The sequence below is a fragment of the Arthrobacter flavus genome (genome assembly GCF_039526005.1).
GTDB lineage: Bacteria > Actinomycetota > Actinomycetes > Actinomycetales > Micrococcaceae > Arthrobacter_D > Arthrobacter_D flavus.
In genome coordinates, this window is record NZ_BAAAIJ010000047.1 from 160,626 (window position 1) to 216,132 (window position 55,507).

The window sequence follows — 55,507 nt, forward strand, 5'->3', positions numbered from 1 at the left end:
GACGACGGTCACGTCCACCCCGGCACGGGCCAGGTAGTAGGCAGCTGTCGATCCGGCCGGGCCAGCCCCGACTATCAGTACCGACACTTAGTTGGCTGGCCCTGCGCTGCGGCGGCCGGGACGCGCCTTGACCGATGCTGTGGCAGTGTCCGCGGGCTTGGTCGCTCGATGGACGGCGACGATTCCGCCGTTCAGATTGCGGTAGGCCACGTTCTCCCAACCAGCGTCGGAGAGCCATCCGGCCAGCGCGTCCTGATCGGGCCAGGCCCTGATGGACTCGGCGAGGTATACGTAGGCGGTGGGGTTCGAACTGACCTTCGTGGCGATGGCGGGGAGGGCGCGCATCAGGTATTCGGTGTACATGGTGCGCCACAGCGGGACAGTCGGCTGGGAGAACTCGGCGATGACCAGCTTGCCGCCGGGCTTCGTGACGCGCAGCATCTCCGCGAGCGCCAGCTGCGGACGGTGCACGTTGCGCAGGCCGAAGGAGATCGTCGTCGCGTCAAAGGAGTCATCGGCAAACGGCAGATCGGTGGCATCGCCGGCAATAAAATCGATGTCAGGGCGACGGCGTTTACCGACGCGCAGCATGCCGAGGGAGAAATCGCAGGCGACGACGTACACCCCGTTGTCCGCATAGGGCTCGCTGGAAGTGCCGGTTCCGGCGGCCAGGTCGAGCACCTTCTGGCCCTTCGCGGCTCCTACCGCCTCCACCACAATGCGGCGCCAGCGGTGGGTCTGTCCGAGGGACAGGACGTCGTTGACCACGTCGTATTTGGGAGCCACGTCGTCAAACATGGCTGCTACTTCTTCGGGACGCTTTTCCAGTGATGCACGGTTCACCCTTACATTGTCTCAAACAATTGACGGGTCCCTAATCGGGCCCCCGGGCAACCGGGTTTCCGGGCACCGGGTCCGGCAGGGACAGAGCCCGCCCGTCCCTGCCGGCTGCCGCTGCCGCTGCCGCTGCCACTGCCGCTGCCACTGCCGGGCAAGAGTAGGCTTGGAAATCATGAGCACTCCGTCCTCCATCGCGGTCGCGCCGCCGCTGACACCAGTGCGCGGTCTGCGCAGCATCACCATCCCCCGGGGACAGCTCGACGACAGTACCGGCCTGCTCGACTATGTTGCCCGCAACGACGTGCACACGTGGGTGCGACGCGGCGATGGCCTGGTTGCCTTCGGCGAAAGCGCCCGGTTCTCGACGGCGGGCCCGGACCGCTTCATTGCGGCGCAGCAGTGGTGGCGCACTCAACTCGACGCCGCCGACGTCGACAATCCGCTTGCCGTTCCCGGTTCCGGGCTGGTGGCCTTCGGTTCATTTGCGTTCTCCAAGACCTCCCAGCACCAGTCCCGGCTTATTGTGCCGCGCATTGTGGTCGGCTGCCGTGATGGTCACAGCTGGCTGACCTACATCACCGCGGACGAGGGTGCGGACGTGACCGCCGACGCCGCCGAGGCAGCACTGGCCGAGTACCTCGATGAGACGGCCATCGAACGTGTTCCAGACACCTCCGACCGGCTCACACCGGGGATTCTCTCCGAAGAGCAGTGGATGACCGCTGTAGAACAGGGGATCGAGCACATTCGCAGCGGCGAGCTGAGTAAGTTGGTGCTCGCACGTGACGTCGTCGCCGAGCTCGGTTCACCGGTGGCGACCGCCCAGGTGCTGCGCGAATTGGCGGTCAGGTACTCCGACTGCTGGACCTACTCGGTGGACGGGCTGATCGGTTCGACACCTGAAATGCTGATCAAGGTCGAGAACTCGACAGCCCAGGCGAGGGTCCTCGCGGGCACCCTGGACCGCAACAATGCGCCGGCCGATGACCCCGACTACGCGCAACGGGTGCTCGCTGGGTCCGAGAAACAACTGCATGAGCACCAGATCGCCATCGACTCGCTGACCGGTCAGCTGGAGCCGTTTACCAGCACCATGACTTCACACAGCGAGCCGTTCGTCCTCGAACTACCCAACGTCTGGCATCTCGCTTCCGATGTCACCGCGCAGCTGGAGCCCGGCGCCGATGGCAGCGTGCCGACGTCGTTGGCCCTGGTCGGCGCGTTACACCCGACCGCGGCGGTCTGTGGGACACCAACGACCGTAGCGGGAGCCCTGATCCGGGAACTGGAGCATATGGAGCGCGGACCTTACGCCGGCCCGGTGGGCTGGATGGACGCCCGCGGCAATGGTGAGTGGGGAATCGCGTTACGTGGCGCGGTCATCGAGAGTCCCACCCGGGTGCGCATGTACGCAGGGTGTGGCATCGTCGCGGCCTCGAATGCCGCCGCCGAGCTGGCGGAATCCTGGAGCAAGTTCCGGCCCATGATCGAGGCTCTGGGCATTCGCCGCTGACGAGAATTTCCTCCTACTCACCCTCCGCGCGGGCGCGAACACTGACAGTTACCTATACGCAATAGCTGTAGCCTGTGATGCACATCTCGATACGACTACACTGTGAAACGAAGTTTTCCCCGTCCACAAAAGAGGTAGCTGTATGTTTGCCAAGCGCTCAACCGTTCCCAAGACCCTCGCCATCGCTGCCATCGGGGCGCTCGCGCTCAGTGCCTGCGGTGGCTCCGACGAGCCAGCCGCCGACGAGTCGGGTCTCGGCCTGGTCGCCGAAGGCTCCCTCACCGTGTGCTCGGACATCCCGTACGCACCCTTCGAATACGAGGAAGACGGCGAGTACGTCGGCTTCGACATGGACCTGATGCGAGCTATCGCCACCGGCATGGACCTGGAGCTTGAGGTAGTCGATGTTGGCTTCGACGGCCTGGCCAGTGGTGCTGTGCTGTCCGCCGGGCAGTGCGACATCGGCGCCAGCGCCATCACCATCACCGAGGAACGCGCGGAGAACCTTGCGTTCACCGAGCCCTACTACGATTCGCTGCAGTCGCTCCTGGTACCCGTCGATTCCGACGTAGCCTCGATCGACGATCTGGCTGGCAAGTCCGTCGGTGTTCAGGCTGGGACCACCGGTGAGACCTACACGCGCGAGAACGTCCCCGCGGACACCGAGGTGGTGGCTTTCCCGAGCGATGCTGAGCTGTACTCGGCACTCCAGGCTGGAAATGTTGCAGCGATCCTCCAGGATCTCCCGGTCAACCTCGCCCACACCGAGGACGGCACCTACACCATCGCCGATGAGTTCGAGACCGACGAGCAGTATGGTTTCGCGGCGACCAAGGACGGCAGCGAAGAGCTGCTGGCCGCCGTCAACGAGCAGCTCGCCGAACTGCGGGACAACGGCGAGTACGACGAAATCTACAACACCTACTTCTCCGAGTAGGAATTCTGGCCCGGAACCTTCGCGGAATCTCGTGATTCCACGAGGGTTTCGGGCCGTCGCGTCCTTGAGAAAAGATTGGCTTCCCACGTGAAACGCTCAACCCGCAGACGCCTGACCCGCGGCGCCCTGTACGCAGTCTTCATCCTCGCCGTCGCGGTCGTTGTCGCGCTCGCTGATTGGGGGGCCATCCGAAGCAACTTCTTCGACGTGGACGTCGCCATTCAGGCGTTCCCCGAGATCCTCACGATCGCTGCGAAGAACACCGTCCTCTATACGGCCATCGCTTTCGTCGGTGGACTCCTTCTCGGTCTGATCCTTGCACTGATGAAGCTTTCCCCCGTGTTGCCCTACCGCTGGGCTGCGACCGCCTACATTGAGTTGTTTCGCGGCCTACCGGCGCTGCTGGTGATCTTCGGGTTTGCCTTCGCCGTACCCATCGCGTTCGGATGGCGACCGCCTGGGGGCAGCGCCGGGGCTGGCCTGATCGCCCTAATCATTGTCTCCTCGGCCTATATTGCCGAGACCATCCGCGCCGGAATCGAGGCCGTCCCACCGGGCCAGGTGGAGGCCGCACGGTCCCTCGGAATGCGCCCGTCCTGGACCATGATCTCGGTGGTTCTCCCGCAGGCGTTCAGGATCATCACCCCGCCGCTGACCAATGAACTGGTGATCCTCATCAAGGACACCTCCTTGCTGTTCATCGCTGGCATGGCCCTGGGCGACCGCGAACTGACCACCTTCGCCCGGGACATGGTTTCCTCTTCCGCCAACGCGACCCCGCTGGTGCTTGCCGCCCTGCTCTACCTGATCATCACCCTGCCACTGACCCAGCTGGTGGCCAAGCTCGAACGACACAACAAGAGAGGGCGGTGAACGAAGTGACTGAACCAGCGCTCCGCAAAGACGTGCCAGCCATTGAGGTCCGCAACCTGTACAAGAGTTTCGGTGACAATGAGGTCCTGAAGGGCATCGACTTCCATGTGGATCATGGAGAAGTGGTCTGCGTCATCGGGCCTTCTGGCTCTGGCAAATCCACCCTCCTGCGCTGCGTGAACCGGCTGGAGGAACCCACCAGCGGCACCATCATGGTGGAGGGCGTCGACATCACAGATGACGAGACGGACCTGGATAAGGTACGCACCCGTATCGGCATGGTGTTCCAGCAGTTCAACCTCTTCCCGCACCTGAACGTCACCCGCAACCTCACCCTGGCACAGATCAGGGCGAAGAAGCGCAGCAAGTCCGAGGCAGGCGAGGTCGCTGCCCGCAACCTGGCCAAGGTGGGGCTGAAGGACAAGGCGACGGCGTTCCCGGCCCAGCTCTCCGGCGGCCAGCAGCAGCGGGTGGCCATTGCCCGCGCGCTGTCGATGGATCCGGACATGATGCTGTTCGATGAGCCCACCAGCGCACTGGACCCCGAACTGGTCGGTGACGTGCTCGATGTGATGAAACAGCTGGCGAAGGACGGCATGACCATGATGGTGGTCACCCACGAAATGGGGTTTGCCCGGGAGGTTGGAGACCGGGTGGTGTTCATGGACGGCGGCGTAGTTGTGGAACAGGGCAAGCCGGACGACGTCCTCGGTAACCCCCAGCACGAACGCACCAAGGAGTTCCTCTCAAAGGTCCTCTAGCCGCAGTCCAGGCCCCATGGGACGATAGGTCCATCAGACCCACCTAGCAGCGGGAATCCTCATGCCAACCCACCTCCGGCCCGCACGGCTTCGCGCGCGGCTGCTCAGCGCCGTCGTCCTGTGCTGTGCGCTGCTGGGCGGGATGCTCGCAGCCCAGCCCGCAACGGCAGCCGTCCCCGTGGGAGACCCGAACAGCTATCACGTGCTGGTCACGAAATCCCGGCCGCTGAACCCCCTGAACTACATCGCGCCTGATCTGGTCTATTTCCCTGGCACCAACTACGTGCTCCGTCGTGCGGTCTCAGCGAATCTGGAAAGCCTCTTTGCCGGCGCCCGCAACGCTGGGGCTCCGCTGAGCGTGGTGAGCGCCTACCGTTCCTACAACGAACAAGCGTCCCTCTACAACAGCTATGTGGCGCGCTACGGGCAAGCAGTAGCCGACACCATTTCGGCTCGTCCCGGGCACAGCGAGCATCAGACCGGGCTCGCCGTCGACGTCGGCAACGCCAACGGGTCTTGCGGGCTGGGTGCCTGTTTCGGGAACACCGCCGGCGGCAAGTGGGTCGCCGCCAACGCCTGGCGGTACGGGTTCATCATTCGCTACCCGGCCGGGTACCAGTCAACCACCGGCTACACCTACGAACCGTGGCATCTGCGCTACGTGGGCCGCCCTCTCGCCACGGAGATGAAGACCCGTGGCATCCCCACGCTGGAGCACTACTTCAACGGGACCAACCCCACCATCGCCAGCCCCACTGACCTGACGGCGGTCGATTCCGCCGGGGTGTTGTGGAACTACCCACCGACCTGGTCCGGCGGATTCGCGCAGCGCGCCCGTGTGGGCAGCGGCTGGGGCAGTCTGAAAGCCGGGTTCACCACTGATTGGAATGCCGATGGCGTCCAGGACATTCTCGCCCAATGGCAGGACGGAAAACTCACGCTCTATCGGGGACTCCGGGGCGGCGGTTTCCAGTCACCCGTCCGGATCGGGAGCGGGTGGGCCGACCACGAGATCACCGTGGGCACGTGGTGGCGCGGCAGCCGATACCCATCGGTAGTCACCAAGGACGGTTCCGGCCGGCTGTGGCACTACGCCAACAACTCCGGCGGGGCTTTGTCCTCGCAGGCTCGGGCTCAGATCGGGTCCGGCTGGCAAAACCTGCGGATTACTCTGGCCGACTTTGACCGGGACGGCAACCAGGACATCCTGGGCACCCGCGCAGGAGGTCAGCTGGTGCTCTACCGCTCAGATGGCAAGGCGCGCTTCGTTTCCGAAAGTCGGAGGACCATCGGATCCGGCTGGCAGTTCATCAACAGTACCGGCGCGGTATCCGGATTCCAGGGCCCCGGATCCTACGGGCTGATGGCGCGAACCGACTCGGGTGCGCTCAAGCACTATCCGATCACCAAGGGAGGCTGGGGCCGTTCCTACACCATCGGCACCGGCTGGCAGAACTACCGGATCATGCACTAACGGTCAGACCACCCGGGCGATGCTGGCCTTGATCGAGGCGTGTAGCGCGCGGAGGCCTGACCGGTCAGCCTGGACCTCGATCACCGAGCGGCCCCGGATAGGCTTCGCCAGCTCAGCATCCAGGTCCAAGGCCGAGGAGACCAGCGCATGCCCGACGCCGTACCCCCGGGCCAGCAGTCCAAGATCGGCCGTGTGCGGGGTGCCGAACAGCCGCTCCACCGCCGGACGGTGCCGGGCCAGATTCCCGTCCTCTCCGTGTTCCAGGAGACCGAAGATGCCTCCGCCAGCATCGTTGAGTACCACTATCTGGAGGTCGGCCTCCTCCTCGCCTGGCCCCAGCAGCAGCCCACCGGCGTCGTGAAGAAAAGTCAGGTCACCGAGCAGCAGACGGGTCGGGATGCCGGTGGCGAGCGCGATACCGGTTGCCGTGGAGATGGTGCCATCGATGCCGGCGAGGCCGCGGTTGGCGTAGACCTCCAGGGGGTGCCAGCCAGGGGACGCGATGAGATCGGCGTCGCGGATGGGATTGGAGGAGCCGAGCACGAGGTTTCCGTCGGTGCTTTCCCAAACGGCGTCTGCCACGTGGAGCCCGTTCAGGGAGGAGCTTTCAGCGAGGGTTGACCGAAGCGCGGCATCGGCGCGGGCACTGGCTTGTTGCCACCGCCCCAGCCAACCGACCTCGCCCTGACCGGCGAACCGCAGCAACTCATCGAGGGTGGTAATGATCCGCTCCCGGCGTCGGCCTTCTTCGAACCAGGCCACCGGCCCCGGGAGGTAAAGCGCATGCTGCACCTCTGGTCGGGACAGCAGGGCTGCCACTGGGCGTGAGAGGGTGGGCCTCCCGAACACCACCACGCGCTCGACGTCGGGCCCCAGATGTTCCAGCAGCAGCCGGTACTGGGCAACCGCGTTGGGGCCGAACCGGGCGTTGGAGGAGGGCTCGGCGAGCAACGGGAGGCCGAGGTGTTGGGCGAACACCGCCGCCAGTTCCCCGGCGCCGTGGCCTGCAACCACCACGGTTCGTGCGGTCGACGTCGGGATGGCGGCGTGCTGCGCGGCGTCCTGGGTGGCCCGGACCTGGGTGGCGGCGTCGTGCTGGCTGATCAGCGGCGGGATCGTATCGGTGGCAGCGGCTGGCGGGAGCCCTGCAGGGGCGCGGTCGTGGCTCCTAACGTCGGCGGCCACAGCGTCGGGGCCCACAGCGTCGGGGCCCACAGCGTCGGGGAGCACAGTGTCGGGGAGCACAGTGTCGGGGAGCACAGTGTCGGCGGCCACGGCGTCGGGGACCAGCGGGTCCCTGAACGCGAGATTCAGCTGGACCGGACCTCGTGGGCCCGAAGCCCCCAGCGCCTCGGCCAGGGCCCTGGCAACGAACGCCGAGGGATCAGTGCTCGCCGGAACGTCGAGCGCGCACCGTACGTGCGATCCGTAGAGGTTGACCTGGTTGGTGGTCTGGTTGGCGCCGCTCCCCCGAAGCTCATCGGGCCGGTCTGCTGACAGCACAACCACGGGCACGGCCGCGTGGTTCGCTTCCATGACCGCTGGCAGGAGCTCCCCCACTGCGGTGCCCGACGTCGTCAGCACCGCAGCGGGGCGCTGCGATCCCTGTGCCAGGCCCAGCGCGGTGAACCCGGCCACCCGCTCGTCGATCCGGACATGCAACCGCACCGCACCCGCGGCCTCAGCCTCGGCGAGCGCATACGCCAGGGGCGCGCTTCGGGATCCCGGTGCAACGACGACGTGGCGGACACCCGCTGCGGTCAGCGCGGCAACGGCTAGCCGGGCGGCGTCGACGGAGTTCAGCTGCTCATTCACGCTTCAATCCTCACACATCGGGTTCCGCGCTCCTCCCTTCACCCGTTCCGCGCTCCCCCACCCGGGCCGGAGGGGGGGGAGGGTTCTCGGCGGAGTGGGGCTAGCGGTTGCCTGGTGCCTTCGCTTCCCTGCCGCCACGGTCGTCGTCGCTTCGCGGCCTGCCCGCGCCGCGGCCACGGCCGGGACGTTTATCGTTGCCCGGAAGGACCTGTACCACTGAGGGGCGTGGGACCGCTGCGTCGCCGCGGCGCGGTTTGCTGCCAGCAGTGACATAGTCGGGGAACAGCGAGGTTTGGTTCCCCCAGACGCCGTTCTCCCCGGGGTGCTGGACTGCAACGAAAACGTGGCGTTCCTTGTCCCGGATGATCGGCCCACACGTCTCGCTGTCCCGTGGTACGGCGAGGAACTGTTCCACCTTGCCGCGTTCCTCCCCTTCGAGGGTGACCTGAAACAAGCCGTCGCAGTACCCGATGGTGCCCGGTTGCCCGTCGGTGGAGATCCACAGATTGCCGACCGAGTCGAACGCCAGGTTGTCAGGGCATGAAATCGGCGAGACTTTTTGTGCTGGAAATCCGCTGAAGTACACGGTGGGGTCATTGGCCGGATCACCGCAGACCATCAACAGGTTCCAGGTGAACCGGGCAGAGGTCTGGTCTCCGCCGTTCTCGGTGATTTCAACGACATGTCCCGACCGGTTGGCGGTTCGCGGGTTCGACTCGTCAGCGGGCGAGTTGGCTCCGACGCCGCGGTTGGTGTTGTTGGTACACGCCACATACACCTTGCCGGTCAACGGGTTCGGCTCCACGTCTTCGGCCCGGTCCATTTTGGTGGGACCCACCTTGTCGGCGGCCAGCCGGGTATAGACCGCTACCTCAGCCGCGCTCATTCCCGGCACCGCTGACTTGTTGTTGACGATCAGTGGCAACCATTCGCCGACGCCGTCGAACGCCCCGTCGGTGGGCACTGTGCCCGAGCCATCAATTTCGGGGGCCGAGTTGCCTTGGAACCGGGCCACATACAGGGACCCCTCCGAGAGGAGCGTCATGTTCTTCCGCCGTGCTGCGGGAGTGCCGGCAGTGTCCATCCGGTTCCGGGAGACGAACTTGTAGAGGTAATCGAACCGCTCGTCGTCGCCAGAGTACGCGACCACCCTGCCGTCGCCAGCCACGATCACGTTGGCGCCCTCATGCTTGAAGCGGCCCAGCATCGAATGCTTCTTCGGTGTCGAGGTCCGGTCGAAGGGGTCCACCTCGACGATGTAGCCGAAACGGTTCGCTTCGTTCTGGTATCCCTTGTTTCGGGTATCCAGCCGTGGTTGGTCGACCTCCCAGCCGCGGGCCGTCGGAGACGCGGTGAGTCCGTACCTGCGGTCCGAGGCGCTGGTTCCCGGGCTGACGAAGTAGCCGTTGAAGTTTTCCTCCCCGGACAGGATGGTTCCCCAGGGGGTGGTGCCGCCGGCGCAGTTGCCGAGGGTTCCGAGAATGGTTCGGCCCGCGGGATCATCAATGGTTTTGACCAGATCGGATCCGGCGGCGGGCCCCGTCAGCTCGTAGGGGGTGTCGAGCAGGAAGCGACGGTTCAGCGGCGCGCCCTGAACATACTTCCAGGCCTTGGAGGCGTTGTGCCGCTCCAGTTCAACCACTGTCAGGCCGTGCGCTGCGCGGCCGATCCCCCGAACCTCCGCGGCCGGCAGACCAGGTGGGACCATGATGGGTTCGTTGGTGTACTCGTGATTGACAAACATCACGGCCCGTCTGCCCTTGCTTCCCGGCAGATCCAGGATGTCCGTGTAATCGCAGTTGTAGCCAAACTGCAGTTGCTGTGCGGCCTCGGACTGGTTGAACACGTCGAACACCGGCGACTCGCGGAACAGGGGATCGCCCCAGCGGATAATCGGCTGCCAGGTGAAGCCCTTCGGCACCGTGAAGTCATCTACCAGGGCATCCACCGGACGGATCGGAGTGAACTTCAGGTTGCTCCGGGGCCCCCGCTTTTGGAGGGCGACGGCGGGCGCCAGCTGAGGGTCTGTCGGCGCCCGGGTGCCTGTCTGGCCACCAACGATGAGGGCCAGCGCCCCGACAGCACCGACGCCAAGGACGTTCCGGCGGGAGTACTCAGAGGAGACGACATCTCTGAAATAGCTGTTGTCGGACGTGTTGCAGACTGCCGAAGCGCACGCATTGTCACACTTCAACGCGCACGTCACCGCGCTGCGCTTTCCATTCGTGTGGCCAAGCATGGGCAAAAAGCGCTTCTTCGTGTCACTCATGTGGTGCCTTCCTGCAGCGGAGCGGGGTGAGCAGCTTCCACAGTGACAAGGCCGGGCCAACACCGCGGGCAATCCAGGTGACCGTAGGGTGAACTTCCGCCTTCAGCCAGGCCGCAGACTCTGGCCGATCTCGGCTCAGGTCACCCCGGATCGGGTGGAAGGGGTGGGCGATCTAAGCGGAGCCGAGGAGGTCCCGGGTGCGTGCCAGCCGGTCGAGCCACCACTTGGTTCGGTCGGGATCTGCCGCGAAGCGCTCGAGCAGGTCATCGGAGACCTGGACCTTGCCGACCGCCAGCCATCCGCCGTCGGGCACCAGCGACTGCTCGGTGACGTCGCCACGCATCAGGGAGACCGTACCCAGTCCACAGGCGTACGGTAGCTCCGGCAGCGCGGCCGCGAGCGCCACCCCGGCGCTGATTCCCACCGAGGTGTCCAGAGCGGAGCTGACGACGGCGGGAAGCCCCGCCTGCGCGACGATATCCAGGGCCCGCCGGACCCCGCCAAGAGGCGCAGCCTTGATGACCAGTAGGTCAGCAGCGTCCTCGCGTGCCACGCGCAACGGGTCGGACTCTTTCCGGACGGATTCGTCGGCGGCGATGAGGACGGGGATACCCCGACGGCGCAACTCGAGCCGGACAGCGCGCAGCCCGTCAATGGCCATCACAGGTTGCTCCGCGTACTCAAGGCCATGCTCGGCCAGCAACGTCAGGGCGGGAACGGCCTCGGCAACAGCCCAGCCGCCGTTAGCGTCAACGCGCAGCCCTGCAGCCGGCAGCAGCCGCCGTACCTCGGCGACGCGGGCCAGGTCGTCAGCAAGGGTCTGGCCCCGTTCGGCGACCTTCACTTTGACCGCGGTAACCGGACCAAACCGGGCAAGCACCGATTCGACCTCGCTGGCAGGGACAGCCGGGACAGTCGCGTTGACTGGCACCTGCTCACGCACAGCAGCGGGGAAGCCCTCCCAGCCGGCCTCGAGTGCCCCCCGCAACCACGGCGCGGCCTCCGCATCGTCGTACTCGGGGAACGGGCAGAATTCGCCCCAGCCCGCCGGTCCTTGAACCAGCAGCGCCTCACGGTGCTGAACCCCGCGGAAGGTCACCCGCATGGGAATCGAGACCACGCGGGCCGCAGCACGGAGCTCGGTGATTGAGGGAAGTGTACTCACGGGTTCAGGCTACGCGACCGGATTCAGGCTCCGCGACGGTCACTGCCCCCCGGAGGTCGCCGGTCAGGGCACCGGGCGGAGTGCCGACTGGACGATCACCGTATCCGGCCCAAACTCACGGTCATAACGGTTCTGGCGGGTACCGTCGTCATAGTCGACTGCGATCACCAGATAACCGTTCGTGATGGACGAGTAGATCACCGGGTCGCCCGACGCCATGATGTCGAGCTCGATCCCCTCAAGGGTTGCCGCAGCATTGGGCCCGGGATTCGCTGGGTCCAGCCGCGGATCGAAGTCGGCCATCGGGTCGTAAAGCGACAGCGGGATGGGGTCCTGGGTGCGGGTGAAGGCCGTACCGTCCCAGGTTCCCTGGACGGCGTAGGTGCCCCATGTCACCCCGGAGGCAGTTTCGGACTGCTCGACGGCGGTCCAGTCCCAGTTCAGCAGGTCCACCGGGCCACCGCAGTGTGGCGGGTAGGACTCCCCGACCGCGCCCAGGCAAAGCTGCGGAGGATCATCGCCCTGCTGCCAGACGGTGGTCTGGGCCAGTACCTCCCCTGCCGCTGCGATGCCGCTGGCCGGGGATGGATCAGGCGCCATCGGATTGGAAGGGCCAGAACCGGTCGGCGCCGACGCTGGACCCCCGACCGCGCCGCACGCCGATATTGCCACCGCGATCGTGGCGAGCGACACTAACAAGAGCCCAGCATGCCGTCCCATGCTCTCATTGTCCTGAGCCGGACCGGCGTCGCGACCTACCGAAAGATCACGATTGGATTACAGAAGAGCAGCGCCAGTATGGAAGTCTTGCAGGGTGAGCTCACAGACATCCGCGAACCCGACGGGCAGGAAACTCCCCGCCGCCCGGAACCCATCGCTGTTCCTGCTGGGTTCCCTGGTGTGTGCCGTGGCGCTGGGCTGGACCTACTGGGCGTTCGTGCGGACCAGCACCGGCCAGTTCGCGGACGAATCGGCCTGGCGTGAGGCTGGCTTCGCAGCCCCTGACTCCCAACAACCCTTCCTTCAGTTTCTGGACAGCCTGCCGGCGCTGTCGGTATTGATCGCCGCGGCGGTCATCCTGTTCGTGACGCTCCGCAGACAGCGGTGGTCGGCCGCCGTGATCGCCCTGGGAACCATTGCCGGGGCCAATCTCACCACTCAGGTCCTCAAGAATCTGCTGTTCGATCGCCCCGACCGGGGTGTGCCGACACTCGATTTCAACTCGTTGCCATCCGGCCACACCACTCTCGCCGCGTCAGCTGCTGCAGCGATTTTCCTGGTGGTCACTCCGAGGTGGAGACCGTTGGCTGCCGCAGCGGGCGGCACCTATTCGGTGGCGGCCGGCGCCGCCACCTTCCTCAACCTGTGGCATCGTCCCGCTGACGTAATCGCGGCCTTCCTGGTGGTGGGTACGTGGACCCTGCTCGGTGGTCTGCTGATCATGCGGTTCGGCAACTCCTGGAACGTGTGGTCCGGCTACGGAGAGCACTGGGCGGCCTCACGGTTGTGGCTTACCTTCTGCTGGGCTGCAGGGGTTGCGGGCCTCGCACTCGGTGTCATTCTGTACCTGTATGTTCAGCTCATCGGCCCAGCACCCGTCCCCGGAACGGCCCGCATTCCGCTCTTTTTCTGGTCCGGGCTGTCAATGATTGTTGGGGTGGGATTCACCCTCAGCGCCGCTGCCAGCTGCCTGTTCAGCCATCAGGCACGACGCCGCGAGAGCTAGGTCCGGACGATCGACGTCGACCGCTGCGGAGGCACCCAGATCCACAAGACTGCCGCGGCAAGGAGGCCCAGCCCGCCAGTCGCCCAGATGCCTGCGGAGAGGGTCGCGACGGCGGTGACCGCTGCAAGAAGCCCCGGGCCGGTCATGGTCCCCACATCGCTGAGTAACCGCCAGATTCCAAGGAACTGTGGCCGGCCGGGATTCGGCGAGAAGTCAGCCCCCAGGGTCATCACGATGCCCGAGCCGATACCGTTGCCAAATCCGATCAGCAATGCCACCAGTAGCAGCCCCACCGCATCGGCGGTGAAGGGCAGCAGGATCAGCGCGACGCCCATGATCAGCATGCAGGGAACGGCAACCCACCGCCGTCCCTTGACGTCCATCAACTTTCCGGCCGGGTAGAAGATCAGCATGTCGATGGCGCCGGACAAGCCGTAGATCAGGGCAGTGGTGGTGACATCCAGACCGATATCCTGCGCCCAGAGCGGGAGCACCGCCTGTCGGGTGGCCCGGATGGCGGCGATCAGCAGAACCCCACTACCCACCGTCGCAAAAACCCGGCGGTGGGATCGCAGAACGGACCGGACCGTTGGGGCCGACGGCGGCGGGTCCGAGAGCCGCTCGAGTGCAGTGGATCCGTTCATCGCCGCCCGCCCGGGGGCGGCCAGCTCTGGCACCCTGCTGCTCAGGGCGGCAGCAGCGAGAGCTGCCCCGGCTCCTACCCAGTAAGCACCAGCCAATCCTGCAAAGCTCATGGCCAGAGCCGCCGCGAAAGGTCCGAGGAACACCCCGATCCTGGTGACACCGCCGAGCGTAGAGAGCGCCCTCGCCCTGAAGTAGATGGGAACGGCTTCGGTGAGGTAGCTCTGGCGGGCCAGACCGAAAACGGCACCGGCCATTCCGATCATGAAGATGGCGGCGGCGAATACTGCGAGGTTAGGTGCCAGCACAGCCAGCACCATCGCCGTCGAGCACCAGAGCGACGCCCCGACCAGGGCCCACCGCTCACCGAATCGGGTGGTCAGGAGCGTTGCGGGCACGTTGGTGATCAGGGAGCCGATCCCGGTGAGGGTGATGATCAGGGCCGCCGTCGCAATGTCAGCCCCGAGGCTGCGCGCCGAGAGCGCTATTACTGGAAGGATCGCTCCAGTCGCCATCCCGTAGAGCAGCGACGGGCCGTAAGCGCCGACAGCGATCGATTTGAGGTTAAACGATTCGCCCGGCACGCTTCTACTGTAGTCACCGGCGCCGTTCGCCCTGTTATCGATCAGGCCTCGGGGGTACCCCGCCCCACGAGAATCATCCCGACGACGGCGAGAACTCCGGCCGCCCCCTCAGCGACCGCGCTGAGGGCCTTTTCGAAGAACCAGATCGGTTCATACATGGCTGGAATGGGTCCGATGGCGGGCAGCTGGACGTAAGTCGACACCACCACGGCCGCGAATGCTGATAATGCCACCACCGCGGCAACGAGGTAGGACAACCGGCTGCCCCTGAGCAGGACGTAGAAGGCAGCCAGCACCGCAGCCGCCGCCTGCAGCCAGAACAGCGTGCCACCGCCCATCCCCCCTGGATAAGCGATCTGATAGTTGGCGGCGAGTTGCACATGGACGAAGGCATCGATCGCCAGTCCGATGGCGATCACCACGCGGAGACCGACTAAAATGGGGCGGTTGCGTGCGAGTACCCGATTGCTCATTCCTCGACGACCAGTGTGCTGATCATGCCTGGGTGCGGCGTGCAGAAGAAGGAGTACTCCCCCGCTTCCTCGGGTGCCGTGAAGGTGACAGTCTCGTTGGGGCCGAAGACCGAATCGAACAGGCCCTCCTCATCCGAGGTGACCGTGTGGCCGACAGAATCATTGTTAATGACTGTCACTTCGGCGCCCGGTGCCACCGGTCCGGAGACTTCGTACTCAAAGTCTGTGATGGTGATGACCACCTCTTCGGCCGCCTCGGCAGGGGTTTCAGCTGATTCGGTGGTCTCTGCTGGCGCTGCGGCTGGGCTGGAGGCCGCAGGGCTGCTGGTGGTCGCCTGGGGCTCGACGGCCGGGGTGCCAGTGTCGTCTGACGCCCCACACCCGGCGATGCCGACCAGTGCTACGGCCAACAGGATGCCTGCGACGGGATGGTTGATTTTCATGATGTGCCCTCCGGACGATTCCCGGCGCCCCCCGGATGGACCCGGTGGACGGCAGGCGTTGAAATCATAGTGTCATATGGCATTCGTCACAGACTGGCCGGCGGATTGTTCTCCGACCCAGTTGATGGACAGGGGCAAGCCTGGATCAGGAGGTAGCGGTCTTGTGCCACTTCCAGTGCGCTAGGGTGCGCAGCCGGATCAGCAGGGCCCTGGACTGTTCGGGACCGTAGGGCAGGATGGGGATGGCCTTCGTCATGTCCACTGACGCTTCATCCATCGCCACCTTGGTGACCCGCACCGCAGTCCGCATTTTATATAGCTGGGCCGTGACAAATTCGACGCCCACCGGGTTGCCGTGGCCCGGAACGAAAACGTCATAGAGGTCCTCCAGCGCGGCGATCTTACCCAGGGTGCGGATCCAGTCCGCAGGATAGGAGTCCTCAAATCCCGGGTCTGCGCCTTCTTCGACCAGATCACCGGTGAACAGCACGTTGCCTGCGCCGATCAGGAGATCGTTGTCAGTGTGGCCACGCCCCAGGTGGAACAGGGTGACGGAGATGCCGCCCAGGTCCAGGTCCACGGGACCACCGTCCACCACTCTGTTGGCTGGGTGGATGGCCGTGTGGGGACCGGCGTCGTCGGCCATGGCGGGCTCGAGCTCAGCGACGAACTGACGCTGCTGCTCCCCTGTCTGCGCCAGGTCTTCCGCGCAGCGTGCCGTGGCCCAGATGTCCGTCACCCCCTGTGCGGCGAAATAGGCGTTGCCGAACGCATGGTCGAAGTGGGAGTGGGTATTCACCGCGGTGACCGGCAGGTCCGTGAGTTCCCGGACGGCGTCGAGGATGGCGGCTGCCTGCGCGGGGCCGGCCCCGGTGTCGATCACGAGGGCCCGTTCGGTGCCGACGACGAGACCCGGGTTGACCCGGTAGCCGGCGTCGCGCAGTATCCACGTCTGCGGTCCCACTTCCCGCCAACGGGACTCGGTCTCCTTCGACACAGTGTCTACTGCTGGCGTCTCAGACATGGCTTCCTCTCAACAACTGTGGATGTGCTGGCCGTTCTACGCGCTGCTGGCACCCAGCAGCAGGACAGCCTGCACTGGGGCGTGATCGGACGGCCACGCACCACCGTACCGGGTGACGTTGATTCCTGCCCGCAGGACGGTGAAGTCTGGGGTGGAGAGGATCCAGTCGATCCGTTTGGCGCCGCGCCGCGGTTTACGATAATGGGGGAAGGTACCCCACTGTTCGGTGAGCTGACGGTGTGCGGCGGTCCAGGTGTCACGCAGCACTCCCGACCCGGTCAGGATCGTGTAGGGCCCGGACGGCGCATCAATATTGAAGTCCCCCATCACCATGGCCGGGAGTTCAGAGTCCCGCACGAGGTGTCGCAGCGTGTCCGCCGAATAGAGCCGGGAGCGGCGGGACAGATGATCCAGGTGGGTGTTGATCACCACGAAGTCCTTCCCCGTGGCGACATCCCTGAACCTGGCTCGGACGGCGATCCGGGGGATCCGGTTCCCCCACGACATTGAACCCGCGACGGTGGGTTTACTCGAAAGCGCAAACTGCTGCCAGTCGAGGAGCTTCAGCCGGCGACGGTCGTAAAAGAGCGGGCACTGCTCACCGTTGCCGTCGGCGTTACGTCCCCGGCCAATGCCTGAGTAGTCGGGTCCGAGCCCGGCGCGCACCGCGTCCAGCTGGGAGGGGAGTGCTTCCTGGACGCCCAACAGGCTAGGTTGCTCCTCGCGCAGGAGCCGGGTCACCAACGGCGCGCGAACCGCCCAGGAATCACGGTTGCTGGGCATCAAGTGCGGCATTGACCGTCGGATATTGAAGGTCATCACGTGATGCTCAGGGGCTGCTACCGGGCCGATGAGCGGTACGGTCACCGCTGGGCCGCTCGCTTCAAAGGTCTGCAAGCACGGTGCCCGGATTCTCGATTGCGTCCGCTACATACCGCAGGAACCCACCGGCAACTCCGCCATCACACACCCGGTGATCGAAGGTGAGAGTGAGCTCGGTGATTTTCCGGACGGCCAGGGCGCCGCCCACCACCCACGGCCGGTCAATGATTCGGCCGATACCCAGAATCGCAGCCTCAGGGTGATTGATGATGGCTGCGCTACCGTCGACGCCAAACACGCCGTAGTTGTTCAGGGTGAACGTCCCCGAGGTCAGCTCGGCGGGCGTGGCTTTGCCGTCCCGCACGACGGCGGTAAGTCGGCGGATCTCCGCATCCAGCCCGCGGGCGCTCAGCGTGTCTGCGCGTCGGACGCAGGGCACCATCAGACCTCGATCGGTTTGCGCAGCGATCCCCAGGTTCACCCCGTCAAAGCCGAGAATTTCCTGCCGGCCCTCGTCGTCGGTCACGAGTCGGGTGTTTAGTTCCGGATACTTTGCCAGCCCGGCCGTCACGAACCGGGCCACGAAAGCCAGTAACCCGGGGGTATTGTCGGGGCTGGTCGCCTTGAGCAAGGCCCTGAGGTCCATCAGGGCTGTCGCGTCCACATCGACCCAGACTGTTGCCTCGGGGATTTCCCGGCGGCTACGGGCCATCGTGTCCGCCACCGTCTTCCGCACCCCCTTCATGGGAGTTCGGGCGGCAATCTTCAGCCCCGACCTGCGATCGGTGTCCACGCCCGCCTGATCCTGGGCAACACTGTTGCCGCTGTTGTCGGCGGGTGACCCGGTGATCGTCGCGGGGCCGGCCGCACGGCTGATCGCCTGCTGCACATCCTTGCGGAGTACCAATCCGCCGGTGCCCGAACCGGTGAGATCGGCAGGGGAAAGGCCAGCATCACGGGCCAGTTTGCGGACCAGCGGGGAGATGAAGAGCGGTGCAGCACCGGTCGGCGCATCCGACGGGCCAGCAGCCGCCCTAGGCGCGGACACCTGCGCGGCGGTTTCCCCGGGTGCGATGGTCTGGTGCTTTGGCCGCCGCCGGCGGCCGGAGGTGAGCCCCCCGGGTGTGCCATAGCCGATCAGGACGTTCCCCGATCCTTCGTCGGCAGCGGGAGCCGCGACCGGCTCCGAGGATTCGGGTGGGGTGATTCCGGCTCGTTCTTCTTCGCGGTAGGTTTCCTCGGCAACCGTCGGTGGCGCCTCGCCCGCTGGCTCGGCGGCGCTGGGGGCACCTGCAGCCCGGACCGAGATGAGCGGCTTGCCGACGTCGATGGTCTCTCCGGCACGACCGTGAAGTTTCTCGACCACACCCGCAAAGGGCGACGGCACCTCCACCACGGACTTGGCGGTTTCCACCTCGGCGATGGTCTGATCCACCACGACGACGTCACCCTCCGCAACCAGCCAGTTCACCAGCTCCGCTTCAGTGAGTCCCTCCCCCAGATCGGGGAGATTGAAAATCTGGAGGGCAGTTCCCGGCGCGGGTGCACTAGTGGTCATAGCGCTCATGCCTGATCCTCCCACTGCAGCTCGTCAACGGTGTCCAGAATTCGGTCAACACTTGGTAGAAAGAAGTGTTCCAGCTTCGGCGATGGGTACGGGACATCGAAGCCCGTGACACGCCGGACCGGGGCCGCCAGCGAGTGGAAACAGCGTTCCTGGATGCGCGCGACGATCTCTGCAGCGACCGAGGCAAACCCGGGTGCCTCAGCGATCACCACGGCCCGGCCGGTCTTGCGCACACTGGCACACACGGTCTCGTCGTCGAACGGAACGATTGAACGCACGTCAATAACCTCGAGCGAGCGCCCCTCCTCCGCCGCAGCCGCCGCTGCGGCCATAGCGGTGGGCACCGAGGGACCGTAGGCAACCAGGGTGGCGTCGGTGCCTGCGCGCGCGACCACTGCCCGACCGATCGACGGCACTGTGGAGGAGGACTCGAAGTTTTCCCTGAGTTCCTCAAGATCCAGCACTTCCTTGGACCAGTACAGCTTCTTCGGCTCGAGGAAGACCACCGGATCCGGGTAGCGGATGGCTTCACGCAGCATGGTGTAGGCATCCCGGACTGTTGCCGGGGCCAGGACCGTCAAACCTGGGGTGTGGGCATAGTAGGACTCCGACGAGTCGCAGTGGTGTTCAACTCCGCCGATGCCGCCAGCGTAGGGGATGCGGATCACGATCGGTAGCTTGACCTTGCCCTTGGTGCGGTTGGGCATTTTCGCGACGTGACTGACTACCTGCTCGAAGGCAGGGTAGGCGAACGCGTCGAACTGCATTTCGACCACCGGGCGCATCCCGTTCATCGCCATGCCGACGGCCATCCCCATGATTCCCGCCTCGGCCAGGGGGGTGTCAAAGCACCGGTCTGTGCCGAACCGGGCGGTGAGGCCATCGGTGATCCTGAAGACCCCACCCAACGCTCCAACGTCCTCGCCAAACATCAGCACCGATGAGTCGGCCGCCATGGCATCGGCGAGCGCAGCGTTCAGGGCCTTGGCGAACGTGACTGGCTGGGCGGTAGATCGTTCCGCCTGCACAGTGCTGGCGTCGTCCCGCAGGCGTTCAGTGGTGTCGGTCATGGTGTCACTTCCTCGGCGGAATGTTCCCGGCTAAGTTCTCCACGCAACAGTTCGGCCTGTTCGCGTAGCTGGCTCGTTTTCTCCGTGAAGACATAGTTGAACAGGTCTTCGGGGTTGACCACCGGATCGGTGTTCAGTCCGTCTCTGAGGGTGGCCGCCATTACCTCGGCGTCCGCCGCGATACGGGTCTCGCCGTCGTCGTCGAGCAGGTTCAATCCGCGCAGGTAGATGCGCATCCGGCTCAGCGGATCCTTCGGGATCCACTTCTCAACATCGTCCGGGGAACGGTAGCGGGAGGGGTCGTCAGCATTGGTGTGGGCCTGCATCCGGTAGGTGTGCGCTTCGATCAGGGAAGGGCCCCCGCCGTCGCGCGCCCGGTCAACCGCCGCGCCAAGGACCGAGAGCAGGGCGGCCAGGTCGTTGCCATCCACTCGCTCGCCCGGCATCCCGTACCCGATGGCCTTATGCGCCAGCGACGGCGCGACGGTCTGCGACGCAAGGGGCACCGAAATGGCGTACTCATTGTTCTGGATGAGGAAGACCACCGGGACGTGGAAGACCGCCGCGAAGTTCAGGGCCTCGTGGAAGTCACCTTCGCTGGTGGCTCCGTCGCCGCACAGGGCAAGCACCACGGTATCCTCCCCCTTCAACTTGGCCGCATGAGCGACCCCGACCGCGTGGAGTAGCTGCGTCGCCAGGGGGGTGGCCTGCGTGGCGACCTTGTGCTCCAGCGGGTCGTAGCCGGAGTGCCAGTCACCGCGCAGCAGGGTGAGAACTTCGAGCGGGTCCACCCCGCGGGTGATCACCGCAACCGTGTCCCGGTAGGTGGGAAACAGCCAGTCCTGACGATCGATGACGACGGCGGCCGCCACCTGGCAGGCCTCCTGGCCGTGGGATGAAGGATAGACAGCCATCCTGCCCTGCCGCACCAGGGCATTGGCCTGATCGTTGATGCGACGGCCGATGACCAGCTTCTGGTAGGCGCTCAGCAGACGATCGCTGTCCGGAAACGGGTAGGAGTCGTTTGGGACCTTGACACCGTTCGGGTCCACCAATTGGACGGGAACCGCCGAGGGGAGCATGTCAGCGTCCTGTCGGCCCGGGGTGTCTACAGTGCCGTGTGCGAGTGTGTTGCCGCTCGAGATGGTCATCTCCGCCTCCGTCATACCGCCCGCTGGGGCGGCAATTAGCTTGATCCCACGAACCCGGATGGCGCCGAGCACTGGATGCTGTGTCATCCAATTATGGACTTCGGTTCCTATTCGTATCCACCAAACGCTAAACTTGCAGACTGATGCTCGCATTGCGGGATCATTGGTAGACGAATTGTAAATGTGAGCTGCGTTACCTGGAAAGGTGTAGACAAAATGGTGGATCAGCCGTTGGACGAGGTGGACCGGAGAATACTTGCCGAGCTCACCAGGGATGGCCGCCAATCGGTCACCGTAGTGGCAGAGAAGGTGCACATCTCCCGCGCACACGCTTACTCCCGTATTGCCCGGCTCACGGATTCGGGAGTGCTCACCAAGTTCACTGCGCTGATTGACCCGATCAAGGCAGGGCTGCGGTCATCTGCCTACGTGACCCTCAAGGTCCAGCAGCACGCATGGCGGGAATTGCGCGAACAGCTGCGGTTAGTCCCTGAGATTCACCACATCGCCCTGGTGGGCGGGGACTTCGACGTCATCCTGCTGGTTCGGGCTGAAGACAATGTGGGGCTGCGGCGGGTCATTTTCGATCAGTTGCAGTCCATGCCGGGCGTCATGGACACCCAGACGTTCCTGGTGTTCGAGGACATTGACACTCGTTGATCAGAGCTGGCGCAACACACCGATGCGCGACAGGAACACGGGGGTGGTGTGGCCAAGGTGCGGTCTCTGACTGGTGGTGACATCCCGTTCTGAATGTCACCCTCCCCCATGAGACGCTGCGAGACCGCTCCCTGGCCACACCACCAGTAAAAGTCATTGCCTGAGGAAAATACCTAGAAATCCGCCGTTGTGACTAAATGTTTTCGAAAAGTTATAAACTTTTTGCATCCAAACGCACTCCCGGGACTGCACCGTTAACTGTTCGGGCGGTGGTCAGCCTTTAAATACGGGTTTTCGCTTCTCCTGAAAGGCGGTAAACCCTTCCGCGTAGTCGTCGCTGCGGCACAGCTCGCCCTGTGCGACGTTCTCGGCGCTGATTGATTCCCAGAGCCCCAGCCGCCGGTCGCGGATGCCGGCGACTAGTTCCTTCGAGGCGCGGAAAGCCCCCGTTGCGCCGGAGGCCACCCGTTGAGCGGTTTCGCGGGTCCGCGGTAGCAGATCTTCGGCTGGCATCACCCGGCTAAACAGGCCAGAAGCGACGGCGTCAGCCCCAGTCATCAACTCGGCCGTATAAATCAGGTCCAGGGTGCGGTGAGCGCCAAGCCGCTCAGTGAACAGCCAGTGCCCGCCCGAATCGAGGGTTGCTCCAAGCTTGGCAAAGGGGGACCCGAGTTTGGCGTTCTCGGCCACGTAGACCACATCGGTGGCGACCAGCAGCCCCAGCCCGACACCGAGGCAGGCACCATGGGCGGCCGCAAACGTCGGGGTGGGGAAGGCTGCCATCTTTTGGAGCAGAGGCGTCACCAGCCCCTCCAGGTAGGCGACGGCGTCGTCGGTCTCCGGCTTGACCTGGGAAATATCGCGTCCCGCGCAAAAAGCCCGGCCCTCACCACGGAGCACCAGCGCCCGCACCGTTCCGGCGGCGGCGGCAGCGCTCGCTTCGTCGTAGGCCCGGGACAAACCACCGAGTGCTTCTTCATCAAGCGAATTGAGCTTGGCTGGAGCGTTGAGCACAATTTCCGCGACGTTGTTCTCAATGGTCAGATCAATCATGGTCAATGCCTTCCGGTCTGGTGCCTTCAGCCTAGCGGGGACCTCTCCAGGTCCTATCCAGCCTGGGCTGCCTGGGCCGCCAGCGTGCCACGCAGAACGCTCACCCCTGAATGCAGGGGGTCACCGTCGAGGGGCTCATCGGAGACGTCGACGATCGGGAAAGCCGCGAGATCCACGTGGTCGGGGATTACCAGTGAACTGGTGCCGCCCCCGACCACCCCGAGACTATACATTTGCGCCAGGTCCGGTGCGATCAGCCACACTTCCTGGTATCCCTCGGCTTGATCCTCGGTCACGGTGATCTGCAGCGTGCGCACGCCGTCGCCCGTCGTCACCACGCTGGCGCTACCCGCGGCCGTGAAGCCGTCCAGCGGGTCCAGTTGGCTTTGCGCAACCACTGTCGGGGTGACTTCCGCTTGTAGCTGCTGAACCGCCCACAACGCTCCCGCACCGGTCAGGGCTCCGGCGGTGACGGCTGCGATCAGGAATTTCGGGGTGAAGGTCCGCTTTTTCGCCCGCACCTGTGACAGTTCGGAGACCGGGGTGGCGTCCTGAACCGGTGAGGGGTACGTCAGCGGGTCGGTACTGAGCGCAGGCTGCAGGCCCAGTTCCTGATGAATTGCAGCCCACACCTGGGAATCCGGTGACTCCAGCGTCGCCCCGGCGAAATCCCCGCGGGCGGCGAGCACCACACTGTTCAACTCCCGCACCTCACTGGCACACGCGTCGCACCCATCGAGGTGAACCTGCGAGTCTGTATCCAGGGGTTCGTCCAGGGCAGCCATGCTGACGGTTCCCGGGTCAAGGTGTTGCATTCCAGGTCTCCAATCGGCTGCGTAGTTGGGTGAGGCTTCGGCGAATATGGCTCTTGACAGTGCCGAGGGGCAAATCAAGCCGGGACGAAATTTGTTGGTGTGTTAAGTCTTCGTAGAAGGCGAGCCGAAGGATTGATTGCTGTGGTTCGCCTAGTAGTTCCAGTTCTGAATTGAGCACCACCCGGTTGGCTACGCTCTCTATCTCGTCAGCGCCCCTTTCCTGCTCCCGCGGACCGTCGACCGTGTGAACCCGCTGGACCAAGCTGTCAGTTTTTTGCCGGGCAGCCTGGGCATCGGAGACCAGGTTCCGGCTGATGCCCAGCAGCCAGGCGGGGAGGCTCCCCGCACCGGGACTGTACCCCGAACGGAAGCGCCAGGCTCTGACGAACACTTCCTGGGTGACATCGGCGGCTGCCGACCGGTCGCCGAGTGACCGAAGCGCCACGGTAAAGATCAGTGGGGAGAAACTTTTGTAAGCGAGGGCAAGGGCATGCTCATCGCCCGCTGAAAATTCGACGTCGCGCTGTGGAGTCCACTCATGGCCTGGAGGTGTCAAGCTACTCTCCTTACGGCGCGGCCGCGTCTCTTGTGCCCCCCGCTGGGCATCCTCACCGCTGAGTCACTGCTTTCTGACTCGTTCAGAGCGGCGAGGCCGTCAGCACAACATTATCCTCATAATCATCCTTGTCTACTAGCCAGTCTCCTCCGCAGGTGATGATGACCAACTGGTGCTCCCCATCACGCTGGAAAATTTCCGCGGTGTTGAGGGTTGCTTTGGGTTCGTGTCTGACATCGGTCACTTCATATTGCACCGGCTCCGCGTTCTCGCGACCGACGGTGATCAGGGTGCCTACCGGCACGTCCTTCAGCTGGGTAAAGGGCATCACTTCCGTCCCAATGTCGATGTGGGCTGCGAGAACGGCGTTGCCAGCTGTTGCCCCCGGTGCTGGGCCGTAGCGATACCAGCCCGCCTCATAGAAGCTTTCCGGTATTTCCATTTCGTTGTCATCCTCAATCCCGACGTCGATGACGCCGACCTGGATGTCGGTGCCTGCGATATCCAGTGAGACGGGTGACGGCGTCGCCTGCGCCAGAGCGCCGGTGGCGGGTCGGATGGCAACCCCCGAGGTGACAACGTCGCTCGCCGGGAGGTCGGCGTCGTCGAGCGGTGTCTGGGTGGTCACCGGCCCCGGGGTGGTGGCGGGAGCGGTGGCCGAAGCGGTGGCCGGCTGCGGGTCAGGAGTAGGTGACTGAGCAGATGGCGCGGCGCACCCGCCAGCGAACAGACCAAAAGAGGCGGCCAGTAGGACGGCTACGGAACGGGAGGATGTGCGAGGCAACGGCTTGAGCTTTCACTGGGTCCGGCAAACGGGCTGCTTTGAGGGTGGCAAACAGGTGGGCAGGGTAAGGAGCGAGAGGGTACCCCCACCCTGCCCACACTGGCTTACTTACCGACGCGGGCGGTGCGGACCCGTGCGGCCACCGCTGCGCCCGACAGGAGCACCAGGCCGAGGGCCCCTGCTCCGAGGATGGCTACGGTGTTGTCTTGAGCTGGACCGGCCTGGGCACCGGGTACAGCCGCGGGGTCGGAGTGCAGCCCCTCGATGACCTGGGTGGCGAGGGCAAGATTGCCGTCCTCAAGGCTTCCCCAGGCGTAGACGATCGTCGCGGTCCCTTCGCCGAGGGTCAGGTCTGCTGGGCCGATGACCGGATCGGTGGTTCCGGTGGCAGCAACCGAGGCAGAGATCGTTCCGGGATCGGTGGTCAGGGTCGCTTCGTCCGGGTTGCTGAGGTTCTCAACAACTACCGCGTCACCGGCGAGGACGTCAACGGCTGGGGCGGCAGCGGTGTGACGGACGGTCAGCCGTGACTGTCCGGCCTCGACCGCCGAAACATCGTTCGTGTAGAAGTTGGCGGTCGGGGCCCCCTCGGCGTCGAGGTTGGCCGTGGCCGTGTAGTTTCCACCCGCCGCGAGGGTCACCGCAACTGGACCGATCACGGGCTCACTGGCGTCAGCGGCATCGGAGGCCGTCACCGCCAACTCGTAGTCGCCCGCTGGAAGCTCAAGGGGACCAGCCAGCTCGCCGGGGGTGAAATCGTCGAGGGTCAGGTCACCATTGACATAGACGTCGACCGTCAGATCGGGGACAGCGTGCAGAACTGACAATGAGGCCGTATCGGCGGTCTCGGTGGCTACCGCCGGGGCGGCAACCGAGGCGGCGCCGAGTACGGCGACTGCACCTACTGCATAAAGACTCTTGCGCATTTTCTTGCTCCTCACTCGGGCCCGGGTGGGCCACCAGATGCTTACACCCGGTACTACCGTCGGCGGGGGCTCTTTGGATGCAGCAGGAGCAGATTTTCTGGAAAAGATTCAGGCGTCGTAGTCCACCGAGACCGCATCGCTGGTGGGACGGGACTGGCAGGTGAGGACGTAGCCCTTCTCGATTTCGTCCGGCTCCAACGCGTAGTTTTCTTCCATCTCCACGGTGCCGGAGACCAGTTTCGCGCGGCAGGTACCGCAGACCCCGCCGGCGCAGGCGAAGGGCACATCTGGCCGGACCCGCAGCGCTGCATTGAGGATGGACTCCCGGGCATGGGTGGGGCTGGCGACCTGGCCCTGCAAGCCGTCGAGGTTGAACGAGATGGTGTAGTTCTCGCCGCTGTCGTCGGCACGGACGGGGCGGCCTATCTGGCCCTCGGGACGGGTGGGTTCGCCGGTCGAGAAAAGCTCAAACCTGATCTTCTCGGGGGCGACGCCGCGCTCCCCCAGGGTGTCGCGGCACAGCTGGACGAGTTCGAAGGGGCCGCAGAGGAACCACTCGTCGACGTCGTCGGTCCGGATCACGGTGCCCAGCAATTTTTGCAGCTTGTCCGCATCGATCCGTCCGCTTAATAGCGGGGAGATGCGCTGCTCGCGGGACAGCACATGGTGCAGCGCGAACCTCGCCGGGTAGCGGTCCTTCAGGTCGGCGAGCTCCTCCAGGAACATGACGTCCATGGCCGCCTTGTTGGCGTAGATCAGATCGAAGCGCACATTCTCGCTCGCGGCAAGGACCGTTCGGGCGATAGCAATCACGGGGGTGATCCCCGATCCGGCGGCCACCGCAACGAACGTGCTCTCTCCGGCGACATCGAGGTTGTGCTGCAGGTGTTCCGGACGGTTGAGCTCGTTCATCTCATGCTTCGAGATGAACTGGCCCATGGGGCTCATCACGTCGAGCCGGTCACCAGCCTTCAACGATTCGTTGGCCCAGCTGGAAAACACGCCGCCAAGATCCTTCTTGATCGCCACCCGGATCTCGCCGGGCACCGGTTCAGCGCAGATGGAATAGCTACGGCGCACTTCGACGGGTGAGCCGTCGACGTCGAGGGTGGTGCGCAACGCAACGTACTGGCCCGGCAGGTAGTTGTACTTGTCGGTCAGATGGTCGGGAACGGCGAAGGTGACCTCGATGGCGTCGCCGGTGAGCCGTCGGACCTCGGCGACGGTGAGTTCGTTGAAGGCCGTGCGGCGCTGGGTGGACGGGGCGAGCTTGACTGCCATTTAGTGCACCTTGAAGTAGTCGAAAGGTTCCTTGCAGTCCTGGCACACATAGAGCGCCTTGCAGGAAGTGGAACCGAAGCGGGTGAGTTCGCGGGTATTCAGGGAGGAGCACTGGGGGCATTTCACGCTGAGGCCCACCCTGACCGGGCCCGCCGCGGCCGTCCCGGAGGGCGGGGCGATGCCGTACTCGTTCAGTTTGGCTTTGCCGGCGCTGGTCATCCAGTCGGTGGTCCAGGCCGGCGCGAGGGTGAGTTTGACCGATACATTCTGGTACCCGTGGACGGCGAGCGCACCGGTGACGTCATCGCGGATCGCGTCCATGGCCGGGCACCCCGAGTAGGTGGGAGTGATGGTCACGGTGACGGCGCCGTCGTCGTCGAGCCTTGCCTCGCGGAGGATCCCCAGGTCCTCGATGGTGAGGACCGGGATCTCGGGGTCCACCACGGTGGCGGCGATGTCCCAGATCTTGGCGGCCTCGGCGCTGACGGGCCGGTGGGCGGTGTTGGTATTCGCGATTTCGGTGCTCACTGGTGTCGCCTCCGTTACCAGGTGGCGCCGGGGTGCTCGCGGGCGAGTACCTGCATTTCGGCGAGCAGGTAGCCGAGATGTTCGCTGTGCCTGCCGTGGCGTCCGCCGCCGACCGCTGCAGGTACGGCAGGAATCTCGAGTTCGGCCTCAGCAAACAGGGAGGCGAGGAGAGAATCAACCGGTGCGCGCAGCGTGCTCGGTCGGACTGCCGCATCGCCGAGCGTGTCGATGAGCTGGTCGTCGACGAACAATTCCTCCACATAGGGCCAGGTCAGCTTCAGGCCGGCGATCATGCGGCGGCGCGACTCGTCGGTGCCGAGGGCGAGGCGCAGCACCCACTGAGAGCTGTGGTCGCGGTGATAGTCCACCTCTTTGACGGCCTTCGCCGCGATGGCGGCGAGGGTCGGATCGGTCGAGTGCATCAGCCGCGAGTAGAGCTCGAACTGGTAGTGCGAGACCAGCAGTTGGCGGGCGATGGTGCGGGCGAAGTCGCCGTTGGGCTGCACGAACAAGTGCGCGCAGCGGAACTCCGGTTCGCTCCTGAAGTAGGCAAGATCGTCCTCGGTCTTGTCCAGGCCGTGGCCGGCGTAGCTGAGGAAGGATCGCGCGTGGCCGATCAGGTCCAGGGCGATGTTGCCAAGGGCGACATCCTCTTCCAGCTCCGGCGCCCGTGAGATCCACCAGCCGAGCCGCTGGGCGAGCATCAGCGAGTCATCACCGAGGCGCAGCGCATACTCGACGACGTCGGCGCTCGGCTTCAGGTCTGCCGCGGCAATGTCCTCTGGGCGCAGCGCGTTGCCCGGCGTGATGCGGGTGGCGCTGGCATTGGATTCGCTCACAGGTGCTTCACCCCATCGCTCTTCGTGTAGTACGTGGCGTGCCGGTAATCCTTGCCCTGCGGGGATTCGAAGAATTGTCCCTTGGCATCCGGGTCGCTGGTGATGATCGACGACGCCGGCACCACCCACAGACTGACGCCCTCGTTGCGCCGGGTGTATAGGTCCCGTGCGTTCCGGACCGCCATCTCGGCGTCGGGCGCGTGTAGCGAGCCCGCGTGCACATGGGATAGACCGCGGGAGGACCTAACGAAGACCTCCCATAGCGGCCAGGGCTGGCGCTTCTCGGGAGCTACCGGGGCTGGTGCTGTGGAGCCGTCGTCGCCAGTGGTTGAACCGCCGGTCATCTAGGCCGCCTTCTGCTGTGCTGCTGCTGTGGCCCGCTTGTCGGCGTAGGCTGCCGCTGCTTCGCGCACCCAGGCACCGTCTTCGTGGGCTTCCCGACGGCGTTCCATCCGCTGGGCGTTGCAGGGCCCCCGGCCGGCGAGGACTTCCTTGAACTCGTCCCAGTCGAGTGGGGCGTGCTCCCACTGCTGGGTGTCTTCATTGAACCGGATCTGGTCATCGGGGAGGGTCAGGCCGAGCACCTTGACCTGCTCCACCATCATGCCGACAAAGCGTGAGCGTAGTTCGTCATTGGAGAACCGCTTGATGTTCCAGGCCATCGACTGCTTCGAGTTGGGCGAATCGTCGTCGGGAGGGCCGAACATCATCAGTGCGGGGGCATACCAGCGGTTGACGGCGTCCTGGGCCATTTCCTTCTGGGCTGGGGTGCCGTTGGCCAGTTCCAGCAGGATCTCGAAGCCCTGGCGCTGGTGGAAGGATTCCTCCTTGCAAATCCGCACCATGGCACGACCATAGGGCCCGTAGGAGGCCCGGCAGAGGGGCACCTGGTTGGCGATCGCGGCGCCGTCGACCAGCCAGCCGATAGCACCCATGTCAGCCCAGGTGACGGCGGGGTAGTTGAAGATGCTTGAGTAGCGGGCCTTACCGGCGATCAGGTCCTCGGTCATCTTGTCCCGTGGCGTGCCAAGGGTTTCGGCCGCCGAGTAGAGGTACAGGCCGTGGCCTGCCTCGTCCTGGACCTTGGCCATGAGGATGGCCTTGCGCTTGAGGGAGGGAGCGCGGGAGATCCAATTGGCCTCGGGCTGCATGCCAATGATCTCGGAGTGGGCGTGCTGGGAAATCTGACGCGCGAGGGTCTTCCGGTAAGCCTCGGGCATCCAGTCGCGGGGCTCGATCCGGGAGTCCTCGCTGATCAGCCGATCGAACTGTTCCCGGCCGGCCTGCTCGTCCGGGGTCTCGGACGGCATCTGGTCAACTGCTGGCGCTGTTGCCATGGTGGTCACCTCACTGTGAGCGTCGAAAGTACGCGAAGTCGGCCGCAGATTAATTACCGACCGTTCGTTCAGGATATCGGCAGGGTGGCCGGACCGTCAACCATCACCCCTCCCCCCGTGCAGGTTCCCCCAGGTACTGCCGCTGCAGCTGCAGAACCGCGGCGTGTTCGACTGCGACACGCACTTTCCCACCGAGAAGGTGGGGAATGCTGCACGTGGTTCACTAGGTAGACAGGCTGACTAGTTAGTGCAACTATGTAGTCATGAACGACAAGCAATGGCCCAGCGAGTGGATGCGCGGGGCCCTGGGGATGAGCGTCCTCAAGGTGCTCGACGCCGGGCCCACCTACGGGTACGCGATTGCCACCGCCCTGGAGGCAGCAGGACTCGGCTCGATCAAGGGCGGCACCCTGTATCCGCTCCTCACCCGGTTTGAAGCAGCCCACCTGGTCACCACCGAGTGGAGAGCGGGCGACGGCGGCCCCGGCCGTAAGTACTTCTCCCTCACCGATGCTGGCAGAGCCGAGCTCGCTCGGCAGACCGCCGAGTGGCGTGCCTTCACCACCCAGACACTGACCCACCTGAACGGAGACACCCAGTGAAAGACACCAAGAAAGACCAGCAGTGGCTGGACAGTTTCACCCTGGAACTCGCACATCGCGGAGTCAGCGGTAGGGATATCGGAGACGCCAAGGCATCGGTTGAATCCCATCTCGCCGATAGTGGTGAGGCGGCTGAGGAGGCGTTCGGAGATCCTGAAGCCTATGCGCAGGCACTGGAATTCCGCGCGACACCTGAGTCAGGCATCCCCCGGGCGCTCCTGCCTTCACTGCTGGGAATTCTCGGGCTGATGTACTACCTGCCAGCCATCGGGCCCGCGGTACAGGGCCAGCCGGTGAGTTTCACCGGAACCGAGTTTGCACTCTTCGTGGTCCTTGGTCTGTCGATGCTCCTCGTCGTGAAGAATATTTTCCGGCTGGTGAAACGGTGGTGGATCCTGCTGGCCATCTGGGCTGCCGTGGTGGGCATTGGGGTGCTCGCGTCGCTGTTGCCGCTGCTACTCGATCTTCCAGAGTTGGAAGCCAATTCAGCGATTGTCGCAACAGTGTCAGGGGTCCTGATCATCGGCGCCGGATTCTGGACCCGTGCGGAAATCGCCAACAGCGACAACCTGGTCACACCACCCAACGCCACACAAACCGAGGACACGAACGGTGCCGTAGAACGGGTCATGGTCGCCCTTGCACCCTGGCTCATCACCGGCGGTGCAGCCATCTTCACCGCCGGCGCTTTCCTGGCCGCCTGACCCACCAACTCCCGCACTCCCTCGAACGAAAGGCACCTCATGAAATCGACCACCGAGCACCAGAAGTGGCTTGACGAGTTCATCCTCGAACTCCGCGTCAGGGACGTTCCCGGTGAGCTGATCGGCGACGCCGTCTCCACTGTCGAAGCTCACCTCAGGGACACCGGTGAACAGCCAGCCGACGCCTTCGGATCACCCGGCGATTACGCGGAGAACCTCGATCTGCCCGGACGTCGGGCGCCCCGCGGGCAAACCTGGATCCTCAGCGAGGTTGCCCTCGCCGCGTTCACCGTCCTGGCCTTCGCGGTGGTCGCCCTTTTTACCGGCTCGGAGTTCGAGGTCACCGGCCTACTCCTGGCCCTGATTCTTGCCAATGCGGTCACCGGCGCAGTGGTGATCATGAATCTGGACGCGATTGCCCGCTCCTGGTCTCTCTGGCAGGGCGGCCTGCTGGGCATGGCGATTGCCGTGACCTATGCGCTCGTCATCGGACTCACCCCGGATCCGGTTCTCCTGACGCTGCCAACCATCCCGGTTGTTGTTGTGACGGGCCTCGTGTCGGCCGGCTTCATCTGGCATGCAGTGAGAGGAGCCGACCCGGTCACCAAGCCCGTGGCTCTTTGACACCCCGCCTCGGCGTGCAAGTCTCCCCAGGTACCGACGCCGTCGTCGGCCATTGACCGGCGCGTCGTGGCCCGCCACGCGGTGTGGGCCGCAGAACCTGGGGAAACCTGCACGCCGGAGTCTCTGGCAGGATGGTTTCCATGACTGCAGAGACGCACTTCCCCGCCCCGCCCGTCGCCAAAAAGGTCCCGACGGAACGCACCCACCACTCGGATACCTTCGTGGACGAGTACGAGTGGCTGCGGGAAAAGGAAAGCCCTGAGGTTCTCGCCCACCTCACGGCCGAGAACGAGTACACCGACGCCGTGACCGCCGGCCAGGAACAGCTCCGGCAGGACATCTTCACCGAGATCAAGAACCGGACGCAGGAGACTGACCTGTCGGTGCCGTCCCGCAAGAAGGGCTGGTGGTACTACGCCCGCACCGAGGAGGGCAAGCAGTACGCCATCAACTGCCGGGTGGCCGCTACTGACACCGGTGATCTGGCCACCGACTGGACGCCACCAGAGATTCTCCCCGGCACACCGATCGAGGGCGAACAGGTCATGCTGGACGGAAACGCGGAAGCCGAGGGGAAGCCCTTCTTCTCCCTCGGCGGACTGGCGGTGACCGAGGACGGGAACCTCCTGGCCTACTGCGAAGACAACGCCGGCGACGAACGTTTCACTCTGCGGATCAAGGACCTACGGACCGGCGAGTTACTTCCCGATGTGGTGCCGAACATCTTCTATGGGCTGGCCTTCTCCCCCGACGGCACCCAGGTGTTCTACACGGTGGTCGACGATTCCTGGCGCCCGTACCAGGTCAGGTCCCACACACTCGGCGCCCCCGTGGAGCAGGACTCGGTGGTGTACCAGGAGGACGACGTCGCCATGTGGACCGGCTTCGACCTGTCAGCCGACCGGACCCAGCTGCTCATCGGGATCGGCTGCTCCGAGTTCAGCGAATACCGTGTGCTGGACCTGACCAACCAGTCAGCCGGCCTGCTCACCCTGATTCCGCGCAGCGAAAAGGTCCTCTACGAAGCCGATCCGGTGACGGTCGACGGCGAGCGCCACTATGTGCTGACCCACAACCGGAATGCCAAGAACTCGATGGTCAGCCTCGCCGCCGAATCCGAGTTCGCTAAGCCACTCACCGACCAGCGATGGAACACGGTGGTGGCGCACGACGACGCGGTCCGGGTGGGCGGGGTCGCCGTCACCTCCTCCCACCTGATCGTCTCGGTCCGCAAGGACACGATCGAACGTGTCCAGGTACTTCCGCTCGCGGGGCTCGGCACGGCTGGCCAGCCCGCCGCCGAGGAGCCGGCGTTCGATGAAGAGCTCTTCACCTGTCACCTCGCCGACGCCGAGTTCGATTCGCCCATCATCAGGCTCTCCTACACCTCCTTCTTCACTCCCCCACGGGTCTACGACTATGTCCTCGACACCGGGAGCCTGCTGCTGCGCAAGGAGACCGAGGTGCGTGGCGGCTACCGTCCGGAGGATTACACGGCGGAGCGGCAGTGGGCCACAGCTGCTGATGGCACGCTGATCCCCCTGTCGGTCCTGCGACGGACCGACCTCGCCGACGACGGCGCCAACCCGGCGCTGGTCTATGCCTACGGCAGCTATGAGATCAGCATGGACCCGGGCTTCTCGATCGCCCGGCTGTCGCTGCTGGACCGTGGGGTCGTTTTTGTGGTGGCGCATATCCGGGGCGGCGGAGAAATGGGCCGCACCTGGTACGAGGGCGGCAAAAAGCTCAACAAGAAGAACACGTTCACCGACTTCGTCGATGCGACCCGGCATGTGGCGGCGTCGCCCTATGTCGATGCAACCAGGATCGCCGCAATGGGCGGATCCGCTGGTGGGCTGCTGATGGGCGCGATCACCAACCTGGCCCCCGACCTGTACCGGGCGGTGGTAGCCCAGGTGCCGTTCGTCGACGCGCTGACCACCATCCTCGACCCTGAGTTGCCGCTCTCGGCACTGGAGTGGGAGGAGTGGGGCAACCCGATCACGGACCACGCGGTGTATCAGTACATGAAGGAGTACACCCCCTACGAGAACATCAAGGCGACCCGGTACCCGCGGATCGCGGCGGTGACGAGCTTTAACGACACCCGGGTGCTCTATGTGGAGCCCGCCAAATGGGTGGCCAAGCTCCGCGAGACCACCACCGGCAGCGAGCCGATTGTGCTCAAGACCGAGATGGACGGTGGGCACGGCGGGGCCAGCGGACGGTATGAGCGGTGGAAGGATGTCGCCTGGGACTACGCCTTCGTGGCGGCGGCCCTTGGCGCCGAGGAGCTCCGAACCACCAGTTCCGCCGGGTAGACCACCGGGTCGGGGTGGGTGCCGGGAGCCTCAATCTCCTCGAGCAGCATGGCACCGGCCTTCGTTGCCATCTCCACCATGGGCTGGGTGATGGTGCTCAGCGCAGGCGACGCCAGGGCCGCGATGCTGTGGTTGTCATACCCCACCACGGCGACGTCGTCGGGCACCCGCAGCCCACGGGACCGCAGGACCTCCAGCACCCCGACGGCCATCAGGTCCGACGCGGCGAAGATCGCGTCGGTGCCGGGGGCAGCGTCGAGCAACCGCCGCGTCGCCTCCGCCGCACCCACAGTGGTGAAGTCGGCGAACTCGACGGGGCTTGGCGCCGCCCCGGCATCGCGCAGCCCGTCCTGCCAGCCGCGAAGGCGGTCGACGGCGGCGGTCATGTCGGCGGGTCCGGCGATGGTGGCCGGGCGCCGGCTCCCCGCGGCCAGCAGATGCTGCGCTGCCTGGGTGCCACCACCATAGTTGTCGGTGTCGACGTACGTTAGCCCGTGCCGGCTCTGCCAGGGTCTGCCGATGAAGATGATGGGCAGCCCGCTCTCTGCGAGCGGCCCCACCCAGGTATCCCCCTGGTGGTGCGACACCACGATGGCCCCATCGACGTGCCCGCCCCGCAGGTAGCGCACGGTCCGGGCCGCATCGTCGCTCCGGGACATGAGCAGGACCAGCTGCACATCGGTTTCCCGCAGCGACTCGGTGACCCCGGTGATGACCATGGCGAAGAACGGGTCCATCATGACGCGCATGTCCGGTTCAGGAATGACCAGCGCTATCGACGCGGTCCGCCGGGTGACCAGCGACCGCGCCGCACGGTTGGGCGTGTAGGCGAGGGCGACGACGGCGGCGTCCACGGCTGCCTGCGCCTCCGGGCTCACCCGGCTGCCCCCGTTGATGGCACGCGACGCCGTCGACCGGGACACGCCGGCCGCTGCCGCCAGATCCTCTAGGGTGGGGCTGGATTTCGCTCCCGGCGGGTGGGCGAGTCCGGGACGCCCGGCCCGTGGTTGCTGATCATTCATCACCTAGAGAATACGACACGATGACCTGCCAGCGGGGCCTACCTGATGGCGGCCAGAGCGGTGTCCCCCGGGCCCGCCACCGCCTCCGCCGGGCCGGATCCCGCCTGTTGCACCGGGCCGGGGGTCCGCAGCGCGTTGGCTGCGGCGGCCCGGGCGTACCAGAGCGCGCTGGCCTTCGGGATGCGCTGCTGTGTGTCATAGTCCACCCGAACCAGACCGAAGCGCTGGTGATAGCCCCACGCCCATTCGAAGTTGTCCAGGAAGGACCAGGCGAGGTAGCCCCGCACGTCGGCGCCGTCGTCGATCGCTGCCCGGACCGCCCTCAGGTGACTGTCGAAGTAGGCCAGGCGGTCCTGGTCGTCAACGAACCCCGACCTGTCAGGAACGTCATCGTAGGCTGCACCGTTTTCGGTGATGTAGACGGGCATACCCGCCGGCCCGGTGTACTCCTCGTGGATGCGGACCAGCAGACGGCGCAGGCCGTCAGGCTGCACTTCCCAGCCCATCCCGGTAACCGGGAGGCCGCGCGGCACCGATCGCACCCCGTCAGCTGCGACATACGGTGACGCGACGGGTCGACCCTGTGGAGTGGGCCCGGCGTCGTCGACGGCGGGGTCGACCGACGTCGTCACCGCCTCACCGTGATAGTAATTCACGCCCAGCAGGTCAAGAGGCTCGGAGATGACAGCCAGGTCGCCGTCCTCGATGAACTCCTCCAGGCCAAGGTGGCGGACGTCGTCGAGCACGTCCTGAGGGTACTGGCCCCTGAACACTGGATCGAGGAAGATCCGGTTGAACTGGCCGTCGATGCGGCGGGCGGCGTCGACGTCGGCGTCGCTGCCCGGATCGACCGGATCCGGGACAGTGAGGTTCAGCGTCAGCCCCAGCTGCACTCCCGGGTCACGCCGGCGCAGCTCCTGCGCCGCCAGCCCGTGGCCCAGGAGCAGGTGGTGCGCTGCGGCGAGCGCGGCGCGGGGGTCCTGCCTGCCCGGCGCGTGAATCCCCGCTGCATACCCGAGGAAGGCTGAACACCACGGCTCGTTCAGGGTGGTCCAGATCCGGACCCGGTCCCCCAGCGCCTCATGCATCACGGCTGCGTACTCAGCGAACCGGTAGGCGGTGTCCCGGTTGGCCCAGCCGCCCTGGTCCTCCAGCGCCTGCGGCAGGTCCCAGTGGTAGAGGGTCAGCCAGGGTTTGATACCCGCGGCGACCAGCTGATCCACCAGGCGGGAGTAGAACCTGATGCCCTCGACGTTCGGCGTCATACCGTCCGGCATGCACCGGGCCCACGAAGTGGAAAAGCGGTAAGCCTGCAGGTTGAGCTGTTTCATCAGCGCCACGTCGTCGGCTGAGCGGTGGTAGTGGTCGCAGGCGATGTCACCGTTGTGCGCATCGGCAACCGCTCCGGGCTCCCGGGAGAACACGTCCCAAATGGAATCCTTCCGGCCATCCTCGTGGGCTGCCCCTTCAATCTGGTAGGCCGCCGTGGCCGCGCCCCAGAGGAATCCCTCCGGAAAGGTGATGTCTGTGTTGGTCATCCTTTGACTGCTCCTTGCATGATTCCTGAAACGAGTTGGCGTCCTGCGATAACGAATACCAGCAGGAGAGGGATAGTGGAAAGCACTGCACCGGCGAGAACCACCGAGTAGTCGACGAAGTGGGCTGCCTGGAGCAACTGCAGTGCCACCGGAAGGGTGGGGTTACTGGGGTCGAGCACAATGAAGGGCCAGAAAAAGTTGGTCCAGGTGGCCATGAAGGTGAAGAGGGCCAGCATGGCGGCGGCCGGTCGAGCGGCGGGGAGCCCCACGTGCCAGAACGCCCTGATCATTGATGCACCGTCGACCCGCACCGCCTCGATCAGCTCATCGGGCAGGGCATCCCGGATGTACTGGGTCATCCAGAACACTCCGAACGCCGTCACGAGGGCCGGGATGATCACCGCCCACAGGGACCCGGTCCAGCCAAACCGTGACATCACGATGAACAGGGGCACCACGCCGAGCTGGGTGGGGACCGCCATGGTGGCGATCACAAACACCAGCAACCACTTGCTGCCCTTGAACTTCAGTTTGGCGAAGGCGAACCCGGCCAGCGTAGAGAAAAAGACCACCGAGAACGCGGTCACGCTGGAGACCAGCAACGAGTTGCCGAGCGCTGTCCAGAAGGGAATGCTGTCCAACACCTGCGCCGCGTTGGCCAGGAAGTTACCGCCCGGCAGCAGGGGGATCCCGCGGGACAACACAGTACTGTCGTGGCTGCCGACCAGGAAAGACCAGTAGAGCGGGAACAGCGAGCCCAGCAGGACGGCGCCGAGGAACCCGTAGGTGAGGAATCCGGGGCGGCGCCCGGTTCCGCCCGGTCCTTTCCGACGACGACGGTCGCCCCGGCGGGACGCAGCGCGTGCTGCACCTTTTCCTGCCGTCTGTGCGGTCAAGGGGATGGAGCTCACTTGGTGCCTCCCTGGTTGGCGATGCGCCGGGTGATGAAAAAGTTCAGGACTGCAATCAACACGATGATCAGGAACAGCAGCCAGGCGACTGCCGAAGCGCGCCCGAAGTTGCGTTGGCCCCACCCGAGTTCCCAGATGTACATCGTGAGGGTCTGCCATTGCCGGTCGGCTCCACCCAACCCGTACTGGTCGAATACCCGCGGCTCGTCGAAGATCTGAAGTCCGCCGATGGTCGAGGTGATCACCACGAAGATGACTGTGGGCCTCAGCATCGGCACGGTGAGCGAGAAGAACTGGCGGAGCCGGCCCGCCCCGTCGATGGCCGCCGACTCGTAGATGTCCCGCGGAATGGCCTGCATGGCCGCCAGGAAGATCAGCGTGTTATAGCCAATCCAGCGGAAGTTCACCATGGTGGCGATGGCCATGTGGCTGGCGGTCGGATCGGAGTGCCAGCGCACCCCCTCGAAGCCGAGGGACCTGAGAATCTCATTGACCAGGCCGAACTGGTCGGCGAACAGGTTGTTGAAGATCAGCCCCACGGCCACCGGTGCGACGACGAATGGAACCAGCACCCCCATGCGCCAGAAGGTTTTCGCCCGCAGGTTCGCGTCGAGGAAGGCGGCGATGACGATTGCCGCCACGACCTGTGGCACTGAGGAGAGCAGGAAGATACTGAACGTGTTGCCCACGGCGTTCCAGAAGAACGGCTGGGACAGGATGAACGTGTAGTTCTCGAATCCGGCGAACTCCCCCTGTCCGCCGATCAGGTTCCAGTTGTGGATGGAAACCCAGGCCGTGTATCCCAGGGGGAACAGGCCGGTGATGGCGAACAGGAGGAAGAACGGCGAGATGTAGAGGTACGGGGAGAACTTCACGTCCCAGCGGGAAAGCCGGTGGGAGAAAGTGATCCGACGGACCTTCCTGGACGACGACGGCGGGCGCCGGGGTGGGGCTGGTTTCAGCGCCCGGTCGGTGACGGCCATGGTGTCAGAGCGCGTTGACCGCGGTGACGAACTTGTCCCAGGAGGAGGCGACGTCGTCGGTCTGGTCGACATCGACACGGGTCAGGGCCTGCTGCATCGCATCGTTGATGGGGAAGTACTTCGGCCCCTTGAAGGGGGTGATGTCCACGGCCAGCGCCCGTTCGGCGAGGATTTCACCGGTCGGTGCGTCGTTGAAGAACTCGTTGGTCGCCCCGAGCAGGTCGGTGCTTTCCAGTGCGTCGACCTGGCTGGGGAAGGTGCCCTTCGCGTTGAATGCCTTGATCTGCTGTTCGGGTGCGGTGAGCCAGTCGGCGAGCTTCTTGGCTTCGGCCTGATTTTCGCCCTGCACGGGGACCGTCAGGTAGGACCCGCCCCAGTTGCCGCCACCGCCGGGGAAGACATTGGCGATGTCCCATCCTTCGACGCCTTCGGCGTTGCCCTCAATGACACCGAGCATCCAGCCGGGGCACAGCATGGTGGCAAACGCATCGGACTGGAATCCCGCCGTCCAGTCTTCGCTCCACTGGCCCAGATGGGCGGAAAGGTTGTCATCCACCGAGGCAGCGACCACGGTCTCATAGATTTCCTTGACCTCGGCGTTATCGGCGGCGATGACCGTGCCGTCCTCATTTTCGTAGGCATTCTCGACCTGGTTGATCATGCCCTGGTAGGTGGCTCCGGCTGAGTCGAACCAGGCTACTCCGTCGCTGGCGGCGACGAAGTCACGGCCCGCCTCAAAGTAGCTGTCCCAGGTGCCGCCCAGTAGCGCAGCGACTTCGTCCCGGTCGGTGGGCAGGCCAGCTTCCTCAAAGAGGTCGGCCCGGTAGCAGACACCCTGGGGGCCCACATCGGTGCCGTAGCCGATCAGTTGACCATCCGGGGTGGTGGCGGCCTCGGTCTTCCAGTCCAGCCAGCGGCCGTCGACCGCGGGGTCGGCGAGGTCAGCGAACTGGTCGGGGTATTCCATCAGCTCCGCCAGCCAATCAACCTCGATCGCTTCGATGTCGGAGAGTCCCGAACCTGCGGCGAGCCGGGTGGTGAGGTTGTCGCGGGCCTCGTTGGAGGTAGCGGCCTTTTTGTGTTCGATGGTCACGTTGTCGTTGAGTTCTTCGTATTCGGTGAAGAGGTCTTCGTACCCGAACTCGTTGAAGGTGGCAACGGTGAGGGTGACGTCTGACTCGCCGGTAGCGTCGTCGACATTGCCCGCCGGGGCTGAAGTGGAACCGCAGGCTGAGACGGCGAGGGCTAGGCAAACTGCGCTGGCTGATAGCGCGGTGAATTTTGCTCGGTTGTGCACGGGGTGACTCCTTTGTCGGGTGATGACCTGAATCGTCATGGGAGCGCTCTCACGCTCTGGAATCATCTTTGGGTGACCTGCGTCTCATGTCAAGTGGGAGCGCTTCCACTCACCTCAAATGGGGCTACTCCTCCACTATCGCGCCTAGTCAGGGGGCCGCGGTACGGACGGTCGTGATGCAATCGTTATCTCCGGCATCACCGCTGCAGACCTCCGGGAAGGGCTTCGGTGCCGGACCATCGCTTGACACCGCGCCGCCTGCCGGTATTACCTAAGTGAATTACCTAATGACCATTCGGTCACTAATAACCCGACCGGCCAGTCAACCGGTCAAAAACAGTGAGGCTCCAATGGCGGACCCCGGCGCCCGACACACGCATCCTATCCTTGAGCAGGATCAGGCCTCCCGCTGGTTGGGGATCGACGTCGTCGACCTCGCCGATGGTCATGCGATCATTACCATGCGCCTGCGCCCTGACATGCTCAACGGGTTCGGAATCGCCCACGGCGGAATGGTGTTTTCCCTCGCGGACTCGGCCTTCGCCCTGGCCTGCAACCCGATCGGTGAAACGGACACCATTACCGTGGCCTCGGGCGCGGACGTCACCTTCCTGGCCTCCGCCCATCCTGGGGACCTGCTGACCGCCACCGCTAACCGGCGCGCCTCAGCCGGGCGGAGCGGCCTTTACGACATTTCCGTCTCGGCGGAAAACGAGAACGGCACCCGGGCGATTGCAGAGTTCCGTGGCCGCTCCCGGACCATCCCCAACCCCCAGCTCGCCAAGCCCAGCAGCGCCACCACAGAAAAGAGCCTCCCATGACCAGTACGGCACTTAAGGCCTCAGCTGCCGACCCCTCGACCCTCGACGCCGAGGAACTCATGTCGAGGGACCAGATCGAGTCCCTGCAGCTGGCCAGGCTCCAGCACACGGTGAGCTATGCCTACGACAGGGTCCAGTTGTACCGGGACAAGTTCGATGCGGCGGGGGTCCACCCAACGGATCTGAAAGAACTCAGCGATTTATCGATCTTCCCCTACACCACCAAGGAGGACCTGAGGCGTACCTACCCGTTCGGGATGTTCGCCGTCCCGCAGGCCCAGGTGGCACGCATCCACGCATCGTCGGGCACCACGGGGCGACCCACAGTGGTCGGCTACACCGCGGGAGATCTGGACCGCTGGGCCACCCTCGTGGCTCGCTCTCTGAGGGCATCAGGGGTCAAGAAGGGTGACAAGGTGCACAACGCCTACGGTTACGGGCTCTTCACCGGCGGCCTCGGCGCCCACTTTGGCGCCGAAAAACTCGGGTGCACAGTCATCCCGATTTCGGGAGGACAGACCGAACGCCAGGTTCAGCTCATCAACGACTTCGAACCCGACGCCATCCTGGCCACCCCCACCTATCTGCTCACCATCCTGGACGCGATGGCGGTCGCGGGGATCGACCCCGCCAGCACCTCGCTGAAGACCGCTGTGCTCGGCGCCGAGCCCTGGACCGAGGAGATGCGCCACGAGCTGGAGAGCCGGATGGGGTTCGATGCCTGCGACATCTACGGCCTGTCCGAGGTGATGGGCCCGGGCGTGGCCGGCGAATGCGTCGAGAGCAAAGACGGCTCCCACATCTGGGAAGACCATTTCCGGCCGGAAATCATCGACCCTTTCACTGACAAGGTGCTCGACGACGGCGAACACGGCGAGCTGGTCTTCACCTCCCTCACCAAGGAGGCGCTGCCCATCATCAGGTACCGCACCCACGACCTGACCCGGCTGCTGCCCGGCACCGCACGACCCGGGATGCGCCGGATGGGTCGCATTACCGGACGCAGCGACGACATGATCATCCTCCGCGGAGTGAACCTTTTCCCCACCCAGATCGAGGAAATTGCCCTCCGCATCCCGGCACTCAGTCCGCACTTCCAGCTGGAAATCACGCGGCCTGAGGGCCAGCGGATGGATGCGATGACGGTCAAGATCGAGCCGCGTGAGGGAGTGTCGGCGCACGACGCCGAAACCGCTGCCAGCACCCTCAGCGAACAGATCAAGATCCACATCGGGTCCAGCTGCGCCGTCACCATCGCCGAACCCGGGACGCTCGCACGGTCCAGCGGCAAGCTCCGGCGGATCTACGACCTGCGGCCCAAGGCCGGCGCCTGATGCCAGCCGCTCCCCCGGCAGCCACCCGGCGCGGCCGACCCGGCTATGACCAGCAGGCTGTCCTGACCATCGCCGTCGACGTGTTCAACCGGCACGGTTACGAAGCCACGTCGATGGGCGTCCTCGCCGAGAACCTGGGGATCAGCAAGTCAGCCATTTACCACCACGTCCCCTCCAAAGGGGACCTGCTCCGCCTGGCCCTGGATCATGCGCTGGACGGGCTGGAGGCGGTGCTGACCGATCCGGCAGCGATGTCGGGTAAGGCCGACGCCCGGCTGGAGTTCGTCCTGCGGGGCACCATCGCCGTCCTGATCGAGAGGCTGCCCTTCGTGACGCTGCTGCTGCGGCTGCGCGGGAACACCGAGGTGGAGCGCGGCGCTCTCGAACGCCGTCGTACCTTTGACCGCCAGGTGGCGGCGCTCGTCGACGCGGCACGGTCCGAAGGTTCGCTGCGGTCCGATATCGACCCGCGCACCACCACCCGTCTGTTGTTCGGCACGATCAACTCGATTGTCGAGTGGTACAAACCCGGCGGTGCGGTGTCGCCGGAGAAGCTGGCCGACGACGTCATCACCATGGTCTTCGACGGACTCCACAGCACCTAGAACCTCCTGAGCCGCCCCCGGCGTCGCCACCGAGACCCCAGAAAAGTGCTTCCCCCGCAAACTCGCTGTTGGGCAACCGCTAACCTGCGGCGCCGCCACTTTTCCTGACGCGGCACGGCGAGTTTTCGGCGTGTTTGCGGAGGGGAAGGACCGCGGGGAAAGGGGGCGCCCGATCGGGCGAGCTACTTCTCGACGAGGGTCAGAACGTCATAGGTCGCGACAATCTCGTCGTTCTGGTTGTGCAGCACAGCATCCCAGGCCACCTCGCCGTATTCTTCGTCCTCGCGCGGGGTGATCCGCTTGGCCGTCAGGGTGACCCGGATAGAGTCCCCCGCAGCGACCGGGGTGATGAACCGCAGGTTCTCCAGCCCGTAGTTGGCGAGCACCGGCCCCGGAGCGGGGTCAACGAACAATCCTGCGCCCCAGGACAACAGCAGGTAGCCGTGTGCCACGATGCCCGGGAAGAACGGGTTCGCGGCTGAGGCTTCCTCGTTGGTGTGGGCGTAGAAGGTGTCCCCGGTGGTGCTGGCGAACGCGGTGATGTCCTCAAGGGTGACCTGTCGCAGGTCCGAGCGGACGGCATCACCGATCTGCAGGGTCGCCAGGTTCTTGCGGAACGGGTGGGCGTCATCAAACCGCTGGTCGGCACCGGTGTGCCAGACTCCGGTGACCGCGGTGAGCATGTTCGGCGAACCCTGGATGGCCGTGCGCTGCATGTGGTGCAGTACCGAGCGGATGCCGCCGAGTTCCTCGCCACCGCCCGCGCGGCCCGGACCGCCGTGGACCAGGTGAGGCACGGGCGAGCCGTGCCCGGTGGAGCTGCGGGCGTCTTCCCGGTTGAGCATCAACACGCGCCCGTGGTGGGCCGCGATGCCGAGAACCAGTTCGCGGGCCACCTCGGGGTCGTTGGTGCAGACCGTCGCCACGAGCGACCCGGCGCCCAGGGCGGCGAGCCGCACGGCGTGCGCGGCGTCGTCGTACCCGATCACCGAAGCGACCGGGCCGAACGCCTCAATCGTATGTAGCTCGATCGCCTCGGCGTTCTCCCAAGTGAGTAGCACCGGGGACATGAAGGCGCCGTCGGCGACGGTGTCCACCGTGCCATCGGCGCGGGTGACGCGGGGCGCGTCGAGGGAGCCGTAGGCGAGCTCCCCGCCCGCGGCGATCATGGTTTCGACGGCGGAGCGGACATCCCTGAGTTGGTCCAGGGAGGCCAGTGCACCCATCGTGACGCCCTCGGCACGCGGGTCGCCAAGCACGATCCGCTGCTCAATGCGTTCCCTCGCCGCGGCGACGACGTCGTTCACCAGCGCCTTGGGCACGATGGTGCGGCGAATGCTCGTACACTTCTGCCCGGCCTTCACGGTGATCTCGGTGACGAGGGATTTCACGAACGCGTCAAATTCGGGGGTGCCCGGGACTGCGTCCTCGCCAAGGATGGCAGCGTTGAGCGAGTCGGTCTCGGAGGTGAAGCGGACGCCGCCATGCACCACGTTGTCGTGCGACTTCAGCTTGTTGGCGGTCGACGCCGACCCCGTGAACGAGACCAGATCCCGGTAGTCCAGGTAGTCGAGCAGGTCCCGGGCAGATCCGGAGATCAGCTGCAGCGCGCCCTGCGGGAGGATGTTGGACTCGATGATGAACTTCACGACGGCGGCGGTCAGGTACCCGGTTGGTGTCGCCGGCTTCACGATGGTGGGAACTCCGGCCAGGAAGGCCGGGGCCAGCTTCTCGAGCATGCCCCAGACCGGGAAGTTGAAGGCGTTGATCTGCACGGCCGCGCCCGGGATGCGCGTGTAGATGTGTTCACCGAGGAAGGAGCCATCCTTCGACAGGGTTTCCGGCGGCCCATCCACCACAACATTGGAGTTGGGCAGCTCGCGGCGGCCCTTCGATCCGAACGTGAAGAGCACCCCGATTCCGCCGTCGATATCGACCATGGAATCGATTTTCGTGGCACCGGTCCGGGCCGACAGTTCATACAGGGAGGTGCGCTGGTCGTTGAGGAACTGGGCCAGCGCCTTGAGCTTCAGCGCGCGCTGGTGGAAGGTGAACTCGCCGAGGGCCTGCTGCCCGGTGGTCCTGGCATAGTCGACGACTCGGGCGACGTCGAGCCCCTCGGTGCTGACCACCGCCAGCGTCTCGCCGGTGCTCGCGTCCCGGACTTCGGCGCTGTTGCGTTCCGTCAGGGACGTAGCGTCTGGCGTCCACCAGGCATCCTCGATGAAGCTGGGGACTGTCTGCACACGTACGGCTGTTGAAGTCATCGTCGACTTGCCTTTCACCTGGGGGTGGCGGCGCCCGCCCTCGTGGAGGAGGATAACTGAACGGGCGTTCGGTAATATGTCCAGCGTACATTAACTGGCCTTTCCACATCCCTCAAAGGAGCCCTCCGGTGACTCACCAGACCTGGCAGATCCAGCTCGGCGAACTCGACGAGAAGATGGGCGTGAAAATCCTCGAGCAGTCGGTTGAACGGGTCGTCGCCACCATGCCGGTGGCAGGCAACCGGCAGTCCTTCGGGCTCCTGCACGGTGGCGCGTCGCTCGCCGTCGGCGAGGCAGTGGGGTCGTGGGCGGCAGTCATTCATGCCAGCACCATGGGGAAAACTGCTGTCGGCGTGGATGTGTCGGCCACCCATCACAAGTCCGCCCGTGAAGGGTTGGTCACCATCACCGCCACCCCCATCCATCTGGGTGGCACCCTCACCACCCACGAGGTGGTGCTGACCAACGACGACGGAGCCCGCTTGTGTAGCCTGCGGATCACCAACCTGATCATCGACCGCCGCTAAGTCATCGGCTAGCGGTCCTTCGCCAGCCGGTAGGTGAGTCCCGCCAACACCTGCGGCCACTCGGACGCAATGATCGAGAACACGACGGTGTCCCGCAGGCTGCCGTCGGGGCCCCACCGGTGGGCGCGCAACACCCCGTCCTGCTTGGCCCCCAACCGGGCGATCGCCTCCCTCGACTGGTGGTTCATCCAATGGGTCCGGAATTCGACGGCGGTGCACCCGATCTGTTCGAAGGCGTGGGCCAGGAGCAGCAACTTGCTTTCCGGGTTGGTTCCGGTGCCCTGGACGGAGGCGCGGTTCCAGGTGTAGCCGATCTCGACCCGCGGCGTATCGGCGTCGATATTGCAGTAGGTGGTCATGCCCAGGACCTCGCCGGTGTCGTTCCGGCGGAGGGTGAAGGGCAGCATGGCCCCCTTCGCCTGCAGTGCCAGTCGCCGGTCGATCTCCGCTGCCATTGAATCAGGAGTGGGCACCGAGGTGTACCAGAGATTCCACAGCTCGCCGTCCCGGACGGCGTCAACCAGGCCGTCATGATGCTCAGTCGAGAGCGGCTCAAGGGTGATGGTCGGGCCAGCAAGCGTTACGGGCAGCAGTGCGGTCATGGGCCCATTCAACCACGCGGGTTGTCCTGTTGCGGGCTGATTCTGACGGACAGGCTAGCCGGTCAGCCGGGACCGTAACGCTGTCAGTTCCGCGGCGGTGAGGCCAGCCTCCAGCAGGTACCGCTCGGCGTCGAAGACCTGCAGCAGTTCCCTCAGATGCGCTACCAACCGGTCCAGACGCTCCACCAGTTCGGTTTCGGACAGGGGGGTCTCCCGAGGGGTCTCCTGCGTCAAGTGGAACTCGTTGATCCCCCGGACACCCCTGGCATAGTCCTGAACGATCTCGTCGGTGGGCACTCCCGCGGCTGACAGCATCACCGTCATCACGAGGCCGGTACGATCGCGGCCAGCTGAACAGTGGACCACCACCCCGCCGTCGGGCGCGTCGATCACCGCCCGCACCACCGCAACGACCTTTTCCGGCCAGCGTCGCAGATTCTCCAGATAGTACTCCGGCGAGCTCAGATACGGGCCCACCAGCTCCATGAACTCGGCGTCGGACTGATCCTCGGTGGGGCGGTTGACGATCAGGAAACGGCCCAGCGCTTCATCGGCAACCGCCGGGTCGCTCTCCCGCCGACCATACTCCCCGGGATTCCGGAGGTCGACGACGGTACGGACGCCGTCGTCGTGCGCCTGCTGCCAGCCGTCAGCGGTCATCCACTCGTGGCGGCCCATCCGGTAGATCCGCCCCGGCTGGATGAGCCCGCCCAGTCCGCCGAGATCGCGGGCGTTGACCGCTCCGTCCCACCCGACGAGGCCTGGGTTGGCGGGGTCATTGGCCTGGTCTGGGAGCGAGGTCATGTCCACACCCTAACAAGTGGCGGGCCGACACTGGATCTTCCGGCCGCCCATATCCAGGAAGCCTCCGCAGGAGTACCTTGAATCCATGAAAGCTCCCCTTCGGTCCCTGTTGGGACGCGGCACCGCCGCCACACTCCTCGCGTTTGGACTGGTTGCCGGCGCCGTCGCCGGACCCACCTCCGCCACCACCCCCGACCGCCACCGGGTGCCCGCCGACTATGTTGCGCTGGGCGACTCCTATGCCGCAGGATTCGGCGCAGGATCCTATCTCAATGCCTGCGGACAATCACCGCTGGGACTTCCCGGTCTGCTCGACGAGCAGCGGGGAATCGAGCTGACCGTCAACGCCTCCTGCAGCGGGGCGAAGGCCTCAGCCGACCCTACCGATGCTGTGCCTGACCTTCCCGAGCAGCTGGAGCAACTCGTCGGTGCCGGGTTGATCGGAAAGGGCACCGATCTGGTCACGGTGTCCGCGGGAGGCAACGATCTCGATTTCGGGTCGGTGGTGGGTGCATGCGCCACTCAACCGCTCGCCGTCTGCGAGCAGGTGATTAACTCCCGCACCCTCCAGGCCCAGACCACGCTCACCGCCGCTCTGGATGAGCTGTACGGGGACCTCCGCGCCGCCGCACCGAAGGCGCGGATTGTGGTCACCGGCTACCCGCATCTGTTCTCGCCACGATCGGGCTCCGAAGTACTGCTCAGCACCGAGGCGCAACGGTTGTTCAATGACGGCACGGATGCGCTCAATCAGGTGATCCGGCACAATGCCAAAACCAACCGGCTGCAGTATGTGGACGTGGTGCAGAAGTTCAAGGGGCATGGCATCGGGACCAGGGACCCCTGGATCACCTACACCGGTTTCACCGCCATCGACGACCTGCACCCGAATGCCAGGGGGTATGAGCGGGGCTATTTCAAGGCGGTCCGCAGCACGGTCAACCTCTCCGTCCTGTGGCGCTGAACGGGACCGTCCATGATGGAAGCGGACTCGGGGAACCCGTCTAGCGGAGCGGTTCGTAGAACCGCCAGAATCCAGACTGAACCCGTACATTAGCCGCTCCAATTGATCTCCTGGTGCGGTGAAGGGTCCTCGCCGGCAGTGAGCGGGATCTTCATCGTCTTCAGGCCATGTCCCAGGAGGCTCTAGACAGACACTCCTCGGTCGCGGACGGCTTCGAACGGATCAAGAACGACCTGCTCGCCGAAACGGCTGAAGTACGCAAAGTGGTTGATCAATCGTCCGTTGAGGCGCTTGCACCCCGAAGGGCCCCACGCTGGTCTCGCTTCGATATCTTCGGGGCCGTCCTTCAGGGGTTGATCTTCTTCGCGGTGGCGGGCGCGGCTTTTTCCCTACTCCCGCCTAACCTGAGCCATGAGTGGCAGAGCGCCATAAAAATAGTTTCCCACCGTGGACAAATCTCCAGGAACGCGGCGGCCCATGCCAGCCGCACTACCGCCTGGCGGTGGCAGCTCGAACTCATCGCCGAGCCCGACTACGTTGCTATTTTTGGCGGTCGCGAGTACTGCCTTTGGCCTGATCCCCACCAGGCATAACCGCAACAGCGAGCTGGCGTCCGTGATTACATGGAGCACTGATTCGGGATATGCCGCTGTCGCTCTCATTATTCTCGCGCTCCTGCTTCCATCGGCCCGGATCAAGGGCCTCGCCGGTCAGCTGGCCGGGTTCAACCTGCTGCAGGTGGTGTTCATTGCCGTCAACCTGGTGTTAGGCAATTACCTTTCCGGCGTCCACGAGGATGCTGCCGAAGCGGACTGGGCCCCGTGGCTGGTTTCCAATCTGGTGGTTGCGGTAATGCTTATTGCTCTTGCTGCCAAAGGGTACGCCTCCGCCCGTCACTGGTAGCCGGAGAGGGGACGGAAAACGATGGAGGGCGACTATAGAGCAGCAATCCACGGGGCCAAACGGGAAGCCGTTCACCGCCTCGAAACCTTGCTCCGCCACCACCCCCAGGACCGGGTGGCGCTGGCAGCTGGAAGCGGCTGCCAGCCCCAGGTATCGGGCGCCCGAGACTCAGACGCTCAACGACTGACCCGACCTACTCAGCCCAGTCGAAGAAGCCTTTGCCCGATTTTCGGCCCAGCTCACCGCGGGCCACTTTGTCCCTGAGTAACTGGGGCGGAGCGAACCGCTCCCCCAGGGTCGACTCCAGGTATTCGGCAATGCCCAGGCGCACGTCGAGCCCCACCAGGTCGGTGGTCCGCAGCGGGCCTACCGGGTGTTTGTAGCCCAGCACCATCGCGGTGTCGATGTCCTCGGCCGAGGCGACGCCGTCCTCCACCATTCTCATCGCCTCCAGGGCAATCGCGACACCCAACCGCGAGCTCGCAAACCCGGGCGCGTCGTTGACCACCACCGGGGTTTTCCCGAGTTGCTCCACCCACCCGCGCGCTGCGACGGCCAGCTCATCCGATGTCTGCCGTGCCAGGACCACCTCAATGAGCGTTGAGGCGGGCACCGGGTTGAAGAAGTGAAGCCCGCAGAAGCGGTCGGGGCGCTGCAATCTCTCGGCCAGGTCACTGACGGACAGGGACGACGTGTTGGTCGCCAGCCATGCGGTGGGAGATAACCGTTCCTCGACAGCTGTCAGGGCGGTTACCTTCAGTTCGGCATCCTCAGGCACCGCCTCGACCACCAACCCGCAGGACTCGAACGCTGAGTAGTCAACTGAGACGGACACCCGCGCCGACAGGGTGTCGAGGGACTCAGCAGTTGTCCCGCGCTGCACGCTCTTGCGCAGCGCCTCGAGGACGCGTTGGAGGGCTGCCTCGGCGGCGTCGCCGTCGCGCTCGACGACGACGACCGTGGCACCCGCCGCGCAGAACGCGTGGGCGATGCCCGCCCCCATCCGACCGCCGCCCAGGACGCCGACGAGGTCAGGGATAGGAGCCATGTCAGGGGTTTCCGGCGCTGGTGTCATTTCTTCTTCCTGTCGAGGAATGCCTGCATCCGGTCGAACTTCGCCTCGGATTCGAACAGGATTCCCTGGGCCAACTGGTCGATGACCGGGTGGGCTTCGGGCGGGGCATGGAATACGGACTTGGTGATCCGGATGGCCAGGGGGTCCTGCCGTCCGATCCGGTCGGCGAGCGCGTTGGCGGCGGGGAGCAGGGCGTCTGGCTCGTGGATCTCGGTGATGAGCCGGGCGGCGAGCGCTTCCTCGGCGCCCAGAATCCGGCCAGCGAGCAGGATCTCCTTGGCGAGCGGCTCGCCGACGAGCTCGCGGAGCCGCCAGGTGGCGCCGGCCGCGGCGAGAATACCCAGACCAGTCTCGGGGTTGCCGATCTTCAGGCTGGGCGTACCGATCCTGAAATCGGCCGCGTAGGCAAGCTCGGCGCCTCCCCCAAGGGCGTACCCGTCGAGGGCCGCGATCACCGGCATGGGCAGCCGGGCGATCCGGGCGAACAGGGTGGAGTTGATGCCGGCGAGGGCATCGTCCCGGCGTCGCTCGCGCAGCTGGGCGATGTCCGCTCCCGAGGCGAAGACGCCGTTGCTCCCGGCGAGGATCAGGACGCGAGGCTGCTTCTCCAGGAGATCGCAGACAGCGTGGAGCTCATCGACCATGGTCTGGTCAATGGCGTTGCGGACCTCCGGCCGGTGCAGCTGGACGATAAGGCGGTCGCCGTCGTCGTTCACCTTCAGTGTGCTGAACCCGTCCATTAGACGCGCTCCAGCAGCATTGCGGTGCCCTGGCCGACGCCGACGCACATGGTCGCCAGCCCGATCGCTCGTCCCTCGCCACGTGCCTCGCGTTCGAGACGGCCCAGCAGGGTGATGGCGAGGCGGGACCCGGAAGAGCCGAGGGGATGTCCGAGGGCGATCGCGCCGCCATCCCGGTTCACCAGCTCCTCATCAAGGCCCAGCCGGCGGATGCAGGCGATGGACTGGGTCGCGAAGGCTTCGTTGAGTTCGACTGCAGTGAGGTCGCCGATGCCCAGTCCCGTGCGCTGGAGCACCTTCTGGGTGGCGGGGACCGGGCCGATGCCCATAATCGCCGGCGGCACGCCCGCCGATGCGCCGTCGAGGATGCGGGCGCGGGCTGCAAGTCCCAGCCGGTTGACCGCCGCTTCCGAAGCGACGACGACGGCGGAGGCGCCGTCGTTCAGGGAGCTGGAGTTGCCAGCTGTCACGACGCCGTCGCGCTTGACGACCGGGCGGAGGCCCGCGAGCACGTCAAGGGTCGTGTCGGCGCGAGGCCCTTCGTCGGTGTCGACGATGACCTCCCGCTTGCCCGCCCGGGTGGTCACCGCCACAATCTCGTCCCGGAAGTGGCCCGCTTCGATGGCGGCGAGCGCGCGCTGGTGGGACCGCAGAGCGAAGGCGTCGGCTTCGTCACGGGTGATCCCGTCGACCGACGCGAGCTCCTCGGCCGTCTCAGGCATGGAGTAGGTGGTCTTGTCCTGCGCCGCGAAGATCGGGTTGGTGAAGCGCCACCCAATAGAGGTGTCGAAGACGTCGCCCGGCTTAGCGAAGGCCTTGGCGGGCTTCTCCATCACCCACGGGGCACGGCTCATGGATTCCACGCCGCCCGCGACAACGATATCGGCCGCCCCGGACTTGATCATGTGGGACGCCATGATGATCGCTGACAGGCCCGACGCACAGAGCCGGTTAACGGTGATGCCGGGAACCGTCTCCGGCAAACCGGCGAGCAGCGACGCCATCCGGGCCACGTTGCGGTTCTCCTCACCGGCACCGTTGGCGTTGCCGAGAATCACCTCGTCGATTTCCCCGGGGTCAATTCCCGCACGGGCTACGGCTTCACGGATTGCCAGTGCCCCCAGGTCGTCGGGCCGGACTCCTGAAAGGACTCCGCCGTAGCGTCCTACCGGGGTGCGAACCCCGCCGACCAGAAATGCCTCGGCCATGCCTGCCTCCAGATTCATCATCGATGAGGTTAGTCCTCCGGGCAGCTCAATTACTGACCGTTCGTTCTATATTACAGACGTGCCCAAAAAGTGGCTCCCGTGCAGATGTGCTGCTGCGGCACGGCTTGGCTGCGGGTGCGGCACTTTCCTGAGGGACCAGGGCCTAGCGGGGCGACCCGGCCACCAGTCCCGCCTCCAGCCGCAACTCGCGTCCCGCGGGGAGGGTCGAGAACCACCGTCGCAGCTCGCGGTCGTGACTGGCGATCACCAGCGTCCCCCCGTAGCCGGCCAGGGCCTCCTCGAGTTCACCCACCAGGACCGGCGCCAGATGGTTCGTCGGCTCATCGAACAGGATCACGTCATAGCGCCCCACCAGCAGGCGGGCCAGCGCGAGCCTCCGGTATTGTCCGGCGGACAGGGATCCCACGGGGACCAAGAGGTCGGCCGTACGGAACAGGCCAAGGTTCAGTAGGCGATCCGCATGCTCCTCCAGATCCCCCACGAGCCCTGCGGCAAAGGCTGGCAGCAGGCGCATTGACGGTTTCCTGGGTGGACGCAGTTCCTGTGGAAGGTAGCCGAGGCGCCCGCGCTGGGCGAGGGTGCCCCGGTCCACGGGGCACACCCCGGCCATCACATCGAGCAGGGTGGTTTTGCCCGCGCCGTTGGGTCCGGTGACCAGGAGGTTATCCCCCGCCCGGACAGCCAGGGTCTCCACGGCGAGTCGGTCTGCCACTGCCGCCTCTTCCAGTTCCAGGACCGTCCCGCTGAGGGACTGGCCCCCGAACTGTGCAGAGAGTGTCAACGGCTTCGGTGGCCGGTCCACCGGGTGTTCCTGGAGCCGGCGCAGGCGCTCCAGGGCGTTGCGTTTTTGACTGGTGATGGCTTCCTGGACCGTTCCCTGCTTGAAGTCGTAGCCCATCTTGTCGCGGTCGCGGCGCCGTCCGTAACCCATCCGACCCTCCACCGCAGCGGCCTTGGCGCGTTCGGTTTCCTTGGCGTCCATCCACTGCTGGTACTCCTGTTCCCAGCGGCGTCGCTCGGCGGCTTTGGCCAGCAGATACCCGTTGTACCCGTCGCCGTAGCGGCGCAGCTCCCGCCGGTCGCCGTCGACCTCGATGATTGTCGTGGCGAAAGTGCGCAGGAACGAACGGTCGTGGGAGATGGCAACGACGGCGCCCCGGTGGGCGGCGAGCTCGCGTTCCAGCCAGGCCACGGCGTCGTCGTCGAGGTGGTTGGTCGGTTCGTCCAGCAGCAGGATGGCGGCGGGATCCGCGAGCAGGCAGGCCAGCGCCAGCCGTTCCTGTTCCCCTCCGGACAGCGTGTCGAGGGTGCGGTCCCGCTGCAGGCCACCCAGGCGGAGCTGGCTGAGTGCAGCGTCAACACGTGAATCAACGGCGTAGCCATCGTGCAGGTCGTAGGCGGACTGGGCTGCGCCATAACGCTCAAGTTCGTCGGAATCGGCGCCGGCCAGTGCCGCCTCCCGGGTCCGTAGCTCCGCCTCGATGGCGCGGATCCTGGCCAGCGCTGTATCGATGACTGTTTGCACCGTGTCGGTCGGCGCATGGTCGAGAGTCTGCGGCAGGTGGCCGACCGCCCCGTGCACTGAGACCTGCCCGCCGTCGGGGGTCTCCAGCCCGGCGATGAGCCGCAGGAGGGTGGACTTCCCGGCACCGTTTTCACCGACCACTGCTACCCGTTCGCCGCTGCCGATTCTCAGATTGACGTGATCCAGCAGCAGGCGATCGCCGTAACCATGGGACACCTCGGATAGCTCTATGTGTTCGCTCATGGGGGTTCCTCGCACTGTGGAAGGGGGCACCGGTGGGACGGCGTCATTGTCACGGCGCACGGTGGGCACCGACTGGACGGGCTGGGGCGGCTAATTCCAAATGCCCCCAGCGTGCCCCGGTACGGTAGGCCCGTCAACCCGCTGGTCTGACGGGGACTCCAGCTATCGGATCCAGTGTGACCACCCCAGGGGTTGTTGCCAGCTCTGCGAGGCCCTACCCTAGTCCCATCCCTCGGGGGCAGTGATGGAATCGGCACTTCAGGAACTCCTCTCCCGCAGGAGTGATGCCTGAGACAGCACTTTGCTTGACTACTGATGAGACTGGCGTTCCGGCCGGGAATTGCTCGCACCCTCCTAGGAGTTCACATGACCGACCCCGTTTCCAGCCTCCCCAGCCGAGTGTGGGCAGTTGCCACGAGCGACCCATCCCGGCGCGTGCTCACGTGTGCGGCCGCTGCCGCCCAGGTCCTCTTGCCAACGGTCTACGGTCCACGCTTCAACGGGGAGAACGCTCCACCCAACGTGATTCAACCGGCCCCTTACACCTTTGCCGTTTGGTTCCCCATCTTCGCCTCGTCCATCGCCTACGCGGTCCACCAGGCCCTCGGCCCGGCCCGGAACCTGGACATCTCGCGTGCAGTGGGCTGGCCTCTCGCCGGGGCGTTCGCCGCCACCGGTATCTGGGCGCCGCTCGTGCGCTCCGGCAAGTTCTGGAGCGCCCAGGGAGCGCTGGTCACAATCGCTGTGCTCGCAGGGTTGGGACGCCGCCGAATCGCTCAGGCAGAGCTGAAGGGCGATCTGACCACCGCAGAGGTGGCTGCGGCCGCCCCCGCAGCGGGAATGCTCGCGGCCTGGGGTCAGGCAGCCTGCGGAGTCAACCTGGCGGCCATGCTCGTCAGCAACGACGTTGTCCCCGCCGGGCCGAAAGCCGCCTCCGCGGGAGCAGCGCTCCTCGTGGGGCTCGGCGTGCTCGGCACCAGAGCTGCGGCCATGCCGGAACGCACCAGCGTCTCCTCCCGTTTCTACATCGGCACTCTCCTCTGGGCATTCGCCGGCGTGATCATTGGGCAACGCGGTCGTTCCCGGTCCGCAGTTGCAGTGGCGGCCGGAGCGACCGCCACTATATTGACCGTCACCGCACGCGATCGCTTGGAATCACGTTCAAGCTGACAACTGATTCGAATGACAAGGGTTGCGCGGGCAGCTGCAGGGACGGTGCCAGTGATGGTGTGTGATGTCCCGCGTGTCACGTCGTCGAGTGCTGGATAGCCTGGTCGGGGTCAAGCCCGGATAGGGGTGACTGATCCCTAGATCAGGGCGGTGGTGGCGAGGAGTTCCACCTTGATGTGGCTGCGGCGTCCCATTTCGACTCCTTGGGTGATCGTCAATCTGTCACCGGTTGTGGCACGGCCAAGCTTTGCAAGGTAACCGGCGAAGGCTGCTGCGGCTGCACCTGTGGCTGGGTCTTCGATGACTCCGCCCCACGGAAACGGGTTCCGTGAGTGCCATTGCCCGGCACCGGTGGGGGTCACAGCGATCGTAATGAGCCAATTCAGGGGTGTGATCTGCATGAGGGGACTCCCAGGGGTGTAGGCGTTGAACAAATACGCCAAGGTCTCCTCCGCCCGGACGGCACCGGCACTGACGACCCGGGATGCTTCAATGCATCCGTATTGACGAGCCGATCACAGACGGGAAACTCCCCTTGATAGAGAAGACTCTAGCTCACCGAAAACCCTGCTTTCTTCCGCGGGTACCCAGGGACGGCCCACTCCCACGGCTCCTACGGACAGTTACTGACCGCTATGGGGTAGTGCGCGCCCCAGGCCTTCCCTACAGTCGATCCATGACCTACACCATCCAGATCACCCTCGACTGCGCCGACACCCACGCCCAGGCTGACTGGTGGGCTGAGACACTCGGGTGGATGGTGGAACC

Annotated in this window: 57 protein-coding genes (2 of these 57 only partly in view); 20 read left to right on the plus strand and 37 right to left on the minus strand. The window is 65.3% G+C overall.

Annotated features, from left to right (window positions below; all coding sequences use genetic code 11):
* Together ABD059_RS10805 and ABD059_RS10810 are read right to left on the minus strand one after the other, a co-directional pair.
* A protein-coding gene (locus ABD059_RS10805; protein WP_343879863.1) for a geranylgeranyl reductase family protein crosses the window boundary here: on the minus strand, positions 1-87 show its 5' end (the start). The gene continues 1,230 nt to the left of window position 1, outside the view; only the first 87 of its 1,317 coding nucleotides appear in the window; the start codon lies at positions 85-87; the stop codon falls past the left edge of the window.
* Complete coding sequence (locus ABD059_RS10810; protein WP_343879865.1) at positions 88-843, minus strand: demethylmenaquinone methyltransferase; 756 nt, start codon at positions 841-843, stop codon at positions 88-90. It lies immediately after the preceding gene.
* A gap of 169 nt (positions 844-1,012) precedes the next feature.
* Here ABD059_RS10810 and ABD059_RS10815 point away from each other — a divergent pair, with 169 nt between their 5' ends.
* The 5 genes from ABD059_RS10815 (at position 1,013) to ABD059_RS10835 (ending at position 6,398) form a co-directional block, all read left to right on the plus strand.
* Positions 1,013-2,353, plus strand: coding sequence for an isochorismate synthase (locus ABD059_RS10815; protein ID WP_343879867.1), 1,341 nt, complete (start codon positions 1,013-1,015; stop codon positions 2,351-2,353).
* A gap of 142 nt (positions 2,354-2,495) precedes the next feature.
* Positions 2,496-3,290, plus strand: a complete 795-nt coding sequence (locus ABD059_RS10820; protein WP_343879869.1) for a transporter substrate-binding domain-containing protein — start codon at positions 2,496-2,498, stop codon at positions 3,288-3,290.
* Positions 3,291-3,377: 87 nt separating this feature from the next.
* Entirely contained in the window at positions 3,378-4,163 is a 786-nt protein-coding gene (locus tag ABD059_RS10825; protein WP_343879871.1) for an amino acid ABC transporter permease, read from the plus strand.
* Complete coding sequence (locus ABD059_RS10830) at positions 4,160-4,924, plus strand: amino acid ABC transporter ATP-binding protein (RefSeq protein ID WP_343879873.1); 765 nt, start codon at positions 4,160-4,162, stop codon at positions 4,922-4,924. Before ABD059_RS10825 ends, ABD059_RS10830 begins: the two co-directional genes overlap by 4 nt.
* 61 nt (positions 4,925-4,985) lie before the next feature.
* The gene (locus ABD059_RS10835; protein WP_343879875.1) at positions 4,986-6,398 is read left to right on the plus strand and encodes a D-alanyl-D-alanine carboxypeptidase family protein; all 1,413 of its coding nucleotides are present in this window, start codon (positions 4,986-4,988) and stop codon (positions 6,396-6,398) included.
* Between the two features lie 3 nt (positions 6,399-6,401).
* Here the strand turns inward: ABD059_RS10835 and menD are convergent, their stop codons facing one another.
* The 4 genes from menD to ABD059_RS10855 all read right to left on the minus strand — a co-directional run bounded on the left by menD (position 6,402) and on the right by ABD059_RS10855 (position 12,367).
* Entirely contained in the window at positions 6,402-8,213 is a 1,812-nt protein-coding gene (menD, locus tag ABD059_RS10840) for a 2-succinyl-5-enolpyruvyl-6-hydroxy-3-cyclohexene-1-carboxylic-acid synthase (protein ID WP_343879877.1), read from the minus strand.
* Between the two features lie 100 nt (positions 8,214-8,313).
* Positions 8,314-10,482 (minus strand): PhoX family protein, encoded by a 2,169-nt coding sequence (locus ABD059_RS10845; RefSeq protein ID WP_343879878.1) that lies wholly within the window; start codon positions 10,480-10,482, stop codon positions 8,314-8,316.
* Positions 10,483-10,654: 172 nt separating this feature from the next.
* Positions 10,655-11,647, minus strand: coding sequence for an o-succinylbenzoate synthase (locus ABD059_RS10850; RefSeq protein ID WP_343879880.1), 993 nt, complete (start codon positions 11,645-11,647; stop codon positions 10,655-10,657).
* Positions 11,648-11,710: 63 nt separating this feature from the next.
* Complete coding sequence (locus ABD059_RS10855; RefSeq protein ID WP_343879882.1) at positions 11,711-12,367, minus strand: hypothetical protein; 657 nt, start codon at positions 12,365-12,367, stop codon at positions 11,711-11,713.
* A 94-nt stretch (positions 12,368-12,461) separates the two neighbouring features.
* Here ABD059_RS10855 and ABD059_RS10860 point away from each other — a divergent pair, with 94 nt between their 5' ends.
* Entirely contained in the window at positions 12,462-13,373 is a 912-nt protein-coding gene (locus ABD059_RS10860) for a phosphatase PAP2 family protein (RefSeq protein ID WP_343879884.1), read from the plus strand.
* On the opposite strand, the gene ABD059_RS10865 is transcribed toward ABD059_RS10860, so the two are convergent.
* From ABD059_RS10865 to pdhA, 8 genes are all read right to left on the minus strand, one after another.
* Positions 13,370-14,599, minus strand: coding sequence for an MFS transporter (locus ABD059_RS10865; RefSeq protein WP_343879886.1), 1,230 nt, complete (start codon positions 14,597-14,599; stop codon positions 13,370-13,372). The two genes, ABD059_RS10860 and ABD059_RS10865, sit on opposite strands and share 4 nt — an antisense overlap.
* Before the next feature lie 41 nt (positions 14,600-14,640).
* Entirely contained in the window at positions 14,641-15,072 is a 432-nt protein-coding gene (locus ABD059_RS10870; RefSeq protein ID WP_343879888.1) for a hypothetical protein, read from the minus strand.
* Entirely contained in the window at positions 15,069-15,515 is a 447-nt protein-coding gene (locus tag ABD059_RS10875; protein WP_343879890.1) for a cupredoxin domain-containing protein, read from the minus strand. The genes ABD059_RS10870 and ABD059_RS10875 overlap by 4 nt, the downstream gene beginning before the upstream one ends.
* Positions 15,516-15,660: 145 nt before the next feature.
* Positions 15,661-16,539 (minus strand): MBL fold metallo-hydrolase, encoded by an 879-nt coding sequence (locus tag ABD059_RS10880; RefSeq protein ID WP_343879892.1) that lies wholly within the window; start codon positions 16,537-16,539, stop codon positions 15,661-15,663.
* A 36-nt stretch (positions 16,540-16,575) separates the two neighbouring features.
* Positions 16,576-17,358, minus strand: a complete 783-nt coding sequence (locus tag ABD059_RS10885; protein ID WP_343879894.1) for an endonuclease/exonuclease/phosphatase family protein — start codon at positions 17,356-17,358, stop codon at positions 16,576-16,578.
* 64 nt (positions 17,359-17,422) lie between these two features.
* Positions 17,423-18,928, minus strand: a complete 1,506-nt coding sequence (locus ABD059_RS10890; RefSeq protein ID WP_343879896.1) for a dihydrolipoamide acetyltransferase family protein — start codon at positions 18,926-18,928, stop codon at positions 17,423-17,425.
* Entirely contained in the window at positions 18,925-19,998 is a 1,074-nt protein-coding gene (locus tag ABD059_RS10895) for an alpha-ketoacid dehydrogenase subunit beta (protein WP_343879898.1), read from the minus strand. The genes ABD059_RS10890 and ABD059_RS10895 overlap by 4 nt, the downstream gene beginning before the upstream one ends.
* Positions 19,995-21,080 (minus strand): pyruvate dehydrogenase (acetyl-transferring) E1 component subunit alpha, encoded by a 1,086-nt coding sequence (gene pdhA, locus ABD059_RS10900; protein ID WP_343880552.1) that lies wholly within the window; start codon positions 21,078-21,080, stop codon positions 19,995-19,997. The genes ABD059_RS10895 and pdhA overlap by 4 nt, the downstream gene beginning before the upstream one ends.
* A gap of 285 nt (positions 21,081-21,365) precedes the next feature.
* Here pdhA and ABD059_RS10905 point away from each other — a divergent pair, with 285 nt between their 5' ends.
* On the plus strand, positions 21,366-21,809 hold the full coding sequence (locus tag ABD059_RS10905) for an Lrp/AsnC family transcriptional regulator (RefSeq protein WP_343879900.1): 444 nt from the start codon (positions 21,366-21,368) through the stop codon (positions 21,807-21,809).
* Between the two features lie 273 nt (positions 21,810-22,082).
* On the opposite strand, the gene ABD059_RS10910 is transcribed toward ABD059_RS10905, so the two are convergent.
* From ABD059_RS10910 to paaA, 10 genes are all read right to left on the minus strand, one after another.
* A complete protein-coding gene (locus tag ABD059_RS10910) occupies positions 22,083-22,862 on the minus strand; it encodes an enoyl-CoA hydratase/isomerase family protein (RefSeq protein WP_343879902.1) in 780 nt (259 codons plus the stop codon).
* 53 nt (positions 22,863-22,915) lie between these two features.
* Positions 22,916-23,677 carry an anti-sigma factor domain-containing protein gene (locus ABD059_RS10915; protein WP_343879904.1) on the minus strand — a complete coding sequence of 254 codons (762 nt, stop codon included), beginning with the start codon at positions 23,675-23,677 and terminating at the stop codon, positions 22,916-22,918.
* On the minus strand, positions 23,664-24,233 hold the full coding sequence (locus tag ABD059_RS10920) for an RNA polymerase sigma factor (RefSeq protein WP_343879906.1): 570 nt from the start codon (positions 24,231-24,233) through the stop codon (positions 23,664-23,666). The genes ABD059_RS10915 and ABD059_RS10920 overlap by 14 nt, the downstream gene beginning before the upstream one ends.
* An 82-nt stretch (positions 24,234-24,315) precedes the next feature.
* A complete protein-coding gene (locus ABD059_RS10925) occupies positions 24,316-25,017 on the minus strand; it encodes a class F sortase (protein ID WP_343879908.1) in 702 nt (233 codons plus the stop codon).
* 104 nt (positions 25,018-25,121) lie between these two features.
* Positions 25,122-25,943, minus strand: coding sequence for a DUF4397 domain-containing protein (locus tag ABD059_RS10930; RefSeq protein ID WP_343879910.1), 822 nt, complete (start codon positions 25,941-25,943; stop codon positions 25,122-25,124).
* A gap of 108 nt (positions 25,944-26,051) precedes the next feature.
* Positions 26,052-27,224 carry a 1,2-phenylacetyl-CoA epoxidase subunit PaaE gene (gene paaE / locus ABD059_RS10935; protein WP_343879912.1) on the minus strand — a complete coding sequence of 391 codons (1,173 nt, stop codon included), beginning with the start codon at positions 27,222-27,224 and terminating at the stop codon, positions 26,052-26,054.
* On the minus strand, positions 27,225-27,752 hold the full coding sequence (gene paaD / locus ABD059_RS10940) for a 1,2-phenylacetyl-CoA epoxidase subunit PaaD (RefSeq protein WP_377959550.1): 528 nt from the start codon (positions 27,750-27,752) through the stop codon (positions 27,225-27,227).
* Between the two features lie 14 nt (positions 27,753-27,766).
* Entirely contained in the window at positions 27,767-28,591 is an 825-nt protein-coding gene (gene paaC / locus ABD059_RS10945; RefSeq protein ID WP_343879914.1) for a 1,2-phenylacetyl-CoA epoxidase subunit PaaC, read from the minus strand.
* Complete coding sequence (paaB, locus tag ABD059_RS10950) at positions 28,588-28,935, minus strand: 1,2-phenylacetyl-CoA epoxidase subunit PaaB (protein ID WP_343879916.1); 348 nt, start codon at positions 28,933-28,935, stop codon at positions 28,588-28,590. Before paaB ends, paaC begins: the two co-directional genes overlap by 4 nt.
* The gene (gene paaA / locus ABD059_RS10955; RefSeq protein WP_343879918.1) at positions 28,936-29,928 is read right to left on the minus strand and encodes a 1,2-phenylacetyl-CoA epoxidase subunit PaaA; all 993 of its coding nucleotides are present in this window, start codon (positions 29,926-29,928) and stop codon (positions 28,936-28,938) included.
* 263 nt (positions 29,929-30,191) lie between these two features.
* Here paaA and ABD059_RS10960 point away from each other — a divergent pair, with 263 nt between their 5' ends.
* The 4 genes from ABD059_RS10960 (at position 30,192) to ABD059_RS10975 (ending at position 34,179) form a co-directional block, all read left to right on the plus strand.
* Positions 30,192-30,530: a PadR family transcriptional regulator gene (locus ABD059_RS10960; RefSeq protein WP_343879920.1), complete on the plus strand. Its 339-nt coding sequence runs from the start codon at positions 30,192-30,194 to the stop codon at positions 30,528-30,530.
* A complete protein-coding gene (locus ABD059_RS10965) occupies positions 30,527-31,234 on the plus strand; it encodes a hypothetical protein (protein WP_343879922.1) in 708 nt (235 codons plus the stop codon). Before ABD059_RS10960 ends, ABD059_RS10965 begins: the two co-directional genes overlap by 4 nt.
* Before the next feature lie 39 nt (positions 31,235-31,273).
* The gene (locus ABD059_RS10970; RefSeq protein ID WP_343879924.1) at positions 31,274-31,858 is read left to right on the plus strand and encodes a hypothetical protein; all 585 of its coding nucleotides are present in this window, start codon (positions 31,274-31,276) and stop codon (positions 31,856-31,858) included.
* A 140-nt stretch (positions 31,859-31,998) separates the two neighbouring features.
* A complete protein-coding gene (locus tag ABD059_RS10975; protein WP_343879926.1) occupies positions 31,999-34,179 on the plus strand; it encodes a S9 family peptidase in 2,181 nt (726 codons plus the stop codon).
* Here ABD059_RS10975 and ABD059_RS10980 read toward each other — a convergent pair.
* Genes ABD059_RS10980 through ABD059_RS11000 form a run of 5 tightly spaced genes read right to left on the minus strand, consistent with a single transcriptional unit; the run spans position 34,116 to position 39,930 of the window.
* Positions 34,116-35,201 carry a LacI family DNA-binding transcriptional regulator gene (locus ABD059_RS10980; RefSeq protein ID WP_343879928.1) on the minus strand — a complete coding sequence of 362 codons (1,086 nt, stop codon included), beginning with the start codon at positions 35,199-35,201 and terminating at the stop codon, positions 34,116-34,118. The two genes, ABD059_RS10975 and ABD059_RS10980, sit on opposite strands and share 64 nt — an antisense overlap.
* A gap of 38 nt (positions 35,202-35,239) precedes the next feature.
* A complete protein-coding gene (locus ABD059_RS10985; protein ID WP_343879930.1) occupies positions 35,240-36,739 on the minus strand; it encodes a GH1 family beta-glucosidase in 1,500 nt (499 codons plus the stop codon).
* Positions 36,736-37,650 (minus strand): carbohydrate ABC transporter permease, encoded by a 915-nt coding sequence (locus ABD059_RS10990; protein ID WP_343879932.1) that lies wholly within the window; start codon positions 37,648-37,650, stop codon positions 36,736-36,738. Before ABD059_RS10990 ends, ABD059_RS10985 begins: the two co-directional genes overlap by 4 nt.
* Positions 37,647-38,633: a carbohydrate ABC transporter permease gene (locus ABD059_RS10995; RefSeq protein ID WP_343879934.1), complete on the minus strand. Its 987-nt coding sequence runs from the start codon at positions 38,631-38,633 to the stop codon at positions 37,647-37,649. Before ABD059_RS10995 ends, ABD059_RS10990 begins: the two co-directional genes overlap by 4 nt.
* Positions 38,634-38,637: 4 nt before the next feature.
* On the minus strand, positions 38,638-39,930 hold the full coding sequence (locus ABD059_RS11000) for an ABC transporter substrate-binding protein (protein ID WP_343879936.1): 1,293 nt from the start codon (positions 39,928-39,930) through the stop codon (positions 38,638-38,640).
* Positions 39,931-40,280: 350 nt separating this feature from the next.
* Between ABD059_RS11000 and paaI the strand changes: the two genes are divergently transcribed.
* From paaI to ABD059_RS11015, 3 genes are read left to right on the plus strand one after another with little or no spacing between them, the layout of a single operon-like run.
* The gene (paaI, locus tag ABD059_RS11005) at positions 40,281-40,751 is read left to right on the plus strand and encodes a hydroxyphenylacetyl-CoA thioesterase PaaI (protein ID WP_343879938.1); all 471 of its coding nucleotides are present in this window, start codon (positions 40,281-40,283) and stop codon (positions 40,749-40,751) included.
* The gene (gene paaK, locus ABD059_RS11010; RefSeq protein ID WP_343879940.1) at positions 40,748-42,085 is read left to right on the plus strand and encodes a phenylacetate--CoA ligase PaaK; all 1,338 of its coding nucleotides are present in this window, start codon (positions 40,748-40,750) and stop codon (positions 42,083-42,085) included. The genes paaI and paaK overlap by 4 nt, the downstream gene beginning before the upstream one ends.
* On the plus strand, positions 42,085-42,690 hold the full coding sequence (locus ABD059_RS11015) for a TetR/AcrR family transcriptional regulator (RefSeq protein ID WP_343879942.1): 606 nt from the start codon (positions 42,085-42,087) through the stop codon (positions 42,688-42,690). The genes paaK and ABD059_RS11015 overlap by 1 nt, the downstream gene beginning before the upstream one ends.
* A gap of 182 nt (positions 42,691-42,872) precedes the next feature.
* Here the strand turns inward: ABD059_RS11015 and paaZ are convergent, their stop codons facing one another.
* Positions 42,873-44,957, minus strand: a complete 2,085-nt coding sequence (paaZ, locus tag ABD059_RS11020; protein WP_343879944.1) for a phenylacetic acid degradation bifunctional protein PaaZ — start codon at positions 44,955-44,957, stop codon at positions 42,873-42,875.
* Positions 44,958-45,133: 176 nt separating this feature from the next.
* Here paaZ and ABD059_RS11025 point away from each other — a divergent pair, with 176 nt between their 5' ends.
* Positions 45,134-45,484: a PaaI family thioesterase gene (locus ABD059_RS11025; RefSeq protein ID WP_083850861.1), complete on the plus strand. Its 351-nt coding sequence runs from the start codon at positions 45,134-45,136 to the stop codon at positions 45,482-45,484.
* Between the two features lie 8 nt (positions 45,485-45,492).
* On the opposite strand, the gene ABD059_RS11030 is transcribed toward ABD059_RS11025, so the two are convergent.
* A complete protein-coding gene (locus ABD059_RS11030; protein ID WP_343879946.1) occupies positions 45,493-46,086 on the minus strand; it encodes a GNAT family N-acetyltransferase in 594 nt (197 codons plus the stop codon).
* Between the two features lie 54 nt (positions 46,087-46,140).
* Positions 46,141-46,890, minus strand: coding sequence for a tyrosine-protein phosphatase (locus ABD059_RS11035; protein WP_343879948.1), 750 nt, complete (start codon positions 46,888-46,890; stop codon positions 46,141-46,143).
* Between the two features lie 85 nt (positions 46,891-46,975).
* Between ABD059_RS11035 and ABD059_RS11040 the strand changes: the two genes are divergently transcribed.
* From ABD059_RS11040 to ABD059_RS11050, 3 genes are all read left to right on the plus strand, one after another.
* A complete protein-coding gene (locus ABD059_RS11040) occupies positions 46,976-47,854 on the plus strand; it encodes an SGNH/GDSL hydrolase family protein (RefSeq protein WP_343879950.1) in 879 nt (292 codons plus the stop codon).
* A 167-nt stretch (positions 47,855-48,021) separates the two neighbouring features.
* Complete coding sequence (locus tag ABD059_RS11045) at positions 48,022-48,447, plus strand: hypothetical protein (RefSeq protein ID WP_343879952.1); 426 nt, start codon at positions 48,022-48,024, stop codon at positions 48,445-48,447.
* Positions 48,448-48,469: 22 nt separating this feature from the next.
* Positions 48,470-48,757, plus strand: a complete 288-nt coding sequence (locus tag ABD059_RS11050) for a hypothetical protein (RefSeq protein ID WP_343879954.1) — start codon at positions 48,470-48,472, stop codon at positions 48,755-48,757.
* A 193-nt stretch (positions 48,758-48,950) separates the two neighbouring features.
* Here ABD059_RS11050 and ABD059_RS11055 read toward each other — a convergent pair whose 3' ends face one another.
* The 4 genes from ABD059_RS11055 to ABD059_RS11070 form a co-directional block, all read right to left on the minus strand.
* Positions 48,951-49,832 carry a 3-hydroxyacyl-CoA dehydrogenase family protein gene (locus ABD059_RS11055; RefSeq protein WP_343879956.1) on the minus strand — a complete coding sequence of 294 codons (882 nt, stop codon included), beginning with the start codon at positions 49,830-49,832 and terminating at the stop codon, positions 48,951-48,953.
* Complete coding sequence (locus ABD059_RS11060; RefSeq protein ID WP_343879958.1) at positions 49,829-50,572, minus strand: enoyl-CoA hydratase/isomerase family protein; 744 nt, start codon at positions 50,570-50,572, stop codon at positions 49,829-49,831. The genes ABD059_RS11055 and ABD059_RS11060 overlap by 4 nt, the downstream gene beginning before the upstream one ends.
* Positions 50,572-51,780: a thiolase family protein gene (locus ABD059_RS11065; protein ID WP_343879960.1), complete on the minus strand. Its 1,209-nt coding sequence runs from the start codon at positions 51,778-51,780 to the stop codon at positions 50,572-50,574. Before ABD059_RS11065 ends, ABD059_RS11060 begins: the two co-directional genes overlap by 1 nt.
* Positions 51,781-51,943: 163 nt before the next feature.
* The gene (locus ABD059_RS11070) at positions 51,944-53,569 is read right to left on the minus strand and encodes an ABC-F family ATP-binding cassette domain-containing protein (protein ID WP_343879962.1); all 1,626 of its coding nucleotides are present in this window, start codon (positions 53,567-53,569) and stop codon (positions 51,944-51,946) included.
* A 366-nt stretch (positions 53,570-53,935) separates the two neighbouring features.
* Here ABD059_RS11070 and ABD059_RS11075 point away from each other — a divergent pair, with 366 nt between their 5' ends.
* Positions 53,936-54,739, plus strand: coding sequence for a hypothetical protein (locus tag ABD059_RS11075; protein ID WP_343879964.1), 804 nt, complete (start codon positions 53,936-53,938; stop codon positions 54,737-54,739).
* A 137-nt stretch (positions 54,740-54,876) separates the two neighbouring features.
* Here the strand turns inward: ABD059_RS11075 and ABD059_RS11080 are convergent, their stop codons facing one another.
* Positions 54,877-55,140, minus strand: a complete 264-nt coding sequence (locus tag ABD059_RS11080; RefSeq protein WP_343879966.1) for a PhzF family phenazine biosynthesis protein — start codon at positions 55,138-55,140, stop codon at positions 54,877-54,879.
* Between the two features lie 275 nt (positions 55,141-55,415).
* Between ABD059_RS11080 and ABD059_RS11085 the strand changes: the two genes are divergently transcribed.
* Positions 55,416-55,507 carry the beginning of a VOC family protein gene (locus tag ABD059_RS11085; protein WP_343879968.1) on the plus strand. It continues 346 nt past the right edge of the window, so only the first 92 of its 438 coding nucleotides appear in the window; the start codon lies at positions 55,416-55,418; its stop codon lies off the right edge, out of view.

What these genes read in the sequence shown, in the direction of transcription:
- ABD059_RS11030 (WP_343879946.1), bottom strand. Translation starts at nt 46,086, where the DNA reads ATGACCGCACTGCTGCCCGTAACGCTTGCTGGCCCGACCATCACCCTT.
- paaK (WP_343879940.1), top strand. Translation starts at nt 40,748, where the DNA reads ATGACCAGTACGGCACTTAAGGCCTCAGCTGCCGACCCCTCGACCCTC.
- ABD059_RS11065 (WP_343879960.1), bottom strand. Translation starts at nt 51,780, where the DNA reads ATGGCCGAGGCATTTCTGGTCGGCGGGGTTCGCACCCCGGTAGGACGC.
- ABD059_RS11045 (WP_343879952.1), top strand. Translation starts at nt 48,022, where the DNA reads ATGTCCCAGGAGGCTCTAGACAGACACTCCTCGGTCGCGGACGGCTTC.
- ABD059_RS10875 (WP_343879890.1), bottom strand. Translation starts at nt 15,515, where the DNA reads ATGAAAATCAACCATCCCGTCGCAGGCATCCTGTTGGCCGTAGCACTG.
- ABD059_RS11070 (WP_343879962.1), bottom strand. Translation starts at nt 53,569, where the DNA reads ATGAGCGAACACATAGAGCTATCCGAGGTGTCCCATGGTTACGGCGAT.
- ABD059_RS10845 (WP_343879878.1), bottom strand. Translation starts at nt 10,482, where the DNA reads ATGAGTGACACGAAGAAGCGCTTTTTGCCCATGCTTGGCCACACGAAT.
- pdhA (WP_343880552.1), bottom strand. Translation starts at nt 21,080, where the DNA reads ATGCTCCCCTCGGCGGTTCCCGTCCAATTGGTGGACCCGAACGGTGTC.
- ABD059_RS10870 (WP_343879888.1), bottom strand. Translation starts at nt 15,072, where the DNA reads ATGAGCAATCGGGTACTCGCACGCAACCGCCCCATTTTAGTCGGTCTC.
- ABD059_RS10895 (WP_343879898.1), bottom strand. Translation starts at nt 19,998, where the DNA reads ATGACCGACACCACTGAACGCCTGCGGGACGACGCCAGCACTGTGCAG.
- ABD059_RS10930 (WP_343879910.1), bottom strand. Translation starts at nt 25,943, where the DNA reads ATGCGCAAGAGTCTTTATGCAGTAGGTGCAGTCGCCGTACTCGGCGCC.
- ABD059_RS10905 (WP_343879900.1), top strand. Translation starts at nt 21,366, where the DNA reads ATGGTGGATCAGCCGTTGGACGAGGTGGACCGGAGAATACTTGCCGAG.
- ABD059_RS11040 (WP_343879950.1), top strand. Translation starts at nt 46,976, where the DNA reads ATGAAAGCTCCCCTTCGGTCCCTGTTGGGACGCGGCACCGCCGCCACA.
- ABD059_RS11080 (WP_343879966.1), bottom strand. Translation starts at nt 55,140, where the DNA reads ATGCAGATCACACCCCTGAATTGGCTCATTACGATCGCTGTGACCCCC.
- ABD059_RS11035 (WP_343879948.1), bottom strand. Translation starts at nt 46,890, where the DNA reads ATGACCTCGCTCCCAGACCAGGCCAATGACCCCGCCAACCCAGGCCTC.
- ABD059_RS10855 (WP_343879882.1), bottom strand. Translation starts at nt 12,367, where the DNA reads ATGGGACGGCATGCTGGGCTCTTGTTAGTGTCGCTCGCCACGATCGCG.
- ABD059_RS10815 (WP_343879867.1), top strand. Translation starts at nt 1,013, where the DNA reads ATGAGCACTCCGTCCTCCATCGCGGTCGCGCCGCCGCTGACACCAGTG.
- ABD059_RS10970 (WP_343879924.1), top strand. Translation starts at nt 31,274, where the DNA reads ATGAAATCGACCACCGAGCACCAGAAGTGGCTTGACGAGTTCATCCTC.
- ABD059_RS10910 (WP_343879902.1), bottom strand. Translation starts at nt 22,862, where the DNA reads ATGATTGATCTGACCATTGAGAACAACGTCGCGGAAATTGTGCTCAAC.
- ABD059_RS10915 (WP_343879904.1), bottom strand. Translation starts at nt 23,677, where the DNA reads ATGCAACACCTTGACCCGGGAACCGTCAGCATGGCTGCCCTGGACGAA.
- ABD059_RS10980 (WP_343879928.1), bottom strand. Translation starts at nt 35,201, where the DNA reads ATGAATGATCAGCAACCACGGGCCGGGCGTCCCGGACTCGCCCACCCG.
- paaB (WP_343879916.1), bottom strand. Translation starts at nt 28,935, where the DNA reads ATGACCGGCGGTTCAACCACTGGCGACGACGGCTCCACAGCACCAGCC.
- paaA (WP_343879918.1), bottom strand. Translation starts at nt 29,928, where the DNA reads ATGGCAACAGCGCCAGCAGTTGACCAGATGCCGTCCGAGACCCCGGAC.
- ABD059_RS11060 (WP_343879958.1), bottom strand. Translation starts at nt 50,572, where the DNA reads ATGGACGGGTTCAGCACACTGAAGGTGAACGACGACGGCGACCGCCTT.
- ABD059_RS10820 (WP_343879869.1), top strand. Translation starts at nt 2,496, where the DNA reads ATGTTTGCCAAGCGCTCAACCGTTCCCAAGACCCTCGCCATCGCTGCC.
- paaE (WP_343879912.1), bottom strand. Translation starts at nt 27,224, where the DNA reads ATGGCAGTCAAGCTCGCCCCGTCCACCCAGCGCCGCACGGCCTTCAAC.
- paaI (WP_343879938.1), top strand. Translation starts at nt 40,281, where the DNA reads ATGGCGGACCCCGGCGCCCGACACACGCATCCTATCCTTGAGCAGGAT.
- ABD059_RS10975 (WP_343879926.1), top strand. Translation starts at nt 31,999, where the DNA reads ATGACTGCAGAGACGCACTTCCCCGCCCCGCCCGTCGCCAAAAAGGTC.
- ABD059_RS10890 (WP_343879896.1), bottom strand. Translation starts at nt 18,928, where the DNA reads ATGAGCGCTATGACCACTAGTGCACCCGCGCCGGGAACTGCCCTCCAG.
- ABD059_RS10960 (WP_343879920.1), top strand. Translation starts at nt 30,192, where the DNA reads ATGAACGACAAGCAATGGCCCAGCGAGTGGATGCGCGGGGCCCTGGGG.
- ABD059_RS11055 (WP_343879956.1), bottom strand. Translation starts at nt 49,832, where the DNA reads ATGACACCAGCGCCGGAAACCCCTGACATGGCTCCTATCCCTGACCTC.
- ABD059_RS10995 (WP_343879934.1), bottom strand. Translation starts at nt 38,633, where the DNA reads ATGGCCGTCACCGACCGGGCGCTGAAACCAGCCCCACCCCGGCGCCCG.
- paaZ (WP_343879944.1), bottom strand. Translation starts at nt 44,957, where the DNA reads ATGACTTCAACAGCCGTACGTGTGCAGACAGTCCCCAGCTTCATCGAG.
- ABD059_RS10880 (WP_343879892.1), bottom strand. Translation starts at nt 16,539, where the DNA reads ATGTCTGAGACGCCAGCAGTAGACACTGTGTCGAAGGAGACCGAGTCC.
- ABD059_RS10985 (WP_343879930.1), bottom strand. Translation starts at nt 36,739, where the DNA reads ATGACCAACACAGACATCACCTTTCCGGAGGGATTCCTCTGGGGCGCG.
- ABD059_RS11015 (WP_343879942.1), top strand. Translation starts at nt 42,085, where the DNA reads ATGCCAGCCGCTCCCCCGGCAGCCACCCGGCGCGGCCGACCCGGCTAT.
- ABD059_RS10835 (WP_343879875.1), top strand. Translation starts at nt 4,986, where the DNA reads ATGCCAACCCACCTCCGGCCCGCACGGCTTCGCGCGCGGCTGCTCAGC.
- ABD059_RS10885 (WP_343879894.1), bottom strand. Translation starts at nt 17,358, where the DNA reads ATGACCTTCAATATCCGACGGTCAATGCCGCACTTGATGCCCAGCAAC.
- ABD059_RS11025 (WP_083850861.1), top strand. Translation starts at nt 45,134, where the DNA reads ATGGGCGTGAAAATCCTCGAGCAGTCGGTTGAACGGGTCGTCGCCACC.
- ABD059_RS11075 (WP_343879964.1), top strand. Translation starts at nt 53,936, where the DNA reads ATGACCGACCCCGTTTCCAGCCTCCCCAGCCGAGTGTGGGCAGTTGCC.